Annotated in this window: 49 protein-coding genes, 2 pseudogenes and 1 riboswitch (2 of these 52 cut by a window edge); of the genes and pseudogenes, 34 read left to right on the forward strand and 17 right to left on the reverse strand. The window is 72.6% G+C overall.

What is annotated here, in order from left to right; genetic code table 11:
* From ACFY2A_RS06180 to ACFY2A_RS06200, 5 genes are all read right to left on the reverse strand, one after another.
* Positions 1 to 1,421, reverse strand: partial view of an FtsX-like permease family protein gene (locus ACFY2A_RS06180; RefSeq protein WP_387169128.1) — the 5' portion only. Its footprint begins 1,306 nt before the window's first position; only the first 1,421 of its 2,727 coding nucleotides appear in the window; its start codon is at positions 1,419 to 1,421; its stop codon lies off the left edge, out of view.
* On the reverse strand, positions 1,418 to 2,236 hold the full coding sequence (locus ACFY2A_RS06185; RefSeq protein WP_363917109.1) for an ABC transporter ATP-binding protein: 819 nt from the start codon (positions 2,234 to 2,236) through the stop codon (positions 1,418 to 1,420). The genes ACFY2A_RS06180 and ACFY2A_RS06185 overlap by 4 nt, the downstream gene beginning before the upstream one ends.
* Complete coding sequence (locus tag ACFY2A_RS06190; RefSeq protein ID WP_387169132.1) at positions 2,233 to 2,814, reverse strand: PadR family transcriptional regulator; 582 nt, start codon at positions 2,812 to 2,814, stop codon at positions 2,233 to 2,235. Before ACFY2A_RS06190 ends, ACFY2A_RS06185 begins: the two co-directional genes overlap by 4 nt.
* Before the next feature lie 86 nt (positions 2,815 to 2,900).
* A complete protein-coding gene (locus ACFY2A_RS06195) occupies positions 2,901 to 3,332 on the reverse strand; it encodes a ferritin-like domain-containing protein (RefSeq protein ID WP_387169135.1) in 432 nt (143 codons plus the stop codon).
* Positions 3,333 to 3,354: 22 nt separating this feature from the next.
* Entirely contained in the window at positions 3,355 to 3,858 is a 504-nt protein-coding gene (locus ACFY2A_RS06200; protein ID WP_387169494.1) for a hypothetical protein, read from the reverse strand.
* A gap of 168 nt (positions 3,859 to 4,026) precedes the next feature.
* On the opposite strand from ACFY2A_RS06200, the gene rimP reads away from it, so the two are divergent.
* The 10 genes and pseudogenes from rimP to ACFY2A_RS06250 all read left to right on the forward strand — a co-directional run bounded on the left by rimP (position 4,027) and on the right by ACFY2A_RS06250 (position 13,921).
* Positions 4,027 to 4,659 carry a ribosome maturation factor RimP gene (rimP, locus tag ACFY2A_RS06205; protein WP_387169138.1) on the forward strand — a complete coding sequence of 211 codons (633 nt, stop codon included), beginning with the start codon at positions 4,027 to 4,029 and terminating at the stop codon, positions 4,657 to 4,659.
* On the forward strand, positions 4,656 to 5,699 hold the full coding sequence (nusA, locus tag ACFY2A_RS06210) for a transcription termination factor NusA (RefSeq protein ID WP_387169142.1): 1,044 nt from the start codon (positions 4,656 to 4,658) through the stop codon (positions 5,697 to 5,699). Before rimP ends, nusA begins: the two co-directional genes overlap by 4 nt.
* 16 nt (positions 5,700 to 5,715) lie before the next feature.
* Positions 5,716 to 6,046, forward strand: a pseudogene (locus ACFY2A_RS06215) (YlxR family protein).
* Positions 6,047 to 6,139: 93 nt separating this feature from the next.
* Positions 6,140 to 9,121, forward strand: coding sequence for a translation initiation factor IF-2 (gene infB / locus ACFY2A_RS06220; RefSeq protein ID WP_363917119.1), 2,982 nt, complete (start codon positions 6,140 to 6,142; stop codon positions 9,119 to 9,121).
* 91 nt (positions 9,122 to 9,212) lie between these two features.
* Entirely contained in the window at positions 9,213 to 9,506 is a 294-nt protein-coding gene (locus ACFY2A_RS06225) for a DUF503 domain-containing protein (protein ID WP_363917121.1), read from the forward strand.
* Between the two features lie 134 nt (positions 9,507 to 9,640).
* On the forward strand, positions 9,641 to 10,132 hold the full coding sequence (rbfA, locus tag ACFY2A_RS06230) for a 30S ribosome-binding factor RbfA (RefSeq protein ID WP_387169145.1): 492 nt from the start codon (positions 9,641 to 9,643) through the stop codon (positions 10,130 to 10,132).
* 233 nt (positions 10,133 to 10,365) lie between these two features.
* Positions 10,366 to 11,361, forward strand: coding sequence for a bifunctional oligoribonuclease/PAP phosphatase NrnA (locus tag ACFY2A_RS06235; RefSeq protein WP_387169496.1), 996 nt, complete (start codon positions 10,366 to 10,368; stop codon positions 11,359 to 11,361).
* A gap of 63 nt (positions 11,362 to 11,424) precedes the next feature.
* A complete protein-coding gene (locus ACFY2A_RS06240) occupies positions 11,425 to 11,832 on the forward strand; it encodes a hypothetical protein (protein ID WP_363917682.1) in 408 nt (135 codons plus the stop codon).
* Positions 11,832 to 12,041 (forward strand): DUF6186 family protein, encoded by a 210-nt coding sequence (locus ACFY2A_RS06245; RefSeq protein WP_363917684.1) that lies wholly within the window; start codon positions 11,832 to 11,834, stop codon positions 12,039 to 12,041. The genes ACFY2A_RS06240 and ACFY2A_RS06245 overlap by 1 nt, the downstream gene beginning before the upstream one ends.
* A gap of 536 nt (positions 12,042 to 12,577) precedes the next feature.
* Positions 12,578 to 13,921 carry an MATE family efflux transporter gene (locus ACFY2A_RS06250; protein ID WP_387169148.1) on the forward strand — a complete coding sequence of 448 codons (1,344 nt, stop codon included), beginning with the start codon at positions 12,578 to 12,580 and terminating at the stop codon, positions 13,919 to 13,921.
* On the opposite strand, the gene ACFY2A_RS06255 is transcribed toward ACFY2A_RS06250, so the two are convergent.
* Complete coding sequence (locus ACFY2A_RS06255) at positions 13,922 to 14,233, reverse strand: hypothetical protein (protein WP_387169151.1); 312 nt, start codon at positions 14,231 to 14,233, stop codon at positions 13,922 to 13,924.
* A gap of 144 nt (positions 14,234 to 14,377) precedes the next feature.
* On the opposite strand from ACFY2A_RS06255, the gene truB reads away from it, so the two are divergent.
* From truB to dapB, 6 genes are all read left to right on the forward strand, one after another.
* Positions 14,378 to 15,262, forward strand: a complete 885-nt coding sequence (gene truB / locus ACFY2A_RS06260) for a tRNA pseudouridine(55) synthase TruB (protein WP_387169154.1) — start codon at positions 14,378 to 14,380, stop codon at positions 15,260 to 15,262.
* A gap of 59 nt (positions 15,263 to 15,321) precedes the next feature.
* A complete protein-coding gene (locus tag ACFY2A_RS06265; protein ID WP_387169157.1) occupies positions 15,322 to 16,251 on the forward strand; it encodes a bifunctional riboflavin kinase/FAD synthetase in 930 nt (309 codons plus the stop codon).
* A gap of 193 nt (positions 16,252 to 16,444) precedes the next feature.
* The gene (rpsO, locus tag ACFY2A_RS06270) at positions 16,445 to 16,714 is read left to right on the forward strand and encodes a 30S ribosomal protein S15 (protein WP_099847095.1); all 270 of its coding nucleotides are present in this window, start codon (positions 16,445 to 16,447) and stop codon (positions 16,712 to 16,714) included.
* A gap of 221 nt (positions 16,715 to 16,935) precedes the next feature.
* Complete coding sequence (locus ACFY2A_RS06275) at positions 16,936 to 19,302, forward strand: polyribonucleotide nucleotidyltransferase (RefSeq protein ID WP_387169160.1); 2,367 nt, start codon at positions 16,936 to 16,938, stop codon at positions 19,300 to 19,302.
* A 134-nt stretch (positions 19,303 to 19,436) separates the two neighbouring features.
* Complete coding sequence (locus ACFY2A_RS06280; protein WP_387169499.1) at positions 19,437 to 20,804, forward strand: M16 family metallopeptidase; 1,368 nt, start codon at positions 19,437 to 19,439, stop codon at positions 20,802 to 20,804.
* 72 nt (positions 20,805 to 20,876) lie between these two features.
* Positions 20,877 to 21,641, forward strand: a complete 765-nt coding sequence (dapB, locus tag ACFY2A_RS06285) for a 4-hydroxy-tetrahydrodipicolinate reductase (protein ID WP_363917135.1) — start codon at positions 20,877 to 20,879, stop codon at positions 21,639 to 21,641.
* Between the two features lie 37 nt (positions 21,642 to 21,678).
* Here dapB and ACFY2A_RS06290 read toward each other — a convergent pair whose 3' ends face one another.
* Complete coding sequence (locus tag ACFY2A_RS06290; RefSeq protein WP_363917137.1) at positions 21,679 to 22,260, reverse strand: GNAT family N-acetyltransferase; 582 nt, start codon at positions 22,258 to 22,260, stop codon at positions 21,679 to 21,681.
* 35 nt (positions 22,261 to 22,295) lie between these two features.
* Between ACFY2A_RS06290 and ACFY2A_RS06295 the strand changes: the two genes are divergently transcribed.
* The gene (locus ACFY2A_RS06295; RefSeq protein WP_387169501.1) at positions 22,296 to 23,600 is read left to right on the forward strand and encodes a glycosyltransferase family 87 protein; all 1,305 of its coding nucleotides are present in this window, start codon (positions 22,296 to 22,298) and stop codon (positions 23,598 to 23,600) included.
* Here ACFY2A_RS06295 and ACFY2A_RS06300 read toward each other — a convergent pair.
* A complete protein-coding gene (locus ACFY2A_RS06300; protein WP_387169165.1) occupies positions 23,496 to 24,050 on the reverse strand; it encodes a GNAT family N-acetyltransferase in 555 nt (184 codons plus the stop codon). The genes ACFY2A_RS06295 and ACFY2A_RS06300 overlap by 105 nt on opposite strands.
* Before the next feature lie 78 nt (positions 24,051 to 24,128).
* Between ACFY2A_RS06300 and ACFY2A_RS06305 the strand changes: the two genes are divergently transcribed.
* The 6 genes from ACFY2A_RS06305 to ACFY2A_RS06330 all read left to right on the forward strand — a co-directional run bounded on the left by ACFY2A_RS06305 (position 24,129) and on the right by ACFY2A_RS06330 (position 30,946).
* Positions 24,129 to 25,358 (forward strand): DNA glycosylase AlkZ-like family protein, encoded by a 1,230-nt coding sequence (locus tag ACFY2A_RS06305; protein WP_363917141.1) that lies wholly within the window; start codon positions 24,129 to 24,131, stop codon positions 25,356 to 25,358.
* The gene (locus ACFY2A_RS06310) at positions 25,355 to 25,978 is read left to right on the forward strand and encodes a DUF2752 domain-containing protein (protein ID WP_387169170.1); all 624 of its coding nucleotides are present in this window, start codon (positions 25,355 to 25,357) and stop codon (positions 25,976 to 25,978) included. Before ACFY2A_RS06305 ends, ACFY2A_RS06310 begins: the two co-directional genes overlap by 4 nt.
* 124 nt (positions 25,979 to 26,102) lie before the next feature.
* Positions 26,103 to 26,846, forward strand: a complete 744-nt coding sequence (gene thyX, locus ACFY2A_RS06315) for an FAD-dependent thymidylate synthase (RefSeq protein WP_363917691.1) — start codon at positions 26,103 to 26,105, stop codon at positions 26,844 to 26,846.
* Between the two features lie 78 nt (positions 26,847 to 26,924).
* Positions 26,925 to 27,851 (forward strand): 4-hydroxy-tetrahydrodipicolinate synthase, encoded by a 927-nt coding sequence (dapA, locus tag ACFY2A_RS06320; protein WP_363917143.1) that lies wholly within the window; start codon positions 26,925 to 26,927, stop codon positions 27,849 to 27,851.
* A 52-nt stretch (positions 27,852 to 27,903) separates the two neighbouring features.
* Positions 27,904 to 29,595, forward strand: coding sequence for a ribonuclease J (locus ACFY2A_RS06325; RefSeq protein ID WP_387169173.1), 1,692 nt, complete (start codon positions 27,904 to 27,906; stop codon positions 29,593 to 29,595).
* Positions 29,596 to 29,761: 166 nt separating this feature from the next.
* A complete protein-coding gene (locus tag ACFY2A_RS06330) occupies positions 29,762 to 30,946 on the forward strand; it encodes a S1 family peptidase (protein WP_387169176.1) in 1,185 nt (394 codons plus the stop codon).
* Positions 30,947 to 30,992: 46 nt separating this feature from the next.
* Here the strand turns inward: ACFY2A_RS06330 and ACFY2A_RS06335 are convergent, their stop codons facing one another.
* Together ACFY2A_RS06335 and ACFY2A_RS06340 are read right to left on the reverse strand one after the other, a co-directional pair.
* Positions 30,993 to 32,525 (reverse strand): YbjN domain-containing protein, encoded by a 1,533-nt coding sequence (locus ACFY2A_RS06335; protein WP_387169503.1) that lies wholly within the window; start codon positions 32,523 to 32,525, stop codon positions 30,993 to 30,995.
* 116 nt (positions 32,526 to 32,641) lie between these two features.
* Positions 32,642 to 33,121, reverse strand: a complete 480-nt coding sequence (locus ACFY2A_RS06340; protein ID WP_363917149.1) for a YbjN domain-containing protein — start codon at positions 33,119 to 33,121, stop codon at positions 32,642 to 32,644.
* A gap of 112 nt (positions 33,122 to 33,233) precedes the next feature.
* Here ACFY2A_RS06340 and ACFY2A_RS06345 point away from each other — a divergent pair.
* A pseudogene (locus tag ACFY2A_RS06345) lies at positions 33,234 to 37,148 on the forward strand (DNA translocase FtsK 4TM domain-containing protein); the annotation flags it as partial.
* A 10-nt stretch (positions 37,149 to 37,158) separates the two neighbouring features.
* Positions 37,159 to 37,536, forward strand: a complete 378-nt coding sequence (locus ACFY2A_RS06350; protein WP_387169181.1) for a VOC family protein — start codon at positions 37,159 to 37,161, stop codon at positions 37,534 to 37,536.
* Between the two features lie 111 nt (positions 37,537 to 37,647).
* Here the strand turns inward: ACFY2A_RS06350 and ACFY2A_RS06355 are convergent, their stop codons facing one another.
* On the reverse strand, positions 37,648 to 37,875 hold the full coding sequence (locus ACFY2A_RS06355; protein ID WP_164445641.1) for a hypothetical protein: 228 nt from the start codon (positions 37,873 to 37,875) through the stop codon (positions 37,648 to 37,650).
* Positions 37,876 to 37,977: 102 nt separating this feature from the next.
* The gene (locus tag ACFY2A_RS06360) at positions 37,978 to 38,292 is read right to left on the reverse strand and encodes an SMR family transporter (protein WP_363917154.1); all 315 of its coding nucleotides are present in this window, start codon (positions 38,290 to 38,292) and stop codon (positions 37,978 to 37,980) included.
* 58 nt (positions 38,293 to 38,350) lie between these two features.
* Positions 38,351 to 38,416: riboswitch (guanidine-III (ykkC-III) riboswitch) on the reverse strand.
* A 90-nt stretch (positions 38,417 to 38,506) separates the two neighbouring features.
* On the opposite strand from ACFY2A_RS06360, the gene ACFY2A_RS06365 reads away from it, so the two are divergent.
* From ACFY2A_RS06365 to ACFY2A_RS06395, 7 genes are all read left to right on the forward strand, one after another.
* A complete protein-coding gene (locus ACFY2A_RS06365) occupies positions 38,507 to 39,430 on the forward strand; it encodes an ornithine cyclodeaminase family protein (RefSeq protein WP_387169185.1) in 924 nt (307 codons plus the stop codon).
* 57 nt (positions 39,431 to 39,487) lie between these two features.
* Positions 39,488 to 40,975 (forward strand): 30S ribosomal protein S12 methylthiotransferase RimO, encoded by a 1,488-nt coding sequence (gene rimO, locus ACFY2A_RS06370; protein ID WP_387169188.1) that lies wholly within the window; start codon positions 39,488 to 39,490, stop codon positions 40,973 to 40,975.
* Positions 40,976 to 41,046: 71 nt separating this feature from the next.
* Positions 41,047 to 41,634 (forward strand): CDP-diacylglycerol--glycerol-3-phosphate 3-phosphatidyltransferase, encoded by a 588-nt coding sequence (gene pgsA / locus ACFY2A_RS06375; RefSeq protein ID WP_387169191.1) that lies wholly within the window; start codon positions 41,047 to 41,049, stop codon positions 41,632 to 41,634.
* Between the two features lie 65 nt (positions 41,635 to 41,699).
* Positions 41,700 to 42,203 (forward strand): CinA family protein, encoded by a 504-nt coding sequence (locus tag ACFY2A_RS06380; RefSeq protein WP_387169195.1) that lies wholly within the window; start codon positions 41,700 to 41,702, stop codon positions 42,201 to 42,203.
* A gap of 275 nt (positions 42,204 to 42,478) precedes the next feature.
* Entirely contained in the window at positions 42,479 to 42,937 is a 459-nt protein-coding gene (locus tag ACFY2A_RS06385) for a helix-turn-helix transcriptional regulator (protein WP_363917164.1), read from the forward strand.
* Positions 42,938 to 43,121: 184 nt separating this feature from the next.
* Positions 43,122 to 43,982 (forward strand): PspA/IM30 family protein, encoded by an 861-nt coding sequence (locus ACFY2A_RS06390; protein ID WP_363917166.1) that lies wholly within the window; start codon positions 43,122 to 43,124, stop codon positions 43,980 to 43,982.
* Positions 43,983 to 44,022: 40 nt separating this feature from the next.
* Positions 44,023 to 44,805 (forward strand): hypothetical protein, encoded by a 783-nt coding sequence (locus tag ACFY2A_RS06395; RefSeq protein WP_387169199.1) that lies wholly within the window; start codon positions 44,023 to 44,025, stop codon positions 44,803 to 44,805.
* Positions 44,806 to 44,909: 104 nt separating this feature from the next.
* On the opposite strand, the gene ACFY2A_RS06400 is transcribed toward ACFY2A_RS06395, so the two are convergent.
* Together ACFY2A_RS06400 and ACFY2A_RS06405 are read right to left on the reverse strand one after the other, a co-directional pair.
* Positions 44,910 to 48,635: a hypothetical protein gene (locus ACFY2A_RS06400; RefSeq protein ID WP_387169202.1), complete on the reverse strand. Its 3,726-nt coding sequence runs from the start codon at positions 48,633 to 48,635 to the stop codon at positions 44,910 to 44,912.
* Positions 48,636 to 48,941: 306 nt separating this feature from the next.
* A complete protein-coding gene (locus ACFY2A_RS06405) occupies positions 48,942 to 49,745 on the reverse strand; it encodes a zinc finger domain-containing protein (protein WP_387169205.1) in 804 nt (267 codons plus the stop codon).
* A 110-nt stretch (positions 49,746 to 49,855) separates the two neighbouring features.
* Between ACFY2A_RS06405 and ACFY2A_RS06410 the strand changes: the two genes are divergently transcribed.
* Positions 49,856 to 51,058, forward strand: a complete 1,203-nt coding sequence (locus tag ACFY2A_RS06410; protein WP_387169208.1) for a hypothetical protein — start codon at positions 49,856 to 49,858, stop codon at positions 51,056 to 51,058.
* A 94-nt stretch (positions 51,059 to 51,152) separates the two neighbouring features.
* On the opposite strand, the gene ACFY2A_RS06415 is transcribed toward ACFY2A_RS06410, so the two are convergent.
* Both ACFY2A_RS06415 and ACFY2A_RS06420 read right to left on the reverse strand, forming a co-directional pair.
* Positions 51,153 to 51,395 carry a CPCC family cysteine-rich protein gene (locus ACFY2A_RS06415; protein ID WP_210937277.1) on the reverse strand — a complete coding sequence of 81 codons (243 nt, stop codon included), beginning with the start codon at positions 51,393 to 51,395 and terminating at the stop codon, positions 51,153 to 51,155.
* Between the two features lie 26 nt (positions 51,396 to 51,421).
* Complete coding sequence (locus ACFY2A_RS06420; RefSeq protein WP_387169211.1) at positions 51,422 to 52,363, reverse strand: S-adenosyl-l-methionine hydroxide adenosyltransferase family protein; 942 nt, start codon at positions 52,361 to 52,363, stop codon at positions 51,422 to 51,424.
* Positions 52,364 to 52,496: 133 nt separating this feature from the next.
* Here ACFY2A_RS06420 and ACFY2A_RS06425 point away from each other — a divergent pair, with 133 nt between their 5' ends.
* On the forward strand, positions 52,497 to 53,117 hold the full coding sequence (locus tag ACFY2A_RS06425; RefSeq protein ID WP_387169214.1) for a hypothetical protein: 621 nt from the start codon (positions 52,497 to 52,499) through the stop codon (positions 53,115 to 53,117).
* 181 nt (positions 53,118 to 53,298) lie between these two features.
* On the opposite strand, the gene ACFY2A_RS06430 is transcribed toward ACFY2A_RS06425, so the two are convergent.
* Positions 53,299 to 57,341: the 3' portion of an ATP-dependent helicase gene (locus tag ACFY2A_RS06430; RefSeq protein WP_387169217.1), read on the reverse strand. The gene runs 526 nt beyond the window's last position; 4,043 of the gene's 4,569 nt are visible here — the last part of the coding sequence; its start codon lies off the right edge, out of view — the gene reads right to left on this strand; its stop codon occupies positions 53,299 to 53,301.

Consider the following 57,341-nt stretch of genomic DNA (forward strand, 5'->3'; position numbering starts at 1 on the left):
GGGGTGGCGAACACCAGCCCCAGTTCGCCCAGGACCAGCCCGGCGAGGATGACCGGCTGCGAGGTGACGACCGCGCCGATCGCGGCCACGACGGTGCCGCCGGCGGCCAGCGCGATGCCGATGGCGAGCCACCGGCGTCGGTGCACGGGTGGGGTGCGCCGTCCGGCGAGCCCGGCCACCACGTCCTGCCGGGCGGCCGTCCACGCCGGTGCCAGCGCGGCCAGGACCCCGGCCAGCACCGCGACCAGCGCGATCACGACCAGGGCCGCGGGCCAGACGCGGTAGCCGCCGAACCGCTGCTGGAAGATGAACTGTTCGACCAGGGGCCGGCCGGCGAAGGCGGCGGCCACGCCGAGCGCGATCCCGGTCACCGCACCGACTACGCCCAGCACCACGCCGTCGGCGAGCACTACCCGACGCAGCTGCACCGCATCGCCACCGGCGACCGCGACCAGGGCCAGTTCCCGTCGCCGACGGCGTACCCCGACGGCGAACGCCGGCCCGACCAGCAGCACCACTTCGAGCAGGCCGAGCCCGCCGACGAGTACGCCGGTGCTGACCGCCTCCACGGTCATCCCGCTCATCCGCGAGTCGACGTACGTGGGCAGCTTCCCGGGCGGCGCGGGTACGCGGGCGGTGACCACGACGCCGTTGCGGTTGAGATGCCGGAAGGTGTCGGCGGTGAGCGGGCCGGGCAGGTCGGCCAGGAACACCTCGTCGGGGTCGGTCTGCGTGGGAGCCCCGGCGGGATGCAGGATGACCATCGGGGTCAGTTGTTCGGGGAGTTCGGCCACGCCGACGACCGTCCAGGTACGGGTGCCGTCCCCGGCATGGACCCGGTCCCCGAGGTCGACGCCGAGGCTGCGACGGGCGGCCAGGTTCACCGCGATCTCGTCGGCGGTGGCCGGTGCCCGGCCGCGGTGGATCCGGGCGGCGCCCTGCCCGAGGGGGTCGGTCAGGTCGATCGCGGTGGCGGTGATGTCGTCGCTGATCCGGTCGCCCTGCCAGGCGCTGAACGGCACCCAGCGACGTACCGCCAGCACCCGGCTGCCCTCGGGCAGCAGCGCGGCGACGTGCTCCGTGGTGACCGGTGCGGTGAGCGGCTGGTCCCGGTCTCCGGAGGTCCAGCCGCTGCCGTCGGAGTTCTGCTCGACCGGGCCGCGCCCCACCATCCGAAGTTCCGCGTCGGCGCTGCCGAGCCGGCGTTCCATCTGCTCGCTCGGGGTCAGCCGGGCCATGTCGACGCTGACCGCGATGAAACTCAACGCCAGCACCGGCAGGATGATCATCGCCAGCACCAGGGTGGTACGCCCGCGCGCCCGCTTCGCCTCGCGTCGGGCGATGCGCAGCGCGGCCCGCCACGATCCGAGCGTCTCGGCCAGCCGTGCGCCGCCGGTCAGCCGGGCCGGTCGACCGCTCACCGGCCGCTGCCGCTGAGCAGGGCCTCCACGCCGGCCAGCGGGGCCGTCGAGTCGACCGTCACGCCGTCGCGCAGGAAGACCACCCGATCCGCCCACGCCGCGTGGCGCGCCTCGTGGGTCACCAGCACACCGGCGGCCCCCGCGTCGACCCGGCGGCGCAGCAGCCGCAGCACCGCCTCCCCGGTCTGCGAGTCGAGCGCCCCGGTCGGCTCGTCGGCCAGCACGAGGCGCCGCTGCCCGACCAACGCCCGGGCGATGGCGACGCGCTGCTGCTGGCCACCGGAAAGCTGGTCCGGGAACCGGTCACCCAGCTCCGACAGCCCCACCTCGGTCAGCGCGTCGAGCGCCAGCCGGCGGGCCGTTCGTACCCGGGTGCCGTCCAGTTCGAGGGGGAGGGCGACGTTCTCCACGGCGGTCAGGCTGCCGATGAGGTTGAGGTTCTGGAAGATGTACCCGATCCGGCGGCGGCGCAGCCGGGCCAGCCCGCGCCGGTCCAGGGCGTGCAGCGGCTGCCCCTCGACGTGCACCTCACCTGCGGTCGGGCTGTCCAACCCGCCGGCCAGGGTGAGCAGGGTGGACTTGCCCGAACCGGAGGGGCCCATCACGGCGACGAGTTCGCCGGGGCGTACAGCCAGGCTCACCCCGCGCAGGGCGTGTACCGCCGCCGGGCCGCTGCCGTGCGTGCGATGCACGTCACGCAGGTCGAGTACCGTGTCGCCGGCCGGTGCGGGGACGGATCCGTCGGGGATGTCGGCGGAGTCCGACGTGGCCCGCGGGTCGGGGGCGGCCGGCATCTGCCTCCCAGCGGCGGTCACCGTCGTGCCTCCTCACCACTGTGGCCCACCGCCTCGGAGAGGGGCGCTGGGCCGGCGGCCGGGGGGCGGTGCCGCACCAGGCTGCTCTCGCAGTGGTCGAGCCAGCGCACCTCGGCCTCGGCCTGGAACACCATCGCGTCCAGCACCAGCCGCCACGGCAGATCCTCCGGACGGTCGCTGGAGTACTTCAGCCGGGTCAACTCCTGCAATGTCCGCATGGTGGCGGTCCGTTGCGTCTGGACCACCGCACGGACGTCCACGCCGGGGGTGGTCAACGCCAGCGCCAGCTTGATCGAAAGCTCGTCGCGGGGGCGGTCGCTGCGGCTGATCGGGGTGGCGAACCACAGGGCCAGGTCCGCCCGCCCGGCGTCGGTGATCTCGTACGGCCGCTGGCCGGCTTCGCTCTCCGGCAGCGGCCTGACCAGACCGTCCCGCTCCAGCCGGGACAGGGTGGTGTAGACCTGCCCGATGTTCAGCGGCCAGGTGGCGCCGGTCGACTCCTCGAAGGCGGCCCTGAGCTGATAGCCGTACATCTGCCCGCGTTCGAGCAGGGCGAGCAGGCCGTGGCGGATGGACATGGACCGGAGTATGCATACCTGGTATGTCGACCGCAACCGGCGTGGACGTGAGTTCGCCTACGCCGGGGTGCGTCAGCCGGCCCGGCTCAGCCGGGGCGACCCGGGAACGGCACGGTCAACGGGGTGATTCCGGCGCTTCGCCGCCAGCGGGTCGCCCGCACCGCGTACTCCACCAGGGCGGCCAGGGCGCGATCCCGCTCGGCACCGGTGCTGACCGGCAGCGCCGCACGCCAGAAGGCCGCCGTACGTTCCTCCACCTGCACGGCGAGGCGCAGTGCGCTGGCCCGATCGGTCACCGGGAAGGGCAACGCGTATCCGGCCCGATCGGGCGGAACGCTGCCGCCGCCGGTGCTCAACTGCATCACCAGGGCGTCCCGGCGGGCCCGATGAGCGGCTTCCGCCTCCACCGCGGCCTTGCGTTCCGCGCCGCTGAGTCGTACCCCGACGGGGCCGTAGGCCCAGATGGCGGCGTACTCGGCGGTGAGGGCGCCGGCGAGCGCCTCGGCGGATTCGCTCATGACGTCACTCCGCTTCGCTCGTTCATCGCAGCGCCTCCAGGTGGGTCGCGCGGGCGGCGGCGACCGAGCCGAGCAGCGCGACGCGTTCGGCGGGCGCCGCCGCGCAGGCCCGGATCGCCGATTCCCGGCCGGCGCGTTCGGACTTCCGCAGCGCGGTCAGCGCGGCTGAGCGATCCGTCGGCGGCGCGTCCGACGGGGCGGCCGTGGGCGTGGCGGAGGCGGTCGCCACGCCGGTCAGCCGGGCGAGTTCCGTGGCGTGCGCCTCGTGCGACTCGGCAAGTGGGAGCAGCCGGGCGGCCAGGTCGGGGTGGGCGGTGGCGGCGGCCCGCAGGCCCGCCGCGAGCCGCAGCGACTCGTCCAGCAGCGGCGCGAGCGGATCGGGCTGCGGCGGTGGCTCGTCGCGGTCGAGCAGGTCACAACCGGTCAGCGGAGCGGCGGCCCCGCCAAGCGCCAGCAGCGCACCGGCCCGCAGTAGGCCGCGTCGGGAAAGCTCGGACGATTCGTCCTGCCGAGTCGTTCTGCCCATCGCCACCGGACAAGTCAACACCATCGCCGCGAGGTGTGTCCGGCGGTGGCGTCGGTGCGCCGCCCGGGCCGTCGTCCGGGCGGCGCGTTACGCTCTGCGCAGCCACCGGCGCGTCCGCACCGGTGGCGTGCCGGCATGGCGTCGGCGAGCAGCGGAAAGGTTTTTCAGATGACGCAGCGTGGCCGTGCCACCAGGACGACGGGGCGACCCCGCGGTGGTCAGGCTGCACGCGCGGGTCAGACCTCCCGCGGTGACCTCGCTGCCCGCCGCGAACGGCTGCGCTCGGTGGTCGCGCCCGTGGTGCAGGCCGCCGGCTACGACCTGGAGGACCTCACCGTCTCCCGAGCCGGTCGCCGGCACGTCGTGCGCGTGATCGTCGACGCCGACGGCGGGATCAACCTGGACGCGGTGGCCGACGTGTCACGCGCGGTATCCACCGCCCTGGACGCGGCCGAGGAGAGCGCCGGCGACATCGTCGCGGGGGAGTACCAGCTCGAGGTCAGTTCGCCGGGGGTGGACCGCCCGTTGACGCTGCCCCGGCACTGGCGCCGCAACGTGGGGCGGCTGGTCCGGGTGACCGTGCGCGGTGGCACGCCGTCCGGGGGCGACCGCCAGGTCACCGGCCGGGTGGCCGACGCCGACACCGAACGGGTGGTGCTGGAGACCGACGCGGACCGCGCGGAGTGGGCCTACGCCGACCTCGGCCCGGGTCGGGTGCAGGTCGAGTTCACCCGCCTCGACGAGCTGGCCGAATCAGAAGACGTCGACGACGATGACGATGTGGAGGACGAGGAGAGGTGAACATCGACCTCGCGGCGCTGCGCGCACTGGAGCGCGAGCGGGAGATCCCGTTCGACACGATCCTCGCGGCGATCGAGACCGCGCTGTTGACCGCGTACCGGCACACCGAGGGTGCCGAGCCGCACGCCCGGGTGGAGATCGATCGGAAGACCGGCGCGGCACTTGTCTACGCCCAGGAGCTGGGCACCGAGGGCTCCGTCGAGCGGGAGTGGGACGACACCCCGCACGACTTCGGCCGGATCGCCGCCATGACCGCCAAGCAGGTGATCCTCCAGCGGCTGCGGGAGGCCACCGACGAGGTGCACTTCGGCGAGTACGTCGGCCGCGACGGTGACCTGGTCACCGGGGTGGTGCAGGCGCACGAGGCGCGGTCCGAGAAGGGCATCGTCACCGTCGACCTGGGCAAGCTGGAGGGTGTGCTGCCGCAGTCGGAGCAGGTGCCCGGCGAGCGGTACACCCACGGTGAGCGGATCCGTTGCGTGGTGGTGCACGTGGCCAAGGGAATGCGTGGCCCGCAGATCACGTTGTCCCGGACGCACCCGAACCTGGTGAAGAAGCTCTTCGCCCTGGAGGTGCCGGAGATCGCAGACGGCACGGTCGAGATTGGCGCGATCGCCCGCGAGGCGGGTCACCGTACGAAGATCGCGGTGCGTTCCACCGCGGCCGGGGTCAACGCCAAGGGTGCCTGCATCGGTCCGATGGGTCAGCGGGTCCGGGCGGTGATGAGCGAACTCCACGGAGAGAAGATCGACATCATCGACTGGTCGGACGACCCGGCGACCTTCGTCGGTAACGCGCTCTCCCCGGCCAAGGCGCTGCGCGTCGAGGTGGTCGACCTGGCCAACCGGGCCGCTCGGGTGACGGTTCCGGATTTCCAGCTCTCGCTCGCGATCGGGCGGGAGGGGCAGAATGCCCGACTTGCTGCCCGACTGACCGGTTGGCGGATCGACATTCGCTCCGACGCCGAACAGACCAGCCCCGCCGGGCAATCCGGAGCTGATCACGTCCGGGAACCGGGCGGAGCGGTGTCGGGTAGCTAGGGGTAGACTTCCACCAGTGGCACGACGCGCGCTGCCGGAGCGCACCTGTGTGGGTTGTCGACGGCGCGCACCGGCCAGTGAATTGCTGCGGATCGTCGCGATTGGCGACGAGGCTGGTTTCAGCCTCCGACCCGATCCGGCCCGCAGGCTGCCGGGTCGGGGAGCGAACATGCACCCGGATCCGGCCTGCTTCGCGCAGGCAGTGCGGCGTCGTGCCTTCGGGCGCGCGCTGCGCGTCGCCGGGGTTCCGGATGACGGGGCCCTCGCGGAGTACCTGACGCGTCAACCACCACGTCCGGTCACCCGACCGGACGAGGGCCGCTAGCAAGGTAGGACGACCGACATGAGCACACGATGAAGTCCCAGAAATGATCAGGCTTCAAGTGCACGAGTGAGGTCGCTGCGGGTGCTGCCCGCACGACCTCGGAGTGAGGAGTGCAGTGGCAGGTAAGGCCCGCGTACACGAGCTTGCAAAAGAGCTCGGGGTCGAAAGCAAGACCGTACTCGCCAAGCTCAAGGAGATGGGCGAGTTCGTCAAGTCCGCGTCGAGCACCGTAGAGGCGCCTGTCGCCCGACGGCTGCGCAGCGCGTTCGTCGCCTCGGGTGGCCCCGGTGCCTCGGCGGCTGCGCCGCCGGCCGCGCCGGCTCCGACGGCGGCAGCACCGACCCCGTCGCCGACCCCCGGCGAGCCTCGGGTCACCGCCAAGCCGACGCCGCCACGGCGTCCGGCGGTGCCCGGGCCGAAGCCGAAGGGGCCGGTGCCCGGTCCGCCGCCAGCGGCGGCCCCGGTCGCCAAGCCGGCGAGTGCTCACGATATCGAGGTGGCCGCCGCCGAGGCGCGTGCCGCCGCGTTGAAGGCTGAGCAGGAGGCCGCGGTCAAGGCCGCCCAGGCCGCCCGCCAGCAGCAGCGGGAGAACGTCCGCCGGGAGCCCCCGGCCGACGGTGGTACCCGTCCGGGTCCCCGACCCGGTCCCGGCACGATGCCGCCCCGCCCGGGTTCTCCGGCTGCGGGTCGTCCCGGTGCCACCAACCCGGGTCCGGGTGGCCGGCAGGGTCGCCCGCCGGCGCGCGGCGCCGGTAACAACCCCTTCGGCATCCAGGGCAGCCAGCAGCAGCGGCCACCGGCCGCCGGTGCCGGTGGTTCCCGGCCCAGCCCGGCCTCGATGCCGCCCCGGCCCAGCCCGGCCTCGATGCCGCCCCGGCCCAGCCCGGCCTCGATGCCGAGCCAGCGTCCGGGTCGTCCCGGTGGCCCGGGTGCCGGTCGTCCCGGTGGGGGCGCCGGTCGTCCCGGTGGTGGCGGCGGTGGCGGTGGCTACCGTGGTGGCCCCGGTGGTGGCGGCGGTGGCGGTGGCTACCGTGGTGGCCCCGGTGGTGGCGGCGGTGGCGGTGGCTACCGTGGTGGCCCCGGTGGTGGCGGTGGCGGTGGATTCCGCCCGGGTGCGCCGGCCGGTGGCGGCGGTCGCCCCGGTGGCGGCGGCCGTGGCCGTGGCGGCGGTGCCGCAGGTGCCTTCGGGCGTCCGGGTGGCAAGCCCACCCGTGGTCGCAAGTCCAAGAAGCAGCGCAGACAGGAGTTCGACAACCTGTCGGCTCCGACCATGAGCTCGGGGGCTCCCCGGGGTCAGGGGCAGACGGTACGCCTCTCCCGTGGCGCCTCGTTGTCGGACTTCGCTGACAAGATCAACGCCAACCCGGGTTCGCTGGTCCAGGAGATGTTCAACCTGGGCGAGATGGTCACCGCGACCCAGTCGTGCTCCGACGACACGCTGCTGCTGCTCGGTGAGCACCTCGGCTTCAACGTGCAGATCGTCAGCCCGGAGGACGAGGACCGCGAGCTGCTCGCGCAGTTCAACATCGACCTCGACGCCGAGGTGGCGGAGGACCGTCTGGTCAGCCGGGCGCCGGTGGTGACCGTCATGGGTCACGTCGACCACGGTAAGACCAAGCTGCTCGACGCGATCCGTAAGGCGAACGTCGTCGCCGGTGAGGCCGGAGGCATCACCCAGCACATCGGTGCCTACCAGGTCCACGTGCCGCACGAGGGCGTGGACCGCGCGGTGACCTTCATCGACACCCCGGGTCACGAGGCGTTCACCGCCATGCGTGCCCGTGGTGCCCAGGTGACGGACATCGTGATCCTGGTGGTCGCGGCCGACGACGGTGTCATGCCGCAGACCATCGAGGCGTTGAACCACGCCAAGGCGGCCGAGGTGCCGATCGTGGTGGCGGTCAACAAGGTCGACAAGCCGGAGGCGAACCCGGACAAGGTCCGCCAGCAGCTGACCGAGTACGGCCTGGTCGCCGAGGAGTACGGCGGCGAGACCATGTTCGTCAACGTGGCCGCGAAGCCCGGCATCGGCATCGAGGAACTGCTCGAAGCGGTGCTGCTCACCGCCGACGCGTCGCTGGAGCTGACCGCTCCGACCGACGGGCCGGCGCAGGGTGTTGCCATCGAGGCGCACCTGGACAAGGGCCGTGGTGCGGTGGCGACGGTGCTGGTGCAGAAGGGCACCCTGCGGGCGGGCGACTCGATCGTCGCCGGTGGGGCGCACGGCCGGGTCCGGGCGATGCTCGACGAGAACGGCAACCAGGTCACCGAGGCGGGTCCGGCGCGTCCGGTCATGGTCCTCGGTCTGACCGCGGTGCCGGGGGCGGGCGACACCTTCCTCGCTGCGGCGGACGACCGCACGGTGCGGCAGATCGCCGAGCAGCGGCAGGCCCGTCGGCGGGCGGCGGCGTTCGCCAACTCCCGTGGCCGGGCCACCCTTGAGACGCTCATGGAGCAGCTCAAGGAGGGCGAGAAGACGTCGCTCAACCTCATCCTCAAGGGTGACGTCTCCGGTTCGGTGGAGGCCCTGGAGGACGCGCTGTTCAACCTCGACATCCCCGAGGAGGTTCAGCTCAAGGTCCTCGACCGGGGCGTCGGCGCGATCACCGAGAGCAACGTCATGCTCGCGAGCGCCTCGTCCGAGCCGGTCACGATCATCGGCTTCAACGTGCGGGCCTCGAACAAGGTCCGCGAGATGGCCGACCGCGAGGGCGTGGAGATCCGGTACTACACCGTCATCTACCAGGCCATCGAGGAGATCGAGGCGGCGCTCAAGGGCCTGCTCAAGCCGGAGTACGAGGAGGTCGAGCTCGGCACCGCGGAGATCCGCGACGTGTTCCGCTCGTCCAAGATCGGCAACATCTCCGGTTGCATCGTCCGGTCGGGTGTCATCCGACGGAACGCGAAGGCGCGCCTGCTGCGCGACGGCACGGTCGTGGCGGACAACCTCACGGTCAGCTCGCTCAAGCGGTTCAAGGACGACGCGACGGAGGTCCGGGAGGGCTTCGAGTGCGGTCTGACTCTGGGTGGTTACAACAACGTCCAGGTCGGCGACGTGATCGAGACCTTCGAGATGCGGGAGAAGGTTCGCGCCTGATCCTGCGGTGACGCACTGATCAAGGGGTTTACGCCGACCGGCGTAAACCCCTTGATCATGTGGGGTGGGGTAGGGGTAGTGTCCCCAGACGATGTACACCGCAACCGCAGTATTCGACCTGCTGCTACCGGGGGACTCCCGGTCGCTGAAGGCCAAGAGGTCGTACGTGCGGCCGATCGTCGCGGCGCTCCGCCGGTTCGACGTGTCGGCCGCCGAGGTGGGGGCGCTCGACCTGCACGGGCGAGCGGAGATAGGAGTGGCGGTGGTGGCCGCCGAGGCGGCACACGCCCATGAGGTGCTCGACTCGTGCGAGCGTCTGGTGGCGGGCCGTCCGGAGGTCGAACTGCTGTCGGTGCGTCGTCGGTGGTACGGCGACGACGACTGAGTCGGCTGAACGCCGCCCCGCACGCCGGGGGCGGACGGCGCGGGTAGGGTTCGAGTGTTGGGGTCGGTGCGGGCTCCGGTGACGCCGGCGTCGCCGGTCCCGCCCGGTAGCGGGACGCCGTGGAGGTGGCGGAGATGACGGATGCGGCCAAGGTACGCCGGCACGCGGAGCGGGTGCGCGAACTGGTCGCGTCGGTGGTGCGGAGTCAGATCAAGGATCCCCGACTCGGCATGATCACCATCACCGACGCCCGGATCACCGCCGACCTGCGTGACGCCACGGTCTTCTACACCGTGCTCGGCGACGCGGCGGCCCAGGCGGGCACCGCCGCCGCGCTGGACAGCGCCAAGGGCATGCTGCGCAGCACGGTCGGCAAGGCTCTCGGGCTGCGCCACTCGCCGACGCTGACCTTCGTCCTAGACGACGTTCAGGATCAGGTCAAGCACATCGACGACCTGCTAGCCGCGGCCCGTAACGCGGACGCCGAGGTGCAGCGCCTGGCGGCGAGGGCCGAGTACGCCGGTGAGGCGCAGCCGTACCGCCTCGACGATGACGAGGACGGCGCCGATGACGAGGACGAGCCCGACGGGACCGCCGACGATGCCCGGGGCGGGGACCGTCGGTGACCACTCCCTCCGGTGGTGCCGTGACCGAGCCGGATCCCGCCGTGCGGCGGCAACCCGGCCCCGGCCGGGTCGGTGCGGTCGCAGGCGGTCAGCCGGCCCCGGCGACGGCGACCGCAGGTCCGCACGGTCCGGTCGACTCGCCCGGGTCGAGTCCGTCCGCGTCGACATCCGTCGGCCCGACCGAAGCCGGGCCGGCACCCGCCGGGCCGACCGAGGCCGACTGGGCCGCCGCGGTGGCAGCGGTCCGCCAGTTGCCCGCCGACGGCCGGGTGCTGCTGATCTGCCACGTCAACCCGGACGGTGACGCGCTGGGCAGCATGCTCGGCTTCGCGCTCGGGCTGCGGCGACTCGGCGTACGCCGGTTGCAGGCCACCTTCCCCGGTCCGCCGGAGGTGCCCGAGCCGTTGCGCGGCCTGCCCGGTCTCGAGCTGCTGGTGCCGGAGGCGGAGGTGGAACCCGAGCCGGATCTGGTCATCTGCTTCGACGCGGCGAGTGAGTCGCGGCTCGGTGAGCTGGCCGACCGGTTGACCGGGAAGGGCACCGCGCTGGTGCTCGACCACCACGCCTCGAACCGTGGCTTCGGCGACGTGAACCTGGTCGACCCGGGGGCGGCGGCGACCTCCGTACTCGCCGAGCAGCTACTGGACCGGCTCGGCGTGCCGTTGGACGCCGGCATCGCCGAGTGCCTGTACGTGGCGTTGAGCACCGACACGGGATCGTTCCGGTTCGACGCGACCACCCCGGCGGTGCACGAGATGGCGGCCCGGCTGTTGGCCACCGGGATCCGTCCTGGTGACATCTCGCGGCGGGTGTTCGACAGCCGGCCGTTCGGCGCGGTGCGGCTTTTCGGTGAGGTGCTCGGGCGAGCCCGGCTGGAGCCCGATGAGGCCGGCGGGCAGGGCCTGGTCTGGACGTACGCGACCCTGGACGACCTGGCCCGCCACGAGCAGCGGCCGTACGTGCTGGAGGCGCTGATCGATCCGGTGCGCTGCACCGCCGAGGCCGACGTGAGTTGCGTGGTCAAGCAGACCGCGCCGGGGGTGTGGGCGGTCTCCCTGCGCAGCAAGGGTGCGACGGACGTGAGTCGGGTGGCTGTCGCGCTGGGCGGTGGTGGGCATCGGCTGGCCGCCGGTTTCACCGGCCGTGGCACGGTGGACGAAGTCATCGAGCAGATCAGGACCCAGTTGCGGGCGTACGCCCCGAGGAGCGGCACCGACCAGCAGGGGTGATTTCAGGGTCGGCTCCGGGGCGTCGGCGCTTCGGCACCTGGACAGGGCGGGGAGAATCGGATGATGGAGCAGCCCCACGATCTCACCGTCGACGCCCCTCGCACCTGGGAGCGGCCGGTCGTCTGCGTACCGGTGCTTGTCGCTCTCTCACTGGTGGGCGGCCGCTTCTCGTCCTTCTCGACCGAGGCGAACGTCTATGTGTTCGGTGCCGGCGGGGTGCTGATCTGGCTCGGTTTGACCAAGCGGGTGCAGGCCCGCCCGGCCCCTGAGCGGTTGCGACCCGGCGCGGTCTGGTGGGCGCTGCCGGTGGTGGTCTTCGGGATCTTCGAGGGGGTCACCTTCATCGCGGCGGCCGGTGACGACTTCCCCACCTTCTCCCTGCTGGCCGACCCGCTGCTGGAGGACCGACTGGTCCGTTCGGCGGCCTGGTTGGTGTGGCTGTCGGCGTTCTGGGGACTGGTGCGGCGATGATGCGGGCACTGGCGATCGGCGGGTTCCTGGTCGGGTTGGCGCTGTTCGGGCTGATCGAGTGGCTGGCCCGACGGGAGGGCTCGAAGATCCCGACACTCGGCGAACTCTGCGCATACGTCATGCGGTACGAGGTCGGTCCGGTGCCGGTGGGCCGGATCGGGTTGTTCGGCTTCTGGTGGTGGATCGGCTGGCACTTCCTGGCTCGATGACGGGATTCGATCCGTCCAGATCGCGGGAACAGCGCGCACCATGTGGACCTGAACGATAACTTGGGAAACGGCTGGCGCCGCTTCGGCGCAGGTCAGGGGCGGAGCCATACCCGGTGCCGCTCCGCTCCAGGGTTGACCGACCCGGGCCACCAGGCCGCCCATCCGCCGCTCCGGCGACCCCGGAACCGGCTTTCGGGCGACAGTCGTAGCACCGCCCGTGACGCGCCGCCGCGCTCGGTGACGCGTGCCCTGGAAGGGGTTCACCATGGCCGCCAAGCCCAAGCCCGAGACCACTGACGAGGCCCGTGAGCAGGCCCGTCGCGCCCTGCAGACCTCCATGGACACCCGTCAGTGACGGTGTTCGACCGGTGGTGACGTCCCGCCGCCGACGCGTACGGCGTCACCGCCGGTCCGGTCCTCCTCCCGTGCCGCCGGGCTGGACCGCCGCTGCCCCGACCACCCGGGGGGAACGTTCGTCCGGGTAAGTGGTGGGTAAGCTTGCTCCCCTTACGCCTAACGTGCCACCATCGGCGGCGATGAGTCAGTCGACAATTGCCACCGGCCGGGTTGCGTCGCCGCGTCGAATCGCCGCGCTCGCCCTGCCCGCCCTCGTGGTGCTCGCCGCCGAGCCGCTCTACGTGCTCGTCGACACGGCGGTTGTCGGCCACCTGGGCCGGGTGCCCCTGGCGGCGGTGGCCGTGGGTGGCACCGTGATGACCCTCACCGCCTGGCTGGGGACCGTGGTCGCGTACGGCACGACCGGCCGCGCGGCTCGCCGGTTCGGTGCCGGGGACCGCGCCGCCGCGGTGGCCGAGGGGGTCCAGGCATCCTGGTCGGCCCTTGGCGTCGGGCTGGCGGTCGTCATCGGCATGCAGTTCGGCGGTGGTGCCCTCGCGGGTGCCCTGGCCGGCGGTGGTGAGGTGGCCGTCGCCGCCGCAGAGTGGCTGCGCATCGCCGCGTTCGGTGCCCCCGGGCTGCTGCTCGCCGCCGCCGGCAACGGCTGGCTGCGGGGTGTGCAGGACACCCGCCGGCCGCTGCTCTTCGTGGTCGGCCCCAACGTGCTCTCCGCGGTGCTCTGCCCGGTGCTGGTCTACCCGGTCGGCATGGGGCTGATCGGCTCGGCGGTGGCGAACGTGATCGCGCAGACCCTCTCCGGTGCCCTCTTCGCCGCCGCCCTGGTCGCCGAGCGGGTGGCCCTGCGCCCGCGTCCCCGGATCATCGGCCAGCAACTGGTGCTCAGCCGGGACCTGCTGATCCGCGGGGTGGCCTTCCAGGCCAGCTTCCTGTCCGCCACGGCCGTGGCCGCCCGGTTCGGTGCCGCCACGGTCGGCGCCCACCAGATCGCCGTACAGCTCTGGTTCTTCGCGGCGCTGGTGCTCGACGCCTTGGCCATCGCCGCGCAGGCGCTGGTGGGGGCGGCGCTCGGCGGTGGTGACGACGCGACGGCGCGGGCGCTGGCCCGCCGGATCGGCCGGTTGGGCGCGATCTGCGGTACGGCGTTCGCGGTGCTCGCGGCGGCCGGTGCCGGCGTGGTGCCCACCTGGTTCAGCTCCGATCGGGCGGTACACGAGCAGGCGCTGGTCGCCTGGCCCTGGTTCGCCGCGATGCTGCCGCTGGCCGGGGTGGTGTTCGCCCTCGACGGGGTGCTGATCGGCGCGGGTGACATCCGTTATCTGCGCAACCTCACCATGGCCGGCGCGCTCGGCGGATTCCTGCCGGCGATCTGGCTGGCGTACGCCCTCGACCTGGGCCTCGGTGGCATCTGGGCCGGGCTGATGCTGTTCACCGTCATCCGCCTGATCGGGCTGCTGCTGCGACTACGCAGCGGTGCGTGGGCGGTGACCGGCGCGGTCCGCGGCGAGGAGCGCGTTGCCGCCTGATCAGGCCTGGCTGTAGAGCGCGTAGATGAGTAGCACCAGGGCCAGACTCACCACGAAGGAGACGAGCATGGCGATCACCTTCACGGTGTTCGGGTAACGGTCGCGGAGGCGTCGTCGTCCCTGCCAGGCCCACCAGCGGCGCCGGACCGTGCCGGCCCCGGGCAGAGCGGCCACCCCCTCGGCGATCCGGACGCCGAGCGTGCGTCTCGGCGGCGGTGGATCCAGCATCCAGTCCGGCAGTACGCTGGGCTGGTCGGGCGTACGCAGACGGACCGAATCGTCGGGCCGGCGTGTTCGATCGGGCGTGGTCATCTCGTTCTCCCCGTGGCCTGCCGGCGCGGCACTCACCGCCGCCGATGTGCCCATCGTGTCAGGGAGATACCAACGCGAACATCCGATTTTCGGCGGCCCGTCCGGTGCTCGGGGCGGCAGGCCGGTCTGGCAGGCTTGCACGCCGTGAGCACAGACGGCCTGATCGTGGTGGACAAGTCCGGCGGTATGACCTCGCACGACGTGGTCGCCCGGATCCGCCGGCTGGCCCGGACCCGACGCGTCGGTCACGGCGGGACGCTCGATCCGATGGCCACCGGGGTTCTGGTGATCGGGGTGGGCCGGGCCACCCGGCTGCTGACGTACGTGATCGGTGCGGACAAGAGCTACGCGGCGACCATCCGGCTGGGGCAGGCCACGGTCACCGACGACGCGGAGGGTGACGTGATCGCCACCACGCCCGCCGGGATGCTCACCGACGAGGCGGTCCGGGGCGTTCTGACCGGAATGACCGGGGAGATCGACCAGGTACCGAGCGCGGTGAGCGCCATCAAAGTCAACGGGCAGCGGGCGTACAAACGGGTCCGTGAGGGGGAGAGCGTCGACCTGCCGGCCCGGCGGGTCACCGTCTCCCGGCTCGACGTGCTGGCGATCCGGCGTGACCGGCCCGACGTGGTCGACGTCGACGTCGACGTGGCCTGCTCGACCGGGACGTACATCCGGGCGATCGCCCGCGACGCCGGCCTGGCGCTCGGGGTCGGCGGCCACCTGACCGCGCTGCGTCGTACCGCCGTGGGTGGGTTCACCCTGGCGGAGGCCCTGACCCTCGACGAGCTGGAGCGCCGCGCACCGGACGTGGTGGGGCTGCCGCTCGCGGCCGCCGCCGACCGGTTCTTCCCCCGCCGGGACGCCACCGCCGAGGAGGCGAAGGTGCTCTCCCACGGCGGTCCGCTCGACCCGGTCGGCCACACCGGGCCGTACGCGGTCTTCGATCCGGCCGGCGGGCTGATCGCTATCGTCAGCGAGCGGGCCGGCCGGGCCCGCGCGGAGATCGTGCTCGCCCCGGCCTGATGCCGGGTGCCCGACGGCCGACCGCCGACGGTCGGGGCCAACGACAGCGGAGGAGCAGCATGCAGCGGTGGCGGGGGTACGACGCGGCGCCCGGTGGCTGGGGACGGTCGGTCGTCACCATCGGCGTCTTCGACGGTGTGCACAAGGGGCACCAGGCGACGATCGGGCACGCCGTGGCCCGCGCCCGTGAACTCGGCGTGCAGTCGGTGGTGGTCACCTTCGACCCGCACCCGGCCGAGGTGGTGCGGCCCGGTTCCCATCCGGCCGTGCTGACCGAGCCGTCCCGCAAGGCGGAGCTGATCGAGGCCCTCGGTGCGGACGTGCTCTGTGTGATCCCGTTCACGCCAGAGGTCTCCCGGTTGTCGGCCGAGGCGTTCGTGCACGACGTGCTTGTCGAGCACCTGCACGCCGCACTCGTGGTGGTGGGCGAGAACTTCCGGTTCGGCCACCGGGCCGCCGGTGACGTGGCGCTGCTGGAGCGGCTCGGCCGCACGTTCGGCTTCGCCGTCGAAGGGGCGCCGCTGGTGGCCGCGGCCGGCACGGTCTTCTCCTCGACGTACATCAGATCCTGCGTCGACGCGGGTGACGTGACCGCAGCGGCCGACGCGCTCGGCCGCCCACACCGGCTGGAGGGTGTGGTTGTCCGCGGTGACCAGCGCGGGCGTGAACTCGGCTACCCGACCGCGAACCTGCTCTGCCACCGGTACGCGGCGGTCCCGGCCGACGGCGTCTACGCCGCCCGGATGATCCGTCGGGGGCAGCGGCAGCCGCTCGCCGCCGCCGTGTCGATCGGCACGAACCCGACCTTCTCCGGCCGGGAGCGGCGGATCGAGGCGTACGCGCTGAACTTCGACGGCGACCTCTACGGCGAGCGGCTGGCGCTGGACTTCGTGGCGCATCTGCGCGGGCAGGCCCGCTTCGACTCGATCGAGCCGCTGATCGCCCAGATCGCCCAGGACGTCGAGCGGACCCGCCGGGTTCTGGGCTGACCGGTCACCGACCCGCCCGTGGCCCTTGACCGCCCGGGTCGGGTGGGTGCTGGTAGGCTGGCTGAGACGTCGGCTGACCGACGTGGGGCCTCGCCTGCCTGCTCGACGCCGCGGGTGCGAGGACCGTCCGTCACCGGTGCCGTAGCCCGGCCCGACGGACCGCATTGAGACAACCCACCAGAACAGGGAGAACATGGCGCTCGACCAGCAGTCCAAGGCCAAGATCCGCGAGGAGTACGCGACCGCCGAGGGTGACACCGGGTCGCCCGAGGTGCAGGTCGCGGTCCTCACCAAGCGGATCGCCGATCTCACCGAGCACCTGAAGGTGCACAAGCACGACCACCACAGCCGCCGTGGGCTGCTGCTGCTGGTCGGCCGTCGCCGCCGGTTGCTCAACTACGTTCAGAAGAAGGACATCAACCGCTACCGGTCGCTCATCGAGCGGCTCGGCCTGCGCCGGTGACGTGACGGGGGAGTGGCCCACCAGGTCACTCCCCCGTCGGCGTCCCAACCGAGAAACGGGCCACGACCACCCAGACAAGGGAGCGTCGGCGTACCGGTCTCCGGTAGTGGCCTCCGGGCACCCTGGCATCCCGCCGGTGGTCCCGGGCGCTTCGATCGAAGACCGGCCGTCCGCACAGCTCCCGCGTCGTGGCCCCCGATGCGAAGGAGCATTGAAGCAGCATGACCGAGACCAAACTCGGCACCGAAACCCGCACCGCCGTGATCGACAACGGGTCGTTCGGCACCCGTGAGATCACCTTCTCGACCGGCCGGCTGGCCCGACAGGCCGCCGGGTCCGTCATCGCCCAGCTCGGCGAGACGGTCGTCCTCTCCGCCACCACCGCCGGCAAGCAGCCGAAGGAGCAGTTCGACTTCTTCCCGCTGACCGTCGACGTGGAGGAGCGGATGTACGCCGCGGGCCGCATCCCCGGCTCGTTCTTCCGCCGCGAGGGTCGGCCCAGCGAGGACGCCATCCTCACCTGCCGCCTGATCGACCGGCCGCTGCGCCCGTCGTTCGTCAAGGGCCTGCGCAACGAGGTCCAGGTCGTCGAGACGATCCTCGCGCTCGACCCGCAGCACCCGTACGACGTGGTCGCGATCAACGCCGCGTCGATGTCGACCAAGCTGTCCGGCCTGCCGTTCTCCGGCCCGATCGGCGCCACCCGGATGGCCCACGTGGACGGCCAGTGGGTCGCCTTCCCGACCCACGAGGAGCTGGCTCGGGCAACCTTCGACATGGTGGTGGCCGGCCGGGCCCTCGTGGACGGCGACGTCGCGATCATGATGGTCGAGGCGGAAGCCACCGAGCACACCGTGAAGCTGGTCGCCGGCGGGGCACCCGCCCCGACCGAGGAGGTCGTGGCCAGCGGCCTGGAGGCCGCCAAGCCCGCCATCCGCGAGCTGTGCCGGGCGCAGAGCGAGCTGGCCGAGGTCGCCGCCAAGCCGATCGCCGAGTTCCCGGTCTTCCTGGACTACCAGGACGACGCGTACGACGCGGTCGTCGAACTGGCCCGCGCCGACGTCGCCGAGGCCCTGCAGATCGCCGGCAAGGCCGACCGCGAAGGGGCCCTGGACGCGATCAAGCTGCGTGTGCAGGAGGAACTCGGCTCTCGCTTCGAGGGCCGGGAGAAGGAACTCTCCGCGGCCTTCCGCTCGCTGACCAAGTCCGAGGTGCGTAGCCGGGTGCTGCGCGAGCAGGTCCGCATCGACGGTCGCGGTCCGCGTGACATCCGCCCGCTGAGCGCCGAGGTGGGCGTGCTGCCCCGGGTGCACGGCTCGGCGCTGTTCGAGCGCGGCGAGACCCAGATCCTCGGCGTCACCACGCTCAACATGCTGCGCATGGAGCAGGCGCTGGACACCCTCTCCCCGGAGAAGTCCAAGCGCTACATGCACAACTACAACTTCCCGCCGTATTCCACCGGCGAGACCGGCCGGGTCGGCTCGCCGAAGCGTCGCGAGATCGGGCACGGTGCCCTCGCGGAGCGGGCGCTGATCCCGGTGCTGCCCTCGCGGGAGGAGTTCCCGTACGCCATCCGGCAGGTCTCCGAGGCGCTCGGCTCCAACGGCTCCACCTCGATGGGCTCGGTCTGCGCCTCGACGCTGGGCCTGCTCAGCGCCGGTGTGCCGCTGAAGGCACCGGTCGCCGGCATCGCCATGGGCCTCATCTCCGACGAGGTCGACGGCAAGACCCAGTACGTCACGCTTACCGACATCCTCGGTGCCGAGGACGCCTTCGGCGACATGGACTTCAAGGTCGCCGGTACCCGTGACTTCGTCACCGCGTTGCAGCTCGACACCAAGCTCGACGGCATCCCGTCGGACGTGCTGGCCGCCGCGCTTCAGCAGGCCCACGAGGCACGGCAGACGATTCTCGACGTGATGCAGCGGGCGATCGAGGCTCCGGCCGAGATGTCCGACTACGCGCCCCGGGTGACCACCGTGAAGATCCCGGTCGACAAGATCGGCATGGTGATCGGCCCGAAGGGTCAGACCATCAACGCCATCCAGGACGAGACCGGCGCCGAGATCTCCATCGAGGACGACGGCACCATCTACGTCGGCGCGACAAACGGCCCGTCGGCGCAGGCCGCGGTCGAGCGGATCAACGCGATCGCCAACCCGACCCTGCCCAAGATGGGTGACCGGTTCCTCGGCACGGTGGTGAAGACCGCTCCGTTCGGCGCGTTCGTCTCGCTGCTGCCGGGCCGCGACGGCCTGCTGCACATCTCCAAGGTGGGCGACGGTAAGCGGGTCGAGAAGGTCGAGGACTTCCTCAACGTCGGTGACCGGGTCGAGGTCGAGATCGCCGACATCGACCAGCGCGGCAAGATCTACCTGGACAAGGTCCGCCCGGAGGGTGCCGAGGCGCCGGACGCCGCAGCCGGCGAGGAGCGGCCCGCCGGCCGCGACCGGGGTGGCGACCGGGGTCCGCGTGACCGGGGCGACCGCGAGCGCGGTGGCGACCGGGGCGGTCGTGGCCCCGAGCGTGGTGAAGGTGGCGAGGGCGGCGGCGACAACCGTCCCCGACGCCGTACCCGGCACAGCTGACCAATGAACCGCTGACCGGCCGGGCGACACCGTCGCCCGGCCGGTTCGTCAACTCGTCCACCGCCTCGTCGTACTGGAAGCAGGTTGCCGTGAGCCGCACCCGGCGTTCGTCACTCCCCACGATCACACCTGGGGTGACACCGCCCGGTGCCGGCCGACGTGCCACCGCGACCGCCCGGGCCGCCGGTGGGTCGACCCGGGCGGTGACCCGGACCCTGAGCGACGATCCGCTGGGCGGCACGGTACGCCGCACGGTGCTGCCGAACGGGCTGCGCGTACTCACCGAGGCGATTCCGGCCATGCGCAGCGTCTCGTTCGGCATCTGGGTGGCCGTCGGCTCGCGGGACGAGACCGGCCCGCAGGCCGGTGCCGCCCACTTCCTGGAACACCTGCTGTTCAAGGGCACCCACAAGCGGAACGCGCTGGAGATCTCCTCGGCGATCGAGGCCGTGGGCGGCGAGACCAACGCCTTCACCACGAAGGAATACACCTGCTACTACGCCCGGGTGCTGGACGAGGACCTGCCCCTGGCCATCGACGTCATGTGCGATTTGGTCGCCGACTCGGTGCTGGAGCCGGCCGACGTGGAGACCGAGCGCGGCGTGATCCTCGAAGAGATCGCCATGCACGACGACGAGCCCGGCGACGAGGTGCACGACCTGTTCGCCCAGGCCGTCTACGGTGACCATCCGCTGGGCCGGCTGATCTCCGGCACCGCCGACACCGTCACCCCGATGACCCGCCGGCAGATCCAGAGCTTCTACCGGCGACGCTACGTCGCACCCCAGATCGTCATCGCCGCCGCCGGCAACCTCGACCACACCGCCGTGGTGCGGCTGGTCCGCCAGGGACTGCGGGGCACCCCGCTGGACACCGACCCGGCGGCGCCCGCGCCGCACCGGCCGGCCACGCCCCGGGTACGCACCCGGGCCGCTTCCACCGTCGTGGAGGAGAAGGAGACCGAGCAGGCGCACGTCGTGCTGGGCTGCCCGGGCATCGACCGGCTCGACGAGCGCCGCTTCGCCCTCGGCGTGCTCAACAACGTGCTCGGCGGAGGCATGTCCAGCCGGCTGTTCCAGGAGATCCGGGAGCGCCGTGGCCTCGCCTACTCCGTCTACTCCTACGCCAGCCAGTACGCCGACAGTGGCCTGTTCGGCGTCTACGCCGGCTGCGCCCCGGGGCGGGTCGACGAGGTGCTGGAGCTGACCCGGGCCGAGTTGGCGCGTACCGCCGCGCACGGCATCACCGAGGCGGAGCTGGCCCGGGGCAAGGGGATGAGCAAGGGCTCGTTCGTGCTCGGTTTGGAGGACACCGGTTCCCGGATGAGCCGGCTGGCCAAGGGCGAGTTGCTCTACGGTGACCTGGTGCCGGTCAACGAGTTGCTGGACCGGGTCGACGCGGTGACCCTCGACGACGTCAACGGCCTCGCCGCCGAGCTGCTGGACCGGCCGATGTCCCTCGCCGTCGTCGGTCCGTTCGCCGGCCGGAACTTCAACGCCTGATCCTAAGGCCGACCGGGTGCGTGCGGTGCACCCCCGGGGTGTCCGCGTCCCGATTGGGATAGGTTGTGCCGCGTGACTGACGAGCAGGAGAAGGGCACGATCAAGGTCGGCGTGCTGGGCGCCGGCGGCCGGATGGGTGCCGAGGTGTGCCGGGCCGTCGAGGCGGCCACCGACATGAAGCTGGTGGCGACTGTCGACCAGGACGACTGGCTGGTCAGCGCCGCCGATGCCGGGGCGGAGGTGCTCGTCGACTTCACCACCCCCGACGTCGTGATGGACAACCTGCACTGGTGCATCGACCAGGGCATCCACGCGGTGGTCGGCACCAGCGGCTTCACCGAGCAGCGGATCGAGCAGGTGCGCGGCTGGCTGGCCGGCCGGCCCGACGTGGGCGTGGTGATCGCCCCCAACTTCGGCCTCGGTGCGGTACTGATGATGCAGTTCGCCGCCCGCGCCGCCCGCTACTTCGAGTCGGTCGAGATCGTCGAGCAGCACCATCCGCGCAAGCTCGACGCGCCCAGCGGCACCGCCATGCACACCGCGCGCCTGGTCGCGGCGGCCCGCGCCGAGGCCGGCCTCGGCGCGGTGCCGGACGCCACGAAGGACGAGATGGGCGGTGCCCGCGGTGCCGACGTCGACGGGGTACGCGTGCACGCCGTGCGGGCCACCGGACTCGTCGCCCACCAGGAGGTGCTCTTCGGCACCACCGGCGAGACGCTGACCATCCGGCACGACTCGTACGACCGGGTCTCGTTCATGCCCGGTGTGCTGCTCGCGGTACGCGCGGTGCGGAACCGGCCCGGCCTGACCCTCGGCCTGGACGCCCTGCTCGACTGAGCGACTGCCGGCCCCGGCCGGCGACCGGCGGGTCTGGTCAGCCGGCCTGGGGCGGTTCGGTGGGGACGGCGACGTGCAGGCGCAACTGGGGGACCAACATGTCGTCGACGTCGAGCGCGCGTCCCGCGCCGTCGGGTTCCCAGCCGGCGGTGGTGAGGAACTTGCGGGACGCCTGGTCGCCCTCGAACACCCACGCCACCGCCCGGTCGAAGCCGGACTCCCGCCACAGGTCGACGCTGGCGGCGAGCAGCCGGGAGCCGTGCCCGCGTCGGCCCCAGCGGGGCTCGACCAGCAGGTCGGTCACCGCCACCACGTCCGCGCCGAGCGCGTCGGACGGTTCGTTCGGTGCCAGCGCCTCGGCATCGGCCGGACCGGAGGCGGCGAAGCCCACCAGATACGATTGCTCGGCCTGTTCGACGGCGACCAGCACCCGGTGGGTGCCGCCGGGCGGCTGGCGCACCGAGGCGTCCCAGCGTTCGGCCAGCAACGCCTCGTCGAGGCCGTCCAGCACCTCCCGGGGCAGCAGTCGCCGGTAGGCGACCCGCCAGGTGGCGAGCTGGATGCGGGCGATCTCGGCGGCGTCCTCCGGACGCGCCGGGCGGACGTACCCGAGACTCATGGCACGACAGCCTACGCAGGGTGAGGGAGGCGACGGTGGCGCAGGGTGCCAGGCGGACGGTCGGACAGGTCGCCGCGGTGATCGTGCTCGCCGTCGCGGTGGCCGGGTTCCTGTCCGTGGCGGCCGTTCGGCACGGCTTCTTCGACCTGCAGGTCTACCGGGGCGCCCTGGTGTGGTGGGTGCACGACGGCGGGGAGATCTACGACTACCTCAAGCCCGGCACCCAGTACGGCTTCACGTACCCACCGTTCGCCGCCCTGGTGATGCTGCCGATGGCGTACCTGTCCTGGCATGCGGCGATCGTGGTGAGCGTGGCCGCCGGCGTGGTGACCAGCGCGGTGCTGATCTGGTGGCTGCTGGATCCGGTGTCCCGGCGCGCCGGCTGGACGCGCTGGTTCGCCTTCGCGGTGGCGCTGTGCCTGGTCGCCGCCTTCGAACCGATGCGCGAGACGATCAACTTCGGCCAGGTCAACACGCTGCTGCTCTTCCTGGTCGCGGTGGATCTGCTCCGGCTGCTGCCGGGTGGCAGCAGATGGGCCGGGATCGGCATCGGCCTGGCCACCGCGATCAAGCTCACGCCGGGCATCTTCATCGTCTACCTGCTGGTGACCCGGCGCTGGCGCGCGGCGGTGACCGCGTCAGGGGCCGCGACCGCCGCGACCATCCTCGCCGCGGCCCTGTTCCCGGACGCCTCCCGGGAGTTCCTGACCAGCGCGCTGTGGAACACCGGGCGCGTCGGTGAGCTGGCCTTCGTCTCCAACCAGTCGCTGCGGGGCGTGGTGGCCCGGCTCGACCCGCAGAGCCCCAGCACGCTGGCCTGGCTGCTGCTGGTCGTCGCGACGCTGGTGCTCTGGGCGTGGCGGTCCCGGGCCGCGGCGTCCGTGGGCGACGAGGCCACCGGGCTGGCCCTGACCGGCGCGGTGATGTGCTTGGTCAGCCCGGTCACCTGGGTGCATCACCTGGTCTGGCTGCTGCCGGGCCTGCTGCTGCTGGTGGACCGGGGCATGGCCGCACCGCCGGGTGGCCGCCGCCGTCGGACCCTGCTGGCCTGCGCGACCATCGGGTACGCGTTCCTGATCAGCCGGATCGTCTGGGCGTGGGAGGAGGACTTCACCGGTCTGGACGGTTTCCTGTTCGGCAACACCTACGTCTGGATCAGCCTGGCGTTGCTGGCCTTCCTGCCCGTGCGTCCGGTCCCACCCCGGTCGCAGTCGGATCCAGCGTCGTCGTCGGATTCAGCCGCCGTCGAGGCGGCCGGTGTACCGCAGCTCGACCAGCCCGATCGACGGTCGCCCGCCGGACAACGGCACCGGATAGGTCGACCGCTCACCGTCCGGTGACAACCCGGCCCGCTCGTAGAACCGGCGGGCCCGGTCGTTGTCCGCCAGCACCCAGAGCCGGTACTCCGTCCAGCCGGATTCGCGCAGGCCCGCCCGGGCCGCCGCGAACAGCGCCCGAGCGGTGCCGTCACCCCAGTGGTCGGGCGTGACGTAGAGGCTCACCACCTCGCCGTACGCCGGGTCGAGGTCACCGCGATCCTGGTTGTTGCGGTACGGCCCGAAGGTGGTGAACCCGACGAGCGTGCCGTGCTCCTCGGCGAGCAGGGTGGTGAACGGATGATCCGGGTCGGCGGTGCCGAGGGCCCGGCGGCGCTGCGCCCAGGCGACCGGGTTGAGCCGGTTCAACACCTCGTCCGGCATGATTCCGGCGTAGCCGGCCTGCCAGCCGCGTACGTGCACCCGGGCCACCGCCTCGGCGTCGTCGGGCTGCTCACGGCGGATGCTGGGCATGGAAGTAGTTCTAGGCCGCCAGGGCGGGCAGGTCCAGTGTCCGCACCGATGTCGTACGCCTGCCGTAGCCTGCCTGCGATGGCCGCACCGGAATCGCTCTCGCTCGCCCAGGCCCGCCGCGTCGCGTTGGCCGCACAGGGCTTCGCCGATCCGGCGCCCACCGGGGCGCCCACCCGCCGGCACCTGCGTCGGGTGCTCGACCGGATCGGCTTGATCCAGATGGATTCGGTAAACGTGCTGCAACGGGCGCACTACCTGCCGCTCTACAGCCGGCTCGGGCCCTACCCCACCACTCTGCTCGACTCCGCCGCCTACCGCCGGCCCCGTGAGTTGTTCGAGTACTGGGGCCACGAGGCGTCGTTGGTGCCGGTCGCCCTGCATCCGGCGCTGCGCTGGCGGATGGCGCGGGCACACGCCGACGCCTGGGGCGGGATGCGCCGCATCGCCGCCGAGCAGCCGGCCCTGGTCGCCTGGGTACGCGACGAGGTGGCCGCCCGGGGGCCGCTCACCGTGGCCGAGATCGAGCACGACGTGCCCCGCCAGACCGGCAACTGGGGGTGGAACTGGTCGGCGGTGAAGCAGGCCCTGGAATACCTCTTCTGGGCCGGCGAGGTGTGCGCGGCACAGCGCACCACCTCGTTCGCCCGCCGCTACGACCTGCCCGAACGGGTGTTGCCGGCGCAGGTGCTGGACGCGCCGACGCCGACCGACGCGCAGGCGTACCGCACCCTGGTGGGCGTCGCGGCCCGGTCGCTCGGGGTGGCCGCGGAGCCGGAGCTGCGCGACTATTTCCGGCTGCCGGTGGCCGGCGCGAGGCAGGCCATCGCCGAGTTGGTCGAGGCGGGAGAGCTGCGACCGGTCACCGTGCAGGGGTGGCGGCAGCCGGCCTGGTTGCACGCCGAGGCCCGGCTACCCCGCTGGGTGCGCGGCAACGGCCTGGTGAGCCCCTTCGATCCGCTGGTCTGGGAGCGCGCCCGCACCGAGCGGCTGTTCGGCTTCAGCTACCGCATCGAGATCTACGTGCCCGCACCGCAACGCGTGTACGGCTACTACGTGCTGCCGTTCCGCCAGGGCGAGCGCTTCACCGCCCGGGTCGACCTGAAGGCGGACCGCAAGTCCGGGGTGCTGCTGGTGCCGGCCGCCTGGGTCGAGCCGGGCGTCGACCCGGGGGAGACGGCGATCGCCCTGGCCGCCGAGCTGTACCGCCTGGCCGATTGGCTCGGCCTGGACACGGTGGCGCCGCCGGCCGCCGGTGACCTCGCGGCACCGCTGGCCGCCGCGTTGGTGGGCGTGGCCGGTGTACGGTGAGGTCCGTGACGAGCGTTGACCGATCGGACGCTGCCCAACCGCACCCCGCCATGGAGTCGTGCGCTTCCGGCGGCACACCGGTCCCGGCCGGGCATCCACACGGTGCGCCGGTGGACGGGGCCGCGCAGGGCGACTGGGCGGCTGCTTACCCGGCCGGCTATCCGGTGGTCGAGTCCGACCGGCTCACCCGGTTCGTGACCCGGATGCACGCTCGCACGCCGCGCTGGGTGGTGCCGTTGGCCGCGGTCGGCTGTGTCGCCGCCGGCATCGGGTACACGCTGCTCAGCGATCCCACCCGATCCGCGCCCGACGCCCTGCCGACCTGCCTGCTCAAGATGACCACCGGGCTGGACTGCCCGGGTTGCGGCGGCACCCGCGCGCTCTGGTACGTGCTGCACGCCGATCTGCCGGCCGCCGCCCGCCACCACTTCCTCTTCGTCTTCGCGCTGCCCTTCCTGGCGTACCTCTTCGTCGCCTGGGCCGGTCGGCAGGCGTTCGGTTGGCGGCTTCCCGAGCTACGCATCGGCCCGAAGCTGATCGGCGGGTTCCTCGCCGCCTGGCTGGCCTTCTCGGTGGTCCGCAACCTCCCCTGGCCCCCCTTCACCGCCCTCTACGTCTAGGTCCGAACCCTCAGCATTGCTCCGCGGGTGGCTGTCGACGTGACATACCTCGTGGTCTGTTCGCCGTCCGGCCCGCCGGCCGCTGCCCGCTGCCCGGTCCGCTACAGTCCCAGGAATGCCGGAGATGGTGCAGCCCCAGGTCAAGCTGATCGCGTGGACCCACTTCGATCCGCCGGAGGACGTTCCCTGGTCGACCGATGCCGACGGGGGGCAGGCGCTCGCGGAGTTCGCCGGGCGGGCCTGCTACCAGAGCTGGAAGAAGCCGAACCCGGCGACGGCGACGAACGCCGGGTACCTGGCGCACATTCTGGAGGTCGGCCACCTCTCGGTGCTGGAGCACGGCTCGGTGAGCTTCTACTTCACCGGCGTGTCCCGCTCGTTCACCCATGAGCTGATCCGGCACCGCCACTTCTCGTACTCCCAGCTGTCGCAGCGGTACGTGCCGGAGCGGGACGCCGCGATGGTGGAGCCGACGGTCATCGCCGACGACCCGGAACTGCACAAGCGGTTCGTCGAGGCCGCCGAGGCGAGCGTACGGGCCTACAACGAGCTGCTGGAGGGGCTGGAACGGCGCTTCGCCGACGTGGCGAACCCGACTCTGCGGCGCAAGCAGGCCCGCCAGGCGGCCCGCGCGGTGCTGCCGAACGCCACCGAGACCCGCATCGTGGTGACGGGCAACTATCGGGCCTGGCGGCACTTCATCGGTATGCGTGCCACCGAGCACGCCGACGTGGAGATCCGTGAGCTGGCGGTGGAATGCCTCCGACAGTTGCAGCGGGTCGCGCCGAACGTCTTCGCCGACTTCACCATCTCGACGCTGCCCGACGGCACGGAGGTGGCGCAGAGCCCGTACGCCCAGGTGTCCTGAACGGCGTCCGGCCGCCCACCCGGGGGTGGTGAGGCCTTCCCCGGTGGCCGGCCGTCGGCCGTCCGATAGGTTGTCACCATGACGCACGACCACCTCGACGCTCCGGTTCGAACGGCCTCCCGTCCGTTCGGCCGGGTGCTCACGGCCATGGTGACCCCGTTCACCGCCGACGGGGCGCTCGACCTCGACGGCGCGGCACGGCTGGCGGATCATCTGGTCGCGGAGCAGGGCAACGACGCCCTGGTGGTCAACGGCACGACCGGCGAGTCACCGACCACCACCGACGCCGAGAAGGAACGCCTGATCCGGGTCGTGGTGGAGGCGGTCGGCGACCGGGCCCGGGTGGTGGCGGGGGTCGGCACCAACGACACCCGGCACACCATCGAGCTGGCGACCTCGGCGGAGAAGGCCGGTGCGCACGGGCTGCTGGTGGTCACGCCCTACTACAGCAAGCCGCCGCAGGCCGGTCTGCTGCGCCACTTCACCGCGGTGGCCGACGCCACCGGGCTGCCGGTGATGCTGTACGACATCCCGCACCGCGCCGGTGTGGCGATCGAGACCGAGACCCTGGTCCAGCTCGCCGAGCACGGCCGGATCGTCGCGGTCAAGGACGCCAAGGGCGACCTGACGGCGACGAGCTGGGTGACCAGCCGGGCGGAGCTGGCGTACTACAGCGGCGAGGACTCGCTCACCCTGCCCGCCCTGGCCGTCGGCTGCGTCGGCGTGGTGGGCACCTCCACACACTTCACCGGTGCCGAGACCAAGCGGATGATCGAGGCGTACGACACGGGGGACACGGCAACCGCACTGGCGCTGCACCGCCGCCTGCTGCCGCTGTTCACGGGGATCTTCCGTACCCAGGGCGTGATCCTGGTCAAGGCTGGCCTGGCGGTGCGGGGCCTGCCGGGTGGACCGGTCCGTCCGCCGCTGGTGAACGCCACCGATGGCGAGATCGCCCAGCTGCGCGCCGACTGCGCGGCGGCGGGCCTGCCGCTCCCTGAATGATCAAACGACACGACGGACGCCGGGTGACGGCGTCGCAGAATGAGGTGAACGCGTGACCGAGGCGCACAACGAGGAGGCCCAACTTCCACCGCCGCTGCCGGAGGGCGGACTGCGGATCATACCGCTCGGCGGGCTCGGCGCCATCGGCCGGAACATGACCGTCTTCGAGTACGACGGCAAGCTGCTGGTCGTCGACTGCGGCGTGCTCTTCCCGGACGTGGAACAGCCCGGTGTCGACCTGATCCTGCCGGACTTCGGCCCGATCCTCGACCGGCTCGATGACATCCAGGCGATCGTGCTGACGCACGGCCACGAGGATCACATCGGTGCGGTGCCCTACCTGCTCGCACACAAGCCCGACATTCCGCTCGTCGGCTCGCAGTTCACCCTCGCGCTGGTGGAGGCGAAGCTGGCCGAGCGGCGTATCCAGCCGTACACGCTGACGGTGCGGGAAGGCGGCCGGGAGCGGCTCGGCCCGTTCGAGTGTGAGTTCTTCGCGGTGAACCACTCGATTCCCGACGCGCTCGCGGTGGCCATCCGGACCCCGGCCGGGCTGGTGCTGCACACCGGCGACTTCAAGATGGACCAGCTGCCGCTGGACGGCCGGATCACCGACCTGGCCGGCTTCGCCCGGCTCGGCGCCGAGGGCGTGGACCTGCTGCTGTCGGACTCCACGAACGCGGAGATCCCTGGCTTCGTCACGCCCGAGCGGGAGATCGGTCCGGTCCTCGACGCGATCTTCGCGAAGGCCCGGGGCCGGATCATCGTCGCCTCGTTCGCCTCCCACGTGCACCGGGTGCAGCAGGTCTTCGACTCGGCTCTCGAGCACGGTCGCAAGGTCGCTCTGATCGGTCGGTCGATGGTCCGCAACATGGGCATCGCGCGGGATCTGGGCCTGCTGAACATCCCGGCCGGCCTGGTCGTCGGGCTCGACGAGGCGACCTCGATGCCGCCCGAGCAGATCGTGCTGATGTCCACGGGTTCGCAGGGTGAGCCGATGAGTGCCCTGGGCCGGATGGCCAGCGGTGATCACCGGCACATCACCATCGCACCCGGCGACACGGTGGTGCTCGCCTCGTCGCTGGTGCCGGGGAACGAAACCTCCGTCTACCGGGTGATCAACCGGCTGGCCCGGGCCGGTGCGGTGGTCGTGCACAAGGACGTGGCGAAGGTGCACGTCTCCGGGCACGCCCCGGCCGGGGAACTGCTCTACCTGCTGAACGTGGTCCGGCCCAGCAACCTGATGCCGGTGCACGGTGAGTGGCGGCACCTGCGTGCGCACGCCCGGCTGGGCATCGAGTCCGGCGTGGCGGCGGACCGGGTGGTGCTCTGCGAGGACGGCGACGTGGTCGACCTGGTGGAGGGGCGGGCCAGCCTGGTGGGTCACGTCAAGAGCCGGTACGTCTACGTCGACGGCCTGGCCGTCGGCGACGTCAGCGAGTCACTGCTCACCGAGCGGCGCATCCTCGGCGACGGTGGCTTCATCGCCGCGACCGTCGTGGTCGACTCGGTCACCGGCAAGGTGGTCGCCGGTCCGACCGTCTCGGCCAAGGGCTTCTCCGAGGATCCGGGGGCGTTCAACGCGGTGATCCCGCTGGTGACCGAGGCGCTCAACCGGGCCGCCGCGGACGGGATCACCGACCCGCACCAGCTCCAGCAGATCGTCCGGCGCACCGTGGGCCGCTGGGTCAACGACGCGTACCGTCGTCGCCCGATGATCGTTCCCACCGTCGTCGAGGTCTGAACACCGCGCGTACCGGACCGGTTCCGATGGGCCACCGCACCCGGCGGGTGGTGGCCCATTGGCGTCAGCAAATCGATTGATCGGCGTGCGAGTTCAACCGTTCGAGCGGTTTGCCCGTACTCCGAGCCGGCAGGCGTGACCGCGCCAGCCGGGAGGAGCATGGCGGATGGACCGCAGACGATTGACAGCCATCGGTGTCGCGGTGGCGGCTCTGGGCGCGGCGGCGGCCGTCGCCCTGCCGTCGTTCGCCGGTGACGGTGGCGCGCCGGTCGGCGCACCGACCAGCGGGGCGGTAGAGGGCGCCGACCCGGACGTGGTCGAGGCGATGCGACGGGACCTGCGGCTGGACGAGTCGCAGGTGGCCGCGCGACTGAAGACCGAACGCTGGGCCTCCGGGGTGGTCGACCGGCTCCGGGCGGACCTCGGCGCGGCCTACGGCGGCAGCTGGCTCAGCGCCGACGGCAGCGAACTCAACGTGGCGGTCGCCGACGAGGCACAGGCACAGCGGGTCCGGGCCGCCGGGGCAGTGCCGAAGGTGGTCGAGCGTGGGGTCGGCCAGCTCGACACCCTCAAGACCCGGATGGACCGTACCGCCGCCCGCGCCCGACAGGTCTCCGGCTGGTACGTCGACGTCGCCTCGAACACCGTCGTGGTGCTCGCGGAGCCGGGCGCGGAGGCGGCCGGGTGGCGTTTCGTGGCCCGCGCCGGCGTGCCGCGGACCGCGGTGCGGATGGCCACCGAGGAACAGCCACGGCTCTTCGCCGACGTACGCGGTGGCGAGCCGTTCTTCGTCGGCAGCGGCCGTTGCTCGGTCGGCTTCGCGGTGACTGGTGGCTTCGTCACCGCGGGACACTGCGGGCGGGTCGGTGCCCGCACCACCGGTGCCGACCGGGCACCGCAGGGCGTCTTCCGGGCCTCGTCGTTCCCCGGTGACGACTGGGCCTTCGTGCAGGTCAACAACAACACCAGGGTGCTGCCGGAGGTGACCGACTTCCGGGGCGGGGTGGCCCGGGTGGCCGGTTCGCAGGAGGTGCCGGTGGGTTCGTCGATCTGCCGCTCCGGCTCCACCACCGGCGTCAGCTGCGGCACCGTGCAGGCCCGCAACGCCACCGTCCGTTACCCGGAAGGGCTGGTCAGCGGGCTGGTGCGGACAAACGTCTGCGCCGAACCCGGTGACTCCGGTGGCTCGTGGATCTCAGGTAACCAGGCGCAGGGCGTGACCTCCGGTGGATCCGGCGACTGCGTCCGTGGTGGCACCACGTTCTACCAGCCGGTCAACGAGATCCTCCAGCGCAACAACCTGACCCTGCTCACCACGCAGAACTTCCGCGCCCTGAGCAGCCGGCGCTGATCCGCCGATCCCGGCCGGGTGCTGTTCCGCGCCCGGCCGGGACGGGTCAGGGTAGGGCGGCGACCGCCGCCGCGTACGCCACACCGGTGCGGACCGCCGCGTCGACAAGCACCGCGACCTGATCCGGAGCGACACCGTACGCCAGGTCGGTGGTCACCTCGCCGGCCAGCACCAGCTCACCGTCGCCCGGATCGTGCACGTACGCCTTGGGGAGCAGCCGGTCCCGGTTCCACGCGTTGCAGAAGGCGTACGCCTCGGTGCGCCGGGAGGCCGCCAGCCGACGCCCGGCCACCACCCGGGCGTGCAGGATGTCGTGGCGTTCTCCGGCCCGCCGGAACTGGATCACCGCGTCGCCCCAGCGTCCCAGCACCGTGCCGGCGGCGTCGACGGTGTAGCCGTCACCCCGCCGGTCCAGCGCGTCGGTGATCATGGTCACGGTCAACGCGCCGACCTCGTCGCCGGCCAACTCGGTGCCACCGCCGTCCGGTCCCGGCCGGTCGTCGGGCTCCCCGTCCGGCCCGAACTCGTCGGCCGACTCGAACTCCTCGTCGGCGGGCAGCGGCACCGCCGGGGCGAGCGGACGCTCGGCCAGCCAGGCGGCCATCCGGCCGGACTGGTGCCCGGTGCCGTTGCGGGCGTCGAAGCTACCGGCCAGCGTGGTCGCGACGGCGAGCAGTTCGGCACCGAGCTGGCCCACCGTGACCTCTGCCGCCGGTCGCCCACCGTACGCCGGCCGGCGCACCACCCGGTCGGCGGCCGTCTCGCCCGCCAGCGCGCAGACCAGCGCCCCCGCCGCGGCGAACTCCATTACGGACAGATCCTCGTGCGGCCGGTCCAGTCGGGGCAGCTGCTCGACGACGATCTCCACACCGCGGTCGAGGTACCCACCGAGTGCACAGAAGCGCAGGTGGGTGGCGAGGTAACCGAAACCGTCGGGTTCCGCCCGGTGCCGCCGGTACGCCCGTACGTGCGCGCGGCCCGCCCGCTGCGCGTGGCCCGCCCACAGCCAGGGCAGCAGCGCCGCGGCCAGGGCCGCCTCCGGCTGGGCGGTGCAGCCGGCCGGCGCGTCGAGCAGCGGATCGAGCACGTCGAGCGCGGTAGCCCAGTCACCCCAGCCGGCCAGCAACTCCGCCTGCCGTACGGGCAGGCAGTCGGGGCACCCGGCAGCCGGGTCGGGTGCCCCGGCCCGCCACCGTGCCAGCCAGCGTCGGGCGGCGGGCTCGTCGCCCACGTGGTCGGCGATCCGGCACCGCAGCTGCGCCACCAGCGCCGCGTTCGCCTCGCCACCTTCCTCGGTGAGCCCGTGCAGTACGCCGCGAGCCTGGTCCAGGCCGATGCGCGGGGTGCCGAGCAGCGCCTCGACGGCGTACCGCCGATAGCGGCGCAGCGTGTCGTCGTCCGGTTCCGCCGCACGCAGGCAACGCCGGACCGGCTCGAACAGCCGCCACCGTTCGCCGCCGCGCAGGTGCGTCTCGACCAGCTCGGACCAGGCGTCCAGGGCGGTTCGCCGATCGCCATCCGCCTCGGCGAGAGCGGCTATCCGTTCCAACTCGCCGACGCGCACCTCGCCGTCGGGCATGTCCCTCGCGTCGGCGAGGGCGGCGGCGGTCCGCCGGTCGGTGCGTACGCCGTCGGCCGCCCGGCCGCTGACGTGGGCCCGGCCGCGGCTCCTACGGCCGCCGGGGACCGGCCCCGTCACGGGCGTCCCGTTCCCGCGAGCCGGCCCACCTCGTCGGCCAGCCGGCAGCCGGCCGAGATGCCCCGGTCGAGCAGCCGGTCCAGTTGGTGCGGGGTGACGCCCCTCTCCAGGTCGGTGATGACCTCGCCGCAGACCCGGGCCTGACCGGCGTCGTCGACGTGCACGAACGCCTTCGGCCAGAACCGGTCACGGTTCCAGGTGTTGCAGAAGTCGTGCAGCCGCGGCACGTCCTCGACCGCGAAGGCGGGCGCGGCGACGGTGCGTACCTGGAGCAGTTCCCCGGCGTCGCCGGCGCGGAGGAACCAGATGTGCCCCTGCGCCCACCTGCCCACCAGCGCACCGTCGGCGTCGTCGGCCACGGTGTCGCCGCGGTGGCTCAGCACGGCGGAGACGAGCTGCCGGGTCAGCGGCCGCAGCGTCGACGGATGACCCGCCAACGGGTCGCCGGCACGGTCCTCGAATTCCGGCGACCCCATCGGACACTCCCTCGCGAGGCGAATATCACGGCAGGCGGCGGGGACCACGTTGCGACACGCGGAGCGACCACGATGACCGGCCAATCACCCGGCCCGCCGTTACGGTGATGCTATGGCGGGCCGTACCCCTCAGGCGAGTCGGCGGCGCGGCGCGTCGCCGCGTGGCAGCACGAACAGTCGTGCCCGCCAGCCGGCCAAGAAGACCCGTACGCCGGTGCGGCGCCGCACCTCGACGAGGGGGCCGGGCCCGGCCGCGTACGTCGGTCGGGCGATCCAGGCGCTGTGGATGGGGCTGGCCAACGGGGTCGGCTGGGCGGTGCGCGCCGCCGGCCGGCAGGCCGCCTCGGCCCGCGATCTCGACCCGGAGCACCGCCGCGACGGCGCCGGCCTGCTGCTCATCGGTTTCGCCCTGCTCGGTGCGGGCGCGATCTGGTTCTCGGCGGCCGGCCCGGTCGGTGCCCGACTGGCCGACACGGTGCGACTCTTCCTCGGTGCGATCTCCATCGTGGTGCCGGTGCTGCTGGGCATCGGCGCATGGCGGCTGATGCGTCAGCCCGGCGACCCCGAGCATCGGGGGCGGGGGCTGGTCGGCTGGGGTTCCATGCTGGTCTCCACCGCGGCACTGCTGCACATCGGCCAGCAGCCGGCCGGCCCGGGCGAGCGGGACTTCGCCGGTGGCCTGATCGGCGCCGGCGTCGGCAGCGTGCTGGAGCGGGCGGTCACCGCCTGGGTGGCGGTGCCGCTGCTTGTCCTGCTGCTGGTGTTCGGGTTGCTGGTGGTCACCGCGACGCCGATCAACAAGATCCCCGAGCGGCTCGGTCTGCTGGCCGGCAGCATGGTCGGGCAGGACGACCCGGAGACGACGGAGGCGCCCGCGACACCGGCCCGGCGACGCCCCACCAAGCGCACGGCGCCGCCGGTCGACCCGGACGAGTTCGACGACCTGGACGGCGCGGACCTGCAGGAGACCATGGTCCTGCCGCGCAAGGCGCCGTCCCGGGTGCCGGCCAGCCGCAAGCCCGCCGAGCCGCCGGAGCACTCGCCCGCGCCGACCCGGGCCGAGCAACTCGCGCTGACCGGCCTGGCCGGCGACTACACGCTGCCCCCGTCGAACATGCTCGGCAGTGGGGCCGCCCCGAAGACCCGCAGCAAGGCCAACGACGAGGTGATCGCCGCGCTCACCGGCGTCTTCGACCAGTTCGACGTGGACGCGGCGGTGACCGGCTTCACCCGGGGTCCGACGGTGACCCGCTACGAGGTCGAACTGGGCCACGGCGTCAAGGTCGAGCGGATCACCCAACTCTCCCGCAACATCGCGTACGCGGTGAAGTCCCCGGACGTGCGCATCCTGAGCCCGATCCCGGGCAAGAGCGCGGTGGGTGTGGAGATCCCGAACACCGACCCGGAGAACGTGGCCCTCGGCGACGTGCTGCGCTCGCGCGCCGCCACCAGCGACCACCATCCGATGGTGGTCGCCCTCGGCAAGGACATCGAGGGCGGCTACGTGGTGGCCAACCTGGCGAAGATGCCGCACATCCTGATCGCGGGGGCCACCGGCGCGGGCAAGGCTCTAGCCCTGGACACGCCGATAGCCACGCCTGAGGGCTGGTCAACCATGGGCGACTTGCGTGTGGGGGACCGGGTGTTCGACGAGCAGGGCCGGCCATGCACGGTGGTGGCCGCCACGCCTACGATGCTTGGCCGGCCGTGCTACGAGGTCGAGTTCTCCGACGGCACAGTGATCGTGGCTGACGCCAACCACGAATGGCGTACGACGACGCGTGCCGGGCGCACTCAGCGCAGGCATGGGTGGAAGGACGGGTCCTACTGGTCGCCGGAGGATCGCGGCCTGATCTCCGGCCGGTTGGCCAAGGTACTGGCGGAGCCGGATCGCCCAGTGTCGAGCAGAGAAATCTTGACGGAACTCGGACCGCAGTTCCGGAACGTTCTATACCGGATTCTCGGGAGTATGCAGAAGCAGCCGACGCTCGGCCGTGCGCGGTATGAGCGAGACGGTCGTCTGATCACTCGTTGGGTTTCCACCTACTCCCGCCATCAGGTGTACGAGGCTCTGTACATGCGGGTGAACGACCCTGGTCGGTCAGGCGGCAGGGAGCATCACGACCGAGGCACAGTGACGACGGCAAGCATTGCAGCGACCCTGCGGGTCGGACGGAACAAGCAGTGGGCCAACCACGCGGTGGACGTGGCCGGTCCGTTGAGCTGCACCGAACAGGAACTGCCTATCGAGCCCTACACCCTGGGTTGCTGGTTGGGTGACGGGACGACCGGTTCTGCCATGCTTACCTCCGCGGACGACGAGATCCTCGATCAGATCCGCTTGGACGGTTACATGCTGACCAAGCATCCGGGTAGCAAGCTTCACTACACCATCTCGAACCGTCACGACCGCGATCGACGTGTCGCAGAAGCTCTACTGCTCGTAGATCAGGGCATGAGTGGGCCGGCGGCGGCCAGCCACGTCGGCGTCTCGACCACAGCCGTGTATCTCGCGCGGAAGCAGCGTGGACAATCTGGCGCCATCACCTCACCGATACCGCCCGGTCCCGGCCGGGAGGCGTACCGGACGATGCGTGCTCTCTTCCGGGATATCGGGGAGAAGCACATCCCTCCGCCCTATCTGAGGGCCTCCGAGCCGCAGCGGCGAGCTCTGCTGGCTGGTTTGCTGGACACCGATGGCACCGTCTCGAAGCGGGGCGGTGTGGAACTGGCGCTCACAAACGACCGGCTTGCCCGGGACGCTCTCGAACTCATCCTCAGCCTCGGCTACCAGGCGACGATGACAACGAAGGCCGTTCGGGGAAGGAAGCCGACCACCTCCACCTGTTACCGGATTCGCTTCACTCCCAAGGACAAGGTGTTCCGGCTCAGCCGTAAGCTGAGCCGGCAGGTGGTGGCCACCCGGTCCACGACATCGCGGCGGTACATCGTTGATGTGCGGCCGGTACCGTCGGTGCCTGTCCGGTGCATCCAGGTGGACAGTCCGAGCCACATGTACCTGGCCAGCCTGGCCTGCATACCGACCCATAACTCGAGCATCCTCAACTCGCTGCTCGTGTCGGTTCTGACCCGGGCGACGCCGGACGAGGTGCGGCTGCTGCTGATCGACCCGAAGCGGGTCGAGATGACCGGTTACGAGGGCATCCCGCACCTGGTCACCCCGATCGTGACGAACGCCAAGAAGGCGGCCGACTCGCTCGAATGGGTCGTCCGAGAGATGGACATGCGCTACGACGACCTCGCCGCGAACGGGGTCCGGCACATCGACGACTTCAACCGGAAGGTGCGCAACGGCGAGATCAAGGCGCCACCGGGCAGTGAGCGGGAGATGCGTCCGTACCCGTACCTGCTGGTGATCGTGGACGAGTTGGCCGACCTGATGATGGTGGCCCCGCGCGACGTCGAGGACTCGATCGTGCGGATCACCCAGCTCGCCCGGGCCGCCGGCATCCACCTGGTGCTCGCCACCCAACGGCCCTCGGTCGACGTGGTGACCGGCCTGATCAAAGCCAACGTGCCGTCCCGGCTGGCGTTCGCCACCTCCTCGCTTGCCGACTCCCGGGTCATCCTCGACCAGCCGGGCGCGGAGAAGCTGCTCGGGCGCGGTGACGGGCTGTTCCTGCCGATGGGGGCCTCGAAGCCGGTGCGGATCCAGGGTGCCTGGGTCACCGAGCGCGAGATCAACGATGTGGTGAAGTTCTGCAAGGACCAGCGTGAGCCGGAGTTCCGCCCGGACGTGCTGGCCCCCGCGCAGGACAGCAAGAAGAAGATCGACGAGGACATCGGCGACGACCTGGACCTGCTGGTGCAGGCGGTCGAACTGGTGGTCACCTCGCAGTTCGGCTCGACCTCGATGCTGCAACGCAAGTTGCGGGTCGGCTTCGCGAAGGCGGGCCGGCTGATGGACCTGATGGAGACCCGGGGCGTGGTCGGCCCCTCGGAGGGCTCCAAGGCGCGCGACGTGCTGGTCAAGCCGGACGAGTTGGAAGAGGTCCTGGAGGGCCTGCGGGGCGGCGATGGCTGAGCCGACGGCACCGGCCAGCGAGCTGTTTCCGATCATCACGGCCGCCGATCTGGACGCCGCACTGCGCTTCTACGAGGGCCTGCTGGGCCGCCGCGTCGAGTACCGCTTCCCGGAGACCGGGGAGGCCGCGTACGTCTCGCTGCGCTTCGGTGACGGTCAGTTGGGCATCGGGCGTCAGGAGCCCGACGGGCAGCCCGCCGGGCCGGCAACCCTCTGGGTGTACGTCGCGGACTGCGCCGCGGCGCTGGCCCGGCTGGCCAGGGCGGGCGTGGAGGTGATCGCCGAGCCGCAGACGCAGCCGTGGGGCGAGCGGATGGCGATCGTCCGCGACCCGGACGGCAACCGGGTCCTGGTCGCCGACCACGGCTGACCAACCTTCGTTACTCAAGGTGAATTCCCGCCCGGGAACTCAACGCAGGGGTGAAACAGGTCATGGAGACGGCCCGCCGCGGAATGCGGCGGGCCGTCGAGGTCGGCGGGATCAGAGGGCGCTGAGGATCAGCATGCTCAGCAGCATGGCGACCACGTTGGCCGCGGCGGCGTACCAGCCGAGCGGTTTGTCACCGAGCACCGCGCCGACGACGCCGAGGACCAGACCGATGACTCCGAAGAGGACCGGGTTGAGCAGCAGCGCGAGTACCGCGCACACGAAACCCACAATGGTGCAGATGCGGGCGGCGCTGGTCGAGCGGACGGTGCTGGTGGCCATGTCTTCCTCCAAGGGATGAGTCTCAGGTCTGCTGTCCGCGTCTCTACCCACTACGGACGTTCGTCACGCCCACGCCGTGCAGACTCGCCACCCGCCCGCGACTCAGTGGAACAGCTTGAGCCCGACCACGCCGGCCACCACCAGCAGCAAACTGAGCAGGCGGGGCAGGTTGGCCGGCTCGCCGAGCGCCACCATGCCGACGACGGCGGTGCCGACCGCGCCGATGCCGACCCACACCGCGTAGCCGGTGCCAACCGGAATCTCCCGCAGCGCGTACGCCAGCCCGGCCATGCTCAGCACCAGTGTGATCGCGAAGACCACCGAGGCGACGGGTCGGGTGAATCCGGCGGAGCGGTCCAGGGCGATCGCCCAGGCCGTTTCGAGCAGTCCGGAGAGCACCAGCACGATCCAGGCCATCGGGTCACCTCTTCGGCAGTGGCCCGGCCACCGGGGCCGGGACGAGTCGGGTCCATGATCCGGGGCGTCTTGCCTGACCGGGTACGCCCACGACTCGTCCGGGGCGGCCACGCGGGCCGCCGGAATCGACCGTAGCACCGGGTCGAGGGGTGTCCGGGTGAGACGGATCACCCGGGATGGACTTCAAGCTTGCTTCAAGCTGCACCATGGATCCGTGACCGTGCTCATCTCCGATCCGGAGGTCGCCGCCGCGCTGGACGCAGCGACCTCGGTCGACGCGATGCGTCAGGCCCTGCTCGCCGCGTACGACGGGCGGCTCGTCGCGCCGCCCCGGGCCGCCGCGTCGCTCGGCGCCGGCCGGATGGTGCTCACCGCCGGGCACCTCGTCGGGCAGTGGTACGGATACCGGGCGTACGACACGTTCGGGCACCCGGAGACCGAGCAGGTGGTGGTGCTGCACGACGGGCGGACCGGCGCGGTACGGGCTGTGGCCGTGGGGGAGGAACTGGGTTCCCGGCGCACCGGTGCGCTGGGCGGGGTGGCGGTGGACACGCTGGCCCGCGCGGACGCGGCCACCGTCGGCGTGATCGGTTCCGGCGGTCAGGCGTGGACCCAGGTCTGGGCCACCGCCGCCGTGCGACGCCTGCGGGAGGTGACCGTGCACAGCCGCTCGGCGGCGCGTCGGGAGGCGTTCGCCGCCCGGGTGTGGGCCGAACTCGGCATCCCGGCCCGCGCCGTGGACACCGCCCGGGAGGCGGTACGCGACCGGGACGTGGTGGTGTTGGCCACCACCAGCCCGACACCGGTGCTGAGCGCTGCCGACCTGCGCCCCGGAACCCACGTCAACGCGGTCGGCTTCAAGCAGGTGGACCGCGCGGAGTTCGGCACCGACCTGCTCGACGCGGCCGCCGTGCTGGCCAGTGATTCGGTGGCGCAGGCGATGTCGTACGCCCCGCCGATGCTCGCCGCGCTGCCGCCGTACGCCTCCCGGCTGCGCGACCTGGGCGCGGTGCTGGCCGGCAGGGCACCCGGTAGGACCGGCGCGGACCAGATCTCGGTCTTCTGCTCGGTCGGTCTGGCCGGCACCGAGGTCTTCCTGCTCGACCGCGTGGTCCGGATCCTCGCCACGGCGGTCTGACCCGACCCGGCGCAGACCGCCGTCGCCGGTGTGGGCTCCGCCGCCCGGTACCCTCGGATGGTGTCTGCCACCTCCTCGCCTTCCCCCGATGGTCGCCGGGTCGCACTGCTGACCCTGGGCTGTGCCCGCAACGAGGTCGACTCGGAGGAGCTGGCCGCCCGCCTGCACGCCGACGGCTGGCAGGTGACCACCGACGGCGAAGGCGCCGACGTGGTGGTCGTCAACACCTGCGGGTTCGTGGAGAAGGCCAAGCAGGACTCCATCCAGACGCTGCTGGCCGCCGCCGACACCGGGGCGAAGGTGGTGGCCGCTGGCTGCATGGCCGAGCGGTACGGCCGGGAACTGGCCGACAGCCTCCCCGAGGCGCAGGCGGTGCTCAGCTTCGACGACTACCCCGACATCGCCGCCCGGCTGGACGCGGTGGTGGCCGGCCGGGAGGTCGCCGCGCACACCCCCCGCGACCGGCGTGAGCTGCTGCCGCTGACCCCGGTCGCGCGGCGCGACAGCGCGGTCTCCCTGCCCGGGCACGGCCGCAACACCGACGTCGACGAGCACACCCCGGCCCACCTGCGTACGGTGCTGCGTCGCCGGTTGGACAGCGGCCCGGTGGCCTCGCTCAAGCTGGCCAGCGGCTGCGACCGGCGATGCGCGTTCTGCGCCATTCCCGCCTTCCGGGGCGCCTTCGTCTCGCGTACCCCGGACGAGCTGCTCGCCGAGGCCGAGTGGCTGGCCAAGAGCGGCGTCCGGGAACTCGTGCTGGTCAGCGAGAACTCGACCTCGTACGGCAAGGACCTGGGCGACCCGCGCGCGCTGGAGAAGCTGCTGCCCCAACTCGCCGCCGTCGACGGCATCGTCCGGGTGCGGGCCAGCTACCTCCAGCCCGCCGAGACCCGGCCCGGGCTGATCGAGGCGATCGCCGGCACGCCGGGGGTGGCACCCTACTTCGACCTGTCGTTCCAGCACTCCAGCGAGCCGGTGCTGCGCCGGATGCGTCGTTTCGGCTCGACCGACCGTTTCCTGGAACTGCTCGCCGCCGCCCGGCAGCTGGCGCCAGAGGCCGGGGCACGCAGCAACTTCATCGTCGGGTTCCCCGGCGAGACCCGGGGCGACATCGACGAGCTGGTGCGGTTCCTCACCGAGGCCCGGCTCGACGCGATCGGCGTCTTCGACTACAGCGACGAGGACGGCACGGAGGCGGCCGGACTGTCCGGCAAGGTCTCCGCCGCCACCATCAAACGCCGGTACGACAGGCTCAGCGCGCTCGCCGACGAGCTGTGTTCGCAGCGGGCCGAGGACCGCCTCGGCTCGACGGTGGAGGTGCTCGTCGACTCGGTCGACGGTGGGGTCGTCGAGGGACGGGCCGCACACCAGGCACCGGAGGTGGACGGGTCGACCACCCTGGTCGCCCCCGACGACGGCGGCGTCGACCTGGCCGCGCTGCGCCCCGGAGACCTGGTCCGCGCCACGGTGACCGGTACCGAGGGCGTCGACCTGCTCGCCGTGCCGGATGAGATGATCTCCGCCGCGCCCGGCGCGGCGCGGTGACGGTGGGCTGGGACGAGGCGGAGGAGGCACGAGGTGCGGTGCCGGGTGCGCCACCCGAGCGGGGCGATTCGATGACCGGGGCGACGGAGTCGCCTGCGGTGCCGGTGGTGGCCCGGGTTCCCGTGGTGAACGCCGCCAACGCCCTGACCGCGCTGCGGCTGGCGCTCGTACCGGTCTTCGCCGCCTCGGTGGTCATGTCGGGGATGACCCACGCCGGATGGCAGGTCATCGCCTGCGTGATCTTCGCCGTGGCCTCGGTGACGGATCTGGTCGACGGGTGGATCGCGCGGAGGTTCGCGCTGGTCACCGCCGTGGGGAAGGTGGCCGACCCGATCGCCGACAAGGCGCTCACCGGCGCCGCCCTGCTGCTGTTGTCCTGGTACGACCGGTTGCCCTGGTGGGTGACGGCGGTCATCCTGGCCCGGGAGCTGGGGATCACGGCCCTGAGGTTCTGGGTGATCCGCCGCGGCGTGATCGCCGCGAGCCGGGGCGGAAAGATCAAGACCGCACTCCAGGTGCTGGCCATCACCTGGTACCTGTGGCCGATGCCGGCCGCCCTGACCCCGATCGGGCCCTGGATCATGGGCGCGGCGGTCGCGGTCACCCTCGTCACCGGGCTGGACTACATCGCCCAGGCCGCCCGGTTGCGTCGCACTTAGGGGTGAGAGCGGGTCAACGGCGTTGCGACGCGTAGACCACGCCAGGGCCGGGAAGGATGCAGATCATGGGTGTACGCGAGGGCGAGGGTTCGATGGGCGCGGCGGCGGCGGGCGTGGTGCACCGCCTCGCCGAGCGGCGGGAGACGTTCGCCACCGTCGAGTCGTTGACCGGAGGCCTGCTGGCCGCCACGGTCGTGGAGATCGCCGGAGCGAGCGCCGTCTACCGGGGCGGGCTGGTGGTCTACGCCACCGAGCTGAAGGAGCGGCTGGCTGACGTACCGGCGGATCTGCTGACGGAGCGTGGCCCGGTCGATGCCGACGTGGCAAAGGCACTCGCCGAGGGTGGGCGGCGACGCTGTGGTGCCGACTGGGGCCTGGCCACCACCGGTGTGGCCGGACCGGAACCGCAGGACGGCAAGCCGGTCGGCTTGGTCTTCATCGCGGTCGCCGGCCCGGACGGCACCGAGGTTCGGCAACTCGACCTCGACGGTGGTCGCGACCAGGTCCGGGGTGCGGCCGTGACCGAGGCCCTGCGCCTGCTGGCCGACCACATCCAGGTTCCGACCTGATCCCGCTGCCCCTCTTCTCCGACGTTGCTGTTCTTCTCCGACGGCGCTGTTCTCCGACGGCGCTGCTCGATGGCACTTCAGGCGCCGTTGTCCCGGCGTGTCGGACAACTGCGCGGCCACCGATCGATCGAGCGGTCGGCGGCGGCCGTGGGATGACCGGGCGGGGCGGGATGTCGTGGCGGCGCACAGCGGGTACGGTTGCGGGAAAGCTCCGACAGCCGGTGCTCCCGCAGGGCCGGTCGGCCGGGCGAACTGTGTCCCTCAGGGGAGGTGCGATGGTCCTGCTACGCCGGGTGATCGGTGACGCACTACGGGCGCGCCGGCAGGGGCAGCACCGCACGCTGCGCGAGGTCTCGTCCGCAGCCAACGTCAGCCTGGGCTACCTGTCGGAGATCGAACGCGGCCAGAAGGAGCCCTCCAGCGAACTGCTCGCGGCGATCTGCGACGCGCTGGGTGCCCGCCTCTCCGAGCTGCTGCGCGAGGTCAGCGACACGGTCGCGCTCGCCGAACAGATGCCGGGCGTGCTGGTGCCGGTGCAGGACGAGCCGGCCGAGTCGACGCCGGTCGCCGCCGCGTCGGTGCACAAGGCCACCGGTCGGGGCGTACGCCAGGTCACCTCGGACGGCAACGTCGCCGTCTCGGTGCGGCAGGACTCTCCGCTCAAGGCCACGCTGCGCAGCGCCCGGGTCCGACCCGCCGACCGCAGCGACCGGGACGTGGTCTGCGCCGCCTGAGCCTCGCGGCCGATGGTCGCGGTAGCTCCCGCCGCGTAGGGTTGATCGCGGACGTCCCCTCTCGCCGGTACGGATGCCGTGTTGGCGCCCGGCTGGGACGATGGAACCACCATCGCCGGTAGCCGAGCCGATTTCCCCGGGGGTGGGGCAGGCGTAGCGACGTGATTGAGGGGATACCGCGGAGATGGCGAACCCGTTCGTCAAGGGGTGGAAGTACCTGATGGCGCTCTTCGGCGCCCGTATCGACGAGCACGCCGACCCGAAGGTGCAGCTCCAGCAGGCCATCGACGAGGCGCACCGGCAGCACCAGGCGCTCGTCCAGCAGGCCGCCGCCGTGATCGGCAACCAGCGGCAGTTGGAGATGAAGCTGTCCCGGCAGATGTCCGACGTCGAGCGCTTGCAGGCCAATGCCCGCCAGGCGCTGGTCCTGGCCGACCAGGCGCGGGCCAAGGGCGACGAGGCCGAGGCCGGGCGGTACGAGCAGTCCGCGCAGACCCTGGCCACCCAGTTGGTCAACGCCGAACAGTCCGCGGAGGACCTGAAGACCCTGCACGACCAGGCGCTGGCCGCCGCCGGGCAGGCCCGCCGGGCGGTGGAGAACAATTCCATGATCCTCCAGCAGAAGCTCGCCGAGCGCGCCAAGCTGCTCAGCCAGCTGGAGCAGGCCAAGATGCAGGAGAGCGTCGCCGCCTCGCTGGAGTCGATGTCGGCGCTCACCGCTCCCGGCAGCACCCCCACCCTCGACGAGGTACGCGAGCGCATCGAACGCCGTTACGCCAACGCCATGGGCCGCGCCGAACTGGCCGGCAACTCCACCGAGGGTCGGATGCTGGAGATCCAGAAGGCGACCCTGGACACGGCCGGTTCCGCCCGGCTGGACCAGATCCGCGCCAGCATGGCCGGCGACCAGCTCGGCGCGGGCGCTGACCGTGGTGCCGTCACCGACCAGCCGACCACGGCCGATCCGGGGGTGGCCCGGCTCGACGAGATCCGCGCCAGCATGAGCCGTGAGCGCGGCACCGGCGACACCACGGCCGCCGGCTGAGCGGAGATCGCCCACTTAGCGGAGAATCGAGGAGGCCACGGTGGCAGCGGACGAGCGCACCCGGTATTTCCGCCGGCTGAGCAGGCTGCGCGGCTCCGCCCGCCGGTGGAGCGTCCTGGCTGGCGGGCTCGGTGGCGCGACAGCGGTGCTGACCCCGTACGCCGGGATTGGTCTGGCCGACGCGGCCTGGGCCGCCACCGCGGGCGCGGCCACCGCCCTGGCCGCCTGGCGCTGGATCGATCTGCGGGCCCTCGCCGCCCAACCCGCCCCGCCACCGCTGGATCCGGCCCAGGTGGCCGCCCGTAACCGGGCCCGCCTGGTCGCCGCCGTGGAACGACTCCCCGCCGGGGCCGGTGTGCTGGCCGAGGTGCGTCGGGTCCGCTCCCGCACCGCGCTGCGCGGCACCACCGCCGCCCAGCCGTGGGAGCGCCTGGACCGGGCCGCCGCGACCATGGCCTCCATGTCGGGCCGGCTGACCGGCCTCGCCGAACCGGCCGTCGCTGAAGCCTCCGCCGCCGAGCATTCCCTGCGCGAGCTGGCCAACCGGGTCGCCAGCGTGGAACGCGCGGTACGCCTTGCCCCCGCCGACGCGAAGCCACCGCTGGCCGAGGCGCACCGCGCGCTCACCGGGCAGTTGGAGACGGGCGTGGCGGCGTACGAGCGCCTGGTGGTCGCCGCCGCCGGCTACCTAGCCGAGGAGTACCGCCCGGAGACCGAACACCCCGCCGCCGCCCGCCTGACCGAAGCGACGGACCTCCTCCACGGCTTCGCCTCAGCCCTGTCCGAGCTACGCACCGTCTCCCGCCCCGCCCCCACCCCCTGACCGTCGCGTTGATCAAGAAGTTTGCGTCGGGATCTGGCCACGACTGAGACCAGAATCTCTTGGTCAACAACCGGCTGGGTCGCGCGACAGGCCGAGACCGCCGGTCAGGATGGGGTGGTGACTGGGATGGGGCCGGTGTACGGGGAGGCGCCGACGACGTTGAACGAGCGCACCCGGTAGTGGTAGGTGACGCCCCGGGCCAGGCCGGTGTTGGTGAAGCCGCGGCCGGTGACGGTGAAGGTGGCCAGTTCCCGGGTGAACGCCGGGTCCAGGGCCCGCTCCACGGTGAAGCCGGCGCCCTGGCCGGCGGGGGTGCTGGCGGACCAGCCCAGCACCACTGTCGCGGTGTCCGGGCCGGGAGCGGTGGTGGCCACGCTGACCGAGGTCGGTGTGCCGGGGGCGGGTGGGGTGGTCACCGTCGCCACTGTGGACCAGGGCGAGGCGGCACCCAGGTAGGTGGTGCGCACCCGGTAGTAGTAGGTGGTGTCGGGCGCGACGGCCGGGTCCAGGTGGTTGTCGCCGACGCTGATCGCGGTGGTGCCCGGCCCGCTGGTGAAGGTCGGGTTGGTGGCGCGTTGCACGTCGATGCCGGTGGCGAAGGAATGGTTGGCCCAGCGTAGGGCGACCCGCAGCGGTGCGGCGGGTGGAATTGTCGCGGTCAGCTTGGCCGGCGCGGTGAGCTGCACCGACGCGGGAACGCTGTTGGACCAGGTGGAGCAGCTGGTCGCGTTCTCGGCACGGATGCGGTAGTGGTAGCTGACGCCCGGGGTGACGGTGGCGTCGGTGTAGCGGGTCGCGGTGGCCGCCACGGTGATGGTGGTCAGCCCGTTGGTGAAGGTCGCGTCGGTGGCCCGTTGTAGCAGGTGGCTGGTGGCCGGTGGGCGGCTGCCGTTGCCGGTCCAGGCAAGGGTGATCGCCGGCAGCGCGGTTGCCGAGCCGGGGGCCGGTGCGGCGGTGAGCCCGGTCGGTGCCCGGGGCGAGACCCGCACCACCAGCGGCCGGCTCATGCCCAGGTCCCGGTGGCCGGCCGCCGCACTGCCCCAGCGGTACTCCCAACCGAGGTTGACAAGTTGGTTGACCACTGCGGCGGGCCGCCCGTCGACCGGGCTGATCGGGGTGGAGTCGAGCCGGGTGCCGGCCGGTCGGGTCGGGTCGAGCAGCCGTACGCTGTCGCCGATCTTGAACGGTAGGGCCGGTGCCTCGGGGCGCAGCGCGAGCAGCACGTCCTCACCGGGATCAACGCGTACCACCTGCTTCCAGCCGAGTTCGCCGGGGTGCGGTGGCCGGATCGTGCCGTCCCGGCCGACCCGGCCGATCACCTGCACGTCCAGGCCGTCGAACCGCACCGGATGGCTCTGCCGCCCGGAGCCGCGTACCCGCCAGAGCTGGCTGCCGTCGCCCGGTGTGCCGACGGACAGGGCCGGGTCGCTGGCATGCACCACCTCGGTCGCCGGTTCGGTGGGACCGAGCGGCAGGGTGGCCCCGCCTCGTGGTCCGTCGTGTGGGTGTGCCACGCCGAGCCGGGCGGTGAGCCGGCCGTACTCGGGTTCGAAGACCTGTCGCACGGACTTGAGGTTCAGCGGCAGGCTGACCGGCGCGCCGCCGGGCGGGGTGAACTCGACGGTGGTGGCGTGCACCGGGATCCGGGTGGGGGCGCTGGTGGTGCCGAAGCAGGGGTCGTAGGCCGGTTGCGGCACGACCGGCGGACGCTGGCTGGCCGCGTACGCGCCGGGCAGGCGGTCCCGCAGCCGGTCGAGGTCGTACGGCGTTGCCGGCGTGCCCGTCACCCGTAGCTGCATCAGGGTGCGGGTGTTCGGGCCGTACCCGGGCACGGTCGGCGGTGCGCCGCCCTCGGCGGTCCGGTCGGCCCCGCCGGTGTGGTGGTCGTAGCGGGGGTCGAAGCAGGGCAGCGGGGCGGGGCAGTCGTTGTAGAGGATCAGGGTGGTGCCGGGCTCGACGGTGGCGAGGTCCACCAGCACGTCGGCCCGCTCGCCGGGGGCGAGCAGCAGCGCGTGGCCGTCGACGTTGAGCACGGTCGGGTCGCGTCGGTCGTAGCGGAAGCCGATCGGCCGGTTCGGCACGACCACCGGTGCCGGCAGCAGGCCGCTCTCGTTGCCGATCCGAATCATCTCCGGGCCGGCCGCCGCCGGGTCCGGCACGCCGCCGGGCCGCCCGTCGGTGGGCCAGTCCGCCGGCCGGTCCGGGACGCGTACCGCGTCGACCATCGGCACCTCACCGGCGGCGGCGTCGGCGAGAGCGCCCTCCGGCGTCCACATCGGTGCGTCAGAGGCGGCCCGGTACAGCTGAAGGTTGAGCCAGCGGTCGGTGCAGGCGTTGAGGATCCGCCACCGGTGGACCTTCGGCTGCACCTCCAGGTACGGGTACGCGGCGCCGTTGACCAGGACCGTGTCGCCGTACGCGGCGGGCACGGCGCTCGGGTGCGGCACGCCGGGAGTCTCCGGTGGCTCGTCCGGGTCGGTGACCGGGTCGTGGTGCGGATTGGGCACGGCGGCGGCGGTGGCGGAGGGGTCGGCGGCGGCGGTACGCGACCAGGGCCCGTAGTCCCACCGGCCGGTCGGGTTGATTCCGTCGCGACGGTAGGGGTTCTGGCGGGACTGGTAGACGTGCGGGTGCCAGAGGGAGCCGCGGGCGCCCCACCGGTCCCGGTCCCAGGTCGGGTCCTGGGCGGCGAGCTGGGCGTCGTCCGGCACGAACGTCTTGTCCTCGAAGACCAGGGGCAACTGCTCGGCCGGCAGCGTCCCGTCGGCGATCAGCCGCTCCTGCGCGTCGTCGGTGAGCAGGTAGAGCGCGAGCTGACCGGAGTAGCTGGTCAACCGGGAGAGCCCGACGGTGTTGTCGTGGAACCAGAGCAGGCGCCCGCTCTGGTCGTTCGGGTAGTAGCGGGTGGTGGCGCCCTGCCCCGGGTGGGTCATGTCCGGCACGTGGGCCAGGCTGGCCCCGGTGGGGTAGGGGGTGATCTCACCCGCCGGGGTGATCCACTGCCATGGGCTGCCGGCGCTGATCCAGCCGGTGTGCGCGCCGCAGAGATGGGGCACGGCCCGGTTCTGGGGGTAGGGTGCCGGTCCGTCGAGGGGCCCCGGGCCGGCGCCGGGCACCGTCGGGTCGACCGGCAGGAAGAGGTCGCCGGTGGGCAGCTGGTTGATGAACTTGATGCGTACCGGCCGGCCGCGTCGGGCGAGCACGACCGGACCGAGATGCCAGGGTCGTCGTGGCGGGGCGACCGTGTTGTGCCCGTCCGGGTTCGTGCCCAGGTTGAGCTGGCGGTAGCCGCGCAGTCGGGTCGTCGGCAGGTCCCGGTGCAGCCGCTGGGTGTACTCCTGCAACCCGATCTCGTAGTAGTCGCAACCGGGATAGGTGATCGTGTCGGGCACGGCGACCGGCAGGTGGGCGCCGAGCGGGGTACGCCCCAGCGGGCCGAGGCCGGGCAGCGGGTCGACGAACTTGCGCAACCCGGTGCCGGTCACCACCTGCCCGTCCTCGTCTTGCACGGGCAGCGGACTGTAGGCGTGGTTCGGCGTCGGGCCGAAGCAGCGGGGTATCGCCGCCGGGTCGAGACTCGCCGGCCCGGGGCGCGGCGGTCCGAACGGTGCCGGTTCCGGATGCGGCGGCTCGGGTGCCGCCGGTGCCCGCGCCGGTGCGCCCGCACCGGTGTCGTCGGGACCGGTCCCGTCGGTGTCGGGAAGGGTGTGCGTGCCGTTCTCCGTGTCCGGGGCGGTCCGGGTGCTGGGGACGGCGCTCGGTGTGCCCGGCTGGTCGGTGCGGGCGACGCGGTCCAGCCAGGTCGACCGGAGTCTGCGGAACACGGTCATGGCTCTCCCGGTGATCGGGGCGCGACGGCCACCACCCCGACGTGGCGGCGCGGACGCGCGTGCTGACGTTCCGTGAGCCTCAACCGCAGCATGCGACGCAGGGTGGCCGGTTAGGAAGTCCCCTTTCGTGCCAATCTGCCGAGCTGCCGGCGTGTCGTCGCCGCCACTCCGCGCCCGTCGCGTGACCGGCCGTCCACCGGCTCCGACCTGCCCAGACCGGCGCGTGGAAGATGCACGGCGGCAGCCCGTCCGCCGGGTGGAAGATGCGGCCTCGCGGCCCGGCCCGGCGAGTGACCGGTACGCGGATCAGGCCGGATCACCCGGCTGGCAGGTGGGGCACCAGTAGGTGACCCGGTCGCCCAGCTCCTCCTTGCGGATGGCGGTGCCGCAACGCCGGCACGGCTGCGCCCGTCGCCCGTACACGTAGCTGGTCCGGCCACGCCCCAGCGAGCCGGTGGTGCTCTGCGTCCAGCGACCCCGGTTCGCGGCAAGCAACTTCTGCGCCAGGATCACCAGGCCAACGGGGTCGGGCACCTCCCGCACGGGGGTGCGGGGGTGGATGCCGCGGAGGAACAGCACCTCGCACTTGTAGAGGTTGCCGACGCCGGCCAGGATGCGCTGGTCGAGCAGGGCCACACCGACCGGGGTGTCCGGGTGGGCGGTGAGCCGACGGGTGGCCTCGGCCGGATCCCAGTCGGCGCCGAGCAGGTCGGGGCCGAGGTGACCGACGAGGCGCCCCTCGTCGGCGGTGGGCACCAGCGCCACCTCGTGCAGGTGGTAACCGACGGCGGTCGCGACCGGGGCGCGGAGCACCACCCGGATCAGGTGCGCCGGCCGAGCCGTCCACCGCTCCCCGGGGGCGTACGCCCGCCAGGTGCCGTCCATCCGCAGGTGCGAGTGCAGCGTCCAGCGCGATTCGCCGGTGCCGGCGGGGGCGTCCAGCCGGAGCAGCAGGTGTTTGCCCCGGCTCGCGCTGTCGCGTACCGACCAGCCGGCGAGGTCGGTGGTGGCGAGCGAGGGCACCCGAAAATCGCTGCCGGTCAGCCGAGTGCCGACCAGGGCGCGTTCCAGGACGCGGGCGGTGTTCCAGACGGTGTCACCTTCGGGCACGGCACCATTCTCCCTCACCCGAGCGCAATTCACATGTATCGCTATTTGTATGGCGCTTCTGTTCGATCTCCGGATATAGGCACTATCGGAGAGTTCTGAGGAGAATGCCGATGAATCGTCCCCGCAGTTCCGTCCTGGCCCTCGTCCTGGTCACCGTCCTCGCCGTCACCGTCCATCCCGACTCCGCCTCGTCGGCCGGCCGGGCCGACCGGTGGACTGCCGACCTGTCGGTCGTCGATGCTGACGACGTAAACGTGCGACACACCCGTGCGGGCCTGCGCCTGGCCGACGCCCGGCCACCCGGCGTGCCCGCCCGGCGTAGTGCGGTCGCCGAGGGCATGCTGGTGGCCGCACCGCGTACCCTCAGTCGCCCGGCCACCCGCATCCGCGCCCAGGTCACCAGCGTCGCCCGGCCCGGTGCCACCGCGATCGTCCAGGTCCGCGGTTGGCGGACGGCCGGCTGGACCGAGTGGCGCGACGCCGCGCCGGCGGCCGTCTTCGACCGGCCGGTCCGTCGGGTACAGGCCCGGGTGGTGCTGACCGGCAGCCCCTCCGGTGCCAGCACCCAGGTCCGCGCCGTCCGGCTCACCGCCGACACGGTCGCCGCCATCACCGCCGCCACCCCCGGCCTGACCTACCGGGTGTACGCGACCCGGATCGGACTGGTCGGCGAGCTGACCGCGAACGGGCACACGGTCCGCGCCCGGGACCATTTCGTCGCGTTGCCCTCCCGTCGGGGGCTGTCGCCACGCAACACCGGCGACTACACCGTGCGGGTCTGCACCATCACCGGCAGCCGCTGCGAGTACGCCCCGGTCTGGGACGTGGGCCCGTGGAACACCCGCGACGACTACTGGAACCTCAGCGCGGTGCGGGAGAACTGGAAGGCGCTACCGCAGGGCAGACCGCAGGCGCAGGCCGCCTACCAGAACGGTTACAACGGCGGGCGGGACCAGTTCGGCCGGGTGGTGCTCAATCCGGCCGGCATCGACCTCGCCGACGGGACGTTCTGGGACGGGTTGCAGCTGTCCACGAACGCCTGGGTCGACGTGGCGTACCTGTGGACCGGCACCGGCCCCCGAGGGGTGGTCGGTGACGGGCCACTGACCGTGCGATCGGGCCCCGGCACCGGATACCAGTCCCGGGGCCTGGCCGCGCAGTACGCCAACGTGCCGATCCAGTGTTACGTGACCGGGCAGACGATCGCCGGCCCCTACCGTACGACCAGCCGGTGGAACCGCCTGGCCAGCGGGCAGTTCGTCAGCCACGCGTACATCTCGACGGTCTGGGGCGGGTCGGTGCCGCTCTGCTGAGACCGGCATTCCGAGCCGGGTCGGCATCCTCCCAGGCCGGCCCGGCTCGGCTCGTCGTGTCAGCGTGGGCCGGGGGCTGCCCGTACCGGCTGGTTCAGGGCAGTTCCTCCGGCCTCGGCGTGCGCACCAACTCCTGGTACCGAGGGTGGCAGGCACCGTAGACGGCGAAGTTCAGGCGGGCGTGCGACAGGCTCAGGTCCCCGTTCGCCCCGCCGCGTACGACGTCCGCGTCGGCGTCGCCCTGACCGTCATCTGTCCAGAAACAGACCGGGCAGGTGCCACCGCCGGTCCGGTACGCGCAGCAGGGACAAGCGGCGGGAACCCAGCGATCATCCACCTTGACAGCTTTCCACAGTAGACGCTTCATCCGTGTTGTCCGGTAGCGTCCCCCACGACGCCGCAACCCCGGACCCGCAGCAGCGTACCCGGGACCACCGCGAGTAGTTCGGCGGCGTGTCCACCGTTGACGGAGAGCGCGACCCGGCCGGCGGAGTCGGCGTGCGCCACCAGGGCACCGACCGGGGCGTCGCCGAACGTACGTCCGTGCACCGCGTCCCGTTCCCACCGGCCGGCACTTGCCGGGCCGTCCTCGCCGGTCGGGTCGTGCGCCGTCGGCTCGCCGGTCGGGTCGTGCGCCGTCGGCTCGCCGGTCGCCGGGCGTACCCGCACCCGCGCCGGCAGGGGGTCCAGCAGCTCGGCCGGGGCGGCCAACTGGACGTTGCCGAAATGGTCCACCATCACCACCTCGGCGACGAACCCGTCCGGCAGCCGGCGGACGAGCGGTTCGGGCAGCCGCACCAGCGTCGCCGGGTCGACCGGCGGGCCGGCCTCGGCCAGCGGGGCACCGAGAGCCAGGCGGGCCGCGACCGGCGCGAAGACGTCCCGCCCGTGGAAGGTGGCCGACACCCGTGGCGCCAGCCAGCGCGGATTGGTCAGCTCCACCGCCCCATTGACCCCGCCGAGCGCCTCGGCGGCGTCCAGCAGCAGGCCGTTGTCGGGGCCCACCAGCAGGCCCGCGGGGGTGCCCAGCGCGACACCCCGGCGGCTCGTACCGACCCCGGGGTCGACCACCGCCACATGCACCCCCGGCGGCAGGTGCGGCACGGTCTGGGCCAGCACCGCAGCGCCCCGCCGGACGTCACCCGGCGGCACCAGGTGAGTCACGTCGATGACCCGCAGCGCAGGTGCGACGCGGGCGATCACCCCGTGGCAGGCCGCCACGAAGCCGTCGGCGAGGCCGTAGTCGGTGGTCAGCGAGACGACCTTGGCCGGTGGTCGGGACTCGTGGGCAGCGCTGCTGGTCACGGCACCGGATCGTACGCCCGTATCCGCCGACCCGGCGGACCCGTGACGTCGATGATCCGTTGCCGGAAAGCCGACAGCGTGGCTGACCGACCGGCCACTGCCGGTGGCGGTCCCGGTTGGACAGACTGCGTGGGTGAGTCACCGGATACTGCCAACCGTCGTTCTGCTCATGGCCACCGTGTCCCTCGCCGCCTGCGGTGCCGACCAGGACGCGCCGTCCGCCGCCGCACCGACACCGACCGTCGGCGGCCCGTCGGCCGCTCCGGCCCCACCGGACGCCGCATCTCCGCCGACCGGCGAGGCGACCCCGGCAGCCCCGGGCAACGCCGCCCCGGGCAGTGCCGATCCACCGCCGGCGTCCCGACCGGCGACGGCCGGACCGAACGTCGACGGCACCACCGAACGGCGTCCACCGAGCCCGCCGCCGGTGGTGCTGCCACCGCGCCAGGCCGGCGAGCCGACCGGCCGGGAGGTCGTGGCGGCGTTCCGGGCGGCCGGGCTCAAGGCGGCAAACGTCCGGGACCGGTCAGTCGACTGCGGACCAGACGGGTTGGGGCTGGGGTGCTCGGAGCTGGTCGTGACCGACAACGTGGCCGTCTACGTCTTCCCCGACGAGAGCAGTGCCGGTGACCTGGCCGAGCGGTGGAGCGGAGCCGCCTACCGCAGCGGCACCGTGGTACTCAACTACCTCGAGGCACCGACCCCCCTCGCCGACCGCCCCCACTACGAGAAAGTCCTCAAAACCCTTCCCTAACCCCACCCCACCCCCCACCGTCGCGCCGATCTTGCACTTTTGGTCGCTGAGATGCCCCACTTGAACGCAATTGTCGCGACGAAAAGTGCAAGATCGCGGCGGCGTGGGGTGGCGGCGTGGGGTGGGGCGTGGGGTGTGGGGTGGGGGTGTGGGGTGGGGGTGTGGGGTGGGGTGGGTGGGGTTAGGGGCGGAGGCGGAGGCCGCGGGGGGTGGTGCGGAAGCCGGCGGCGGTCAGTGCGTCGCGCAGCGGCGACGAGCGTACGGACTCGCCGTCGGCGCGTTCCACCGAGATCGCGCCCAGCGCGCCGGAGTGGACGGCGTCGGCCAGCGCCTTGCCGGCCGCGCCCAGCGCGTCGACGTCGTCGGTGAAGGAGAGCAGCGTCCGCCCTCCCCGTTCCACGTAGAGCGCCAGCTCACCCTCGACCAGCACGACAAGCGCCCCGGCCTTGCGACCCGCCCGGTGCCCGGCGGCCGGCGGTGAGGTCGCGTCACCGGAGTCGACCGCGCGCTCCGGCCAGGGCAGTGCCGCGCCGTACGGGTTCGCGGGGTCGGTGGCCGCCAGCACCACCGTGGCCCCGCCCCGCCGGCCACCGTCGAGCGGATCGGCGCCGGCGCGGATCCGGTCCACCGCACCGGGCACCGCGAACTGCGCCGCGCCCAGCCCGTCGACGAAGTATCCCCGTCGGGCCGCGCCGCGCTCCTCCAGCGCGGCCAACACCGGGTAGACGGCGGCGAAACCGCCCGCGACCTGCTCGGCCATGACCGCGCCCCGGGTCAGCACACCGTGCCGTTCCAGTAGGACATCGGCGAGCGCGGCGGCGCGGCGGGTCGGGTCGGTGTCCCGTTCCGGCAACCGCGACCAGCGCCCGGCCACCGTGGGTGGTCCACCGCGACTCGGCAGCGCCACCCGTCCCGGGCGGCGGTAACGGCCACGGGCCGCGGTCGGGCGGGCGCGGTGCGCGCCGCCGGCGCCAAGGACCGCCCGCAGCGGCGCCAGGGTGTCGTTGGTGAGGTGACCGGCCCAGACCAGGTCCCAGATGACCGCGGTCAGCTCGGCGTCGTCGGTGGCGCCGACCCGGTCGGCCAGGGGCCGGAAGAACAGCGCCTGCCCGTCGTCGAGGGCGTCCAGCACCGCGTCGTGCCGGGGCGTCCGGGCGAGAGTCTCATCCGGCGGCGGGAGCAGCAGCGGAGCCGAGTCGGCGTACGCCAGGCTGACCCAGCCGTCCCCACCGGAGATCGCCCCCGCGCCGGCCCACAGCACCTCGCCGCTGGCGCAGAGCTCGTCGAGCTGGGCGGGGGAGTAGTCGGCGACCCGGGCGGGCAGCACCAGCCGTTCCAGCGCCGACGCGGGCACCGAGGCACCCTGCAACTGCTCGACCGTCGCGGCCACCGCCTCGACCCCGCGAGCCGAGGAGCCCACCTGCTGCCAGCGGGGCAGGAAAGTGGCCAGGGCCTGCGGCGGTACCGGCTCGATCTCGCGGCGTAGCGCGGCGAGGGAGCGGCGGCGCAGCAGGCGCAGCACCTCGGCGTCGCACCACTGGGTGCCGACCGTGTCCGGGGTGAACTCGCCGGAGACCACCCGGCCGCTGGCGGCCAGCCGGCGCAGCGTCTGCTCGACCACGAAGACGCCGAGCCCGAACCGGGCCGCGCAGCCGGCGGCGGTGAACGGGGTGTGGGTGCGGGCGTACCGGGCCACCAGGTCGCCGAGCGGATCGGCGACCGGTTCGAGGTACGCCTCGGCGACACCTACCGGCAGGGCGACGCCGAGGGCGTCGCGCAGCCGGCCGGCGTCCTCGACGCCGACCCAGCGTTCCTGACCGGCGATGCGGACCCGCAGCACCCGGCGGGCGGCGGCCAGGTCGGTCAGCCACGCCTCGGGTGCCCCGCGCTCGGCCAGCTCAGCGGTGCTCAGGTCGCCGAGCTGCCGCAGCAGCTCGATCACGTCCTCGGCGTCGCGGGTACGGCGCTGCGCGGTGAGCCAACGCAGTTGCCGTTCGGTCTCGGCGAGCACCGCCGGGTCGAGCAGCTCGCGCAGGTCGACCCGGCCGAGCAACTCGCCGAGCAGGGCCGAATCCAGCGTGAGGGCAGCGGCCCGGCGTTCCGCCAGCGGGGCGTCGCCCTCGTAGAGGAAGGCACCGACGTAGCCGAAGAGCAGCGAGCGGGCGAACGGGGACGGCCGGGCGCTCTCCACCTCGACCAGGCGCACCCGGCGGCCGGCCAGGTCACGCATCACCTCGGTCAGGGCGGGCAGATCGAAGACGTCCTGCAGGCACTCCCGCGCCGCCTCCAGGGTGACCGGGAAGTCGGCGTACTCGCGGGCCACGTCGAGCAGTTGGGCGGCGCGTTGCCGTTGCTGCCAGAGCGGCTGGCGGCGGCGCGGATCCCGGCGGGGCAGCAACAGCGACCGGGCGGCGCACTCCCGGAACCGGGCGGCGAACAGTGCCGAGGTGCCGACCGCCTCCTCCACCAGCTGGGCGATCTCCTCCGGATCGAAGGCGACCACGTCGGCACCGGGCGGGGTGTCGGCGGTGTCCGGCAGCCGGACCACGATCCCGTCGTCGGCGGGCATCACCTGCGCGTCGACCCCGTAGCGCTCGGCGAGGCGGCGGCCGATGGCCAGCGCCCATGGTGCGTTGACCCGGGCACCCAGGATGCTGTGCACGGCCAGCCGCCAGTCACCCAGCTCGTCGCGGAAGCGTTCGACGACGACCGTCCGGTCGTCCGGCAGGGCCCGGGTCGCCGCCCGCTGCTCGTGCAGGTAGGTCAGCAGGTTGCCGGCGGCCCAGTCGTCCAACCCGGTGGCCCGCAGTGCGGCGGTGGCCTGCTCGGTGTCCTGCCGGAGCAGGGCCCGCACCCGGGCGCCGATCGCCCGGCCCAGTTCCACCGGCCGGCCCGGCTGGTCGCCCTTCCAGAACGGCATCTTCGCCGCCTGCCCGGGGGCGGGGGAGACCAGCACCCGGTCGGGGGTGATCTCCTCGATCCGCCAGGAGGAGGAGCCGAGCAGGAAGACGTCGCCGACGCGGGACTCGTAGACCATCTCCTCGTCCAGCTCGCCGACCCGGGCGGCCCGTTCCGCACCGGCCAGGAAGACGCCGAACAGGCCCCGGTCGGGGATGGTGCCGCCACTTGTCACCGCGAGCCGTTGGGCGCCGGGACGGCCGGTCAGCACGTCGGTGGCGCGATCCCACACCAGTCGGGGGCGAAGCTCGGCGAAGGCGGTCGACGGGTAGCGGCCGGAGAGCATGTCCAGTACGGCGTGCAGCGCGGAGTCGGGCAACTCGCCGAAGGGTGCGGCCCGACGGACGACGGTCGCCAGGTCGCCGACCCGCCACTCGTCCAGGGCGACCATCGCGACGACCTGCTGGGCGAGCACGTCCAGCGGGTTGCGGGGATGGTGCAACTCCTCGATGGCGGCCTCGCCCATCCGCTCGGCGACCACCGCGCAGGAGAGCAGGTCGCCCCGGTGCTTGGGCAGGACCACCCCCCGGGACACCGCGCCGACCTGGTGCCCGGCCCGGCCGACCCGCTGCAAACCGGCGGCCACGCTCGGCGGTGCCTCGATCTGCACGACCAGGTCGACCGCGCCCATGTCGATGCCGAGTTCGAGGCTGGAGGTGGCCACCACGGCCGGCAAGTGGCCCGCCTTGAGCGCTTCCTCGATGTGCCGACGCTCCTCCCGGGAGACGCTGCCGTGGTGCGCCCGGGCGATCACCGGCGGAGCACCGGACACCGCGCCGGCCTGGGCCATCATCTCGGCCGGCGTCCGGGCAACCGGACCGGTCGCGGGTGGCGTCGCCGCGGCCGTCTCGTCGGCGGCCAGTTCGTTGAGCCGGGCGCAGAGGCGTTCGGCGCTGCGTCGGGAGTTGGTGAAGACGATTGTCGAGCGGTGCGCCCTGATCAAGGCGAAGACCCGTTCCTCCACGGCCGGCCAGATGGACGCCGTGCGTGGACCGGCGAGGTCGTCCTCCGGTGTCGCCTGCTCGTCGAGGCGGGTCATGTCCTCCACCGGGACCTGGACACTGACCTGGATCGTCTTGGCGGTCACCGGGGCCACCACCTCGACCGGGCGGGCGCCGCCGAGGAAGCGGGCACACTCGTCCAGCGGCCGGACGGTGGCGGATAGCCCGATGCGCTGTGCCGGGGCGGGCAGCAACTCGTCGAGCCGCTCCAGGGAGAGGGCCAGGTGGGCGCCGCGTTTGGTGCCGGCGACCGCGTGCACCTCGT

The sequence above is a fragment of the Micromonospora sp. NPDC000442 genome, from assembly GCF_042898635.1.
Lineage (GTDB): Bacteria > Actinomycetota > Actinomycetes > Mycobacteriales > Micromonosporaceae > Micromonospora.

Coding starts and splice junctions, on each gene's coding strand:
- ACFY2A_RS06410 (WP_387169208.1), top strand. CDS start 49,856: ATGAATCGTCCCCGCAGTTCCGTCCTGGCCCTCGTCCTGGTCACCGTC.
- ACFY2A_RS06340 (WP_363917149.1), bottom strand. CDS start 33,121: ATGGGGTCGCCGGAATTCGAGGACCGTGCCGGCGACCCGTTGGCGGGT.
- pgsA (WP_387169191.1), top strand. CDS start 41,047: ATGACCGGGGCGACGGAGTCGCCTGCGGTGCCGGTGGTGGCCCGGGTT.
- ACFY2A_RS06195 (WP_387169135.1), bottom strand. CDS start 3,332: ATGAGCGAATCCGCCGAGGCGCTCGCCGGCGCCCTCACCGCCGAGTAC.
- ACFY2A_RS06250 (WP_387169148.1), top strand. CDS start 12,578: ATGAGTCAGTCGACAATTGCCACCGGCCGGGTTGCGTCGCCGCGTCGA.
- rbfA (WP_387169145.1), top strand. CDS start 9,641: ATGACGGATGCGGCCAAGGTACGCCGGCACGCGGAGCGGGTGCGCGAA.
- ACFY2A_RS06225 (WP_363917121.1), top strand. CDS start 9,213: ATGTACACCGCAACCGCAGTATTCGACCTGCTGCTACCGGGGGACTCC.
- ACFY2A_RS06355 (WP_164445641.1), bottom strand. CDS start 37,875: ATGGCCACCAGCACCGTCCGCTCGACCAGCGCCGCCCGCATCTGCACC.
- ACFY2A_RS06330 (WP_387169176.1), top strand. CDS start 29,762: ATGGACCGCAGACGATTGACAGCCATCGGTGTCGCGGTGGCGGCTCTG.
- ACFY2A_RS06255 (WP_387169151.1), bottom strand. CDS start 14,233: ATGACCACGCCCGATCGAACACGCCGGCCCGACGATTCGGTCCGTCTG.
- ACFY2A_RS06300 (WP_387169165.1), bottom strand. CDS start 24,050: ATGCCCAGCATCCGCCGTGAGCAGCCCGACGACGCCGAGGCGGTGGCC.
- ACFY2A_RS06245 (WP_363917684.1), top strand. CDS start 11,832: ATGCGGGCACTGGCGATCGGCGGGTTCCTGGTCGGGTTGGCGCTGTTC.
- ACFY2A_RS06390 (WP_363917166.1), top strand. CDS start 43,122: ATGGCGAACCCGTTCGTCAAGGGGTGGAAGTACCTGATGGCGCTCTTC.
- ACFY2A_RS06290 (WP_363917137.1), bottom strand. CDS start 22,260: ATGAGTCTCGGGTACGTCCGCCCGGCGCGTCCGGAGGACGCCGCCGAG.
- ACFY2A_RS06360 (WP_363917154.1), bottom strand. CDS start 38,292: ATGGCCTGGATCGTGCTGGTGCTCTCCGGACTGCTCGAAACGGCCTGG.
- ACFY2A_RS06335 (WP_387169503.1), bottom strand. CDS start 32,525: ATGCCCGACGGCGAGGTGCGCGTCGGCGAGTTGGAACGGATAGCCGCT.
- ACFY2A_RS06190 (WP_387169132.1), bottom strand. CDS start 2,814: ATGTCCATCCGCCACGGCCTGCTCGCCCTGCTCGAACGCGGGCAGATG.
- rimP (WP_387169138.1), top strand. CDS start 4,027: ATGACGCAGCGTGGCCGTGCCACCAGGACGACGGGGCGACCCCGCGGT.
- ACFY2A_RS06350 (WP_387169181.1), top strand. CDS start 37,159: ATGGCTGAGCCGACGGCACCGGCCAGCGAGCTGTTTCCGATCATCACG.
- ACFY2A_RS06400 (WP_387169202.1), bottom strand. CDS start 48,635: ATGACCGTGTTCCGCAGACTCCGGTCGACCTGGCTGGACCGCGTCGCC.
- ACFY2A_RS06385 (WP_363917164.1), top strand. CDS start 42,479: ATGGTCCTGCTACGCCGGGTGATCGGTGACGCACTACGGGCGCGCCGG.
- ACFY2A_RS06265 (WP_387169157.1), top strand. CDS start 15,322: ATGCAGCGGTGGCGGGGGTACGACGCGGCGCCCGGTGGCTGGGGACGG.
- ACFY2A_RS06380 (WP_387169195.1), top strand. CDS start 41,700: ATGGGTGTACGCGAGGGCGAGGGTTCGATGGGCGCGGCGGCGGCGGGC.
- rpsO (WP_099847095.1), top strand. CDS start 16,445: ATGGCGCTCGACCAGCAGTCCAAGGCCAAGATCCGCGAGGAGTACGCG.
- ACFY2A_RS06240 (WP_363917682.1), top strand. CDS start 11,425: ATGGAGCAGCCCCACGATCTCACCGTCGACGCCCCTCGCACCTGGGAG.
- dapA (WP_363917143.1), top strand. CDS start 26,925: ATGACGCACGACCACCTCGACGCTCCGGTTCGAACGGCCTCCCGTCCG.
- ACFY2A_RS06305 (WP_363917141.1), top strand. CDS start 24,129: ATGGCCGCACCGGAATCGCTCTCGCTCGCCCAGGCCCGCCGCGTCGCG.
- thyX (WP_363917691.1), top strand. CDS start 26,103: ATGGTGCAGCCCCAGGTCAAGCTGATCGCGTGGACCCACTTCGATCCG.
- ACFY2A_RS06200 (WP_387169494.1), bottom strand. CDS start 3,858: ATGGGCAGAACGACTCGGCAGGACGAATCGTCCGAGCTTTCCCGACGC.
- rimO (WP_387169188.1), top strand. CDS start 39,488: ATGGTGTCTGCCACCTCCTCGCCTTCCCCCGATGGTCGCCGGGTCGCA.
- ACFY2A_RS06275 (WP_387169160.1), top strand. CDS start 16,936: ATGACCGAGACCAAACTCGGCACCGAAACCCGCACCGCCGTGATCGAC.